Source organism: Variovorax paradoxus (genome assembly GCF_024734665.1).
Classification (GTDB): Bacteria; Pseudomonadota; Gammaproteobacteria; order Burkholderiales; family Burkholderiaceae_C; genus Variovorax.
Map to the genome: position 1 here is coordinate 1 of NZ_CP102931.1, position 57,671 is coordinate 57,671.

Sequence of the window (57,671 nt, forward strand, 5' to 3'; positions counted from 1 at the left end):
CCGATGAACTCCCGAGAATTTTCAATCGGACTGACACGCGGCACTGCCACGATGAACGGGTTGACTGCCTTTGATGTTCTTCGTTGTTCTTGGAGTGGAAGATGGCCGCACGTTCAGCCCCTTGTCGCGCAGGTCGCCCCTCCGTTTTGCAACGCGGCTTCACCCTCATCGAACTGATGGTGGTGCTCGTCATCATCGGCGTGCTCGCCGCGCTCATCGTGCCCAGCCTGATGGACCGGCCCGATCAGGCGCGCGCCACGGCGGCCCGGCAGGACGTGGCCGCGATCATGCAGGCGCTGAAGCTCTACCGCCTCGACAACGGCGCCTATCCGAGCTCGACCCAGGGCCTGCGGGCGCTGGTGGAAAAACCCGCTACCGGCAAGGTGCCGGCCAACTGGCGCACTTACCTGGAGCGCCTGCCGGCCGATCCGTGGGGCAACCCCTACCAGTACCTGAATCCGGGCACCAATGGCGAGATCGACGTGTTCTCCCTGGGCGCCGATGGCGAGCCCGGCGGAGAGAAAGCCAACGCCGACATAGGCTCTTGGTAGCGCCGGTGGCTGCCGTGGGCGGATCGGTGCGAATCAGGACAGGCCGTGCGCCGATGGCGCACCAGCACGGCATGGCGGTGGTCAGCGCGCTGTTGATCGTCGCCGTGATCGCGGTGCTGGCCGCAAGCCTGCTGGGCAGGCAGTCGGCCTTCATTCGCACCACGCAGGGCGACCAGCTCCGCGTGCAGGCGCGCTGGCTCCTGCGCGGGGAAATTGGCGAAGCGCAGCGCGTGCTGCGCGCCGATGCCCTGCGGGAGCCGACCACGCGGCTCGATGGCTTGTGGACGCGGCCGTTCTCGCGGCCGGCCGCGGGCCAGGTGGCCGGCGATGGCGGCCTGCTGGTCAGCGAAATCGCCGACGAGCAGGGCAAGTTCAACCTGCGCAACCTGGTGGACAACGCGGGCATCGACCCCGTGGAGGCGGAGGTGTTCACCCGGCTCTGCGCGCTGGTGGGCATGCCCCCGCCGCAGGCCCAGGCCGTCATGCGCCGCGTCATCCTCAGCCTCGGCGATGCGCAGCAGCTGGCTTCAGGCGTCGTGCCCGACGAGGTCCGCGAGCAGTCCGCGCAGCTGGCCACCAGCCTGGGCCTGCCGCCGGAACTGCCGCGCACCGCGCAGGCGCCGCGGCTGCGCGCGCTGGAAGATCTGCTCGCCGTGCCCGGCGTGGATGCGGCCCTGCTCGCCAGGCTGGCGCCCTTCGTGACCGTGCTGCCCGAGCGGACGTGGATCAACGCGAACACAGCGCGCGCGGAACTGGTGGCCGCGGGCGTGCCCGGGCTTTCGCTCGACCGCGCGCGGGCCTTGCTGGTCGCGCGAGACAAGGGCCAGTGGTTCATCAACAACGGCGACTTCGTCAACCGCGTGCAACTGCCCGGGCTCGATGCAGTCGACGTGCGCATGGGCGTGGTCAGCAACTGGTTTCGTGTTGCCAGCGTGCTGGGCACCGGGCGCACGCAGTTCGTGCAGGTGGCCCTGCTGCATGACGACAAGGCCTCCCTGCCGCGCGTGATGTGGATGCGGGAGGGCGTATGAAGGTCGATCTGCTGCGCCTGCAGTTGCCGCCCTGGCCGGGCGATGGGGCTTCGCACGTCGAGGTGCGCTGCGGCTGGCGCGCACCCGACGGAAAGTGGCACGACGGCGGCACGCGCGCGCTGGATGCCGTGGCCCGCGAGTTCCAGCCGAAACGGCTGGAAGCCTGCCTGCATCCCGGCGACGTGCCGATGGCCAGCTTTGCCTTGCCGCCGCTGTCGGGCCGGCGCCTGCGCGCGGCCGTGCTCGGCGCCATCGAGCCCTGCGCCCTGCAGCCACTGGACACGCTGGTGACGGGCTTCGGCCCGCGCGCGCCCGATGGCAGCGTGCCCGCGGCATGGATCGGCCAGCCTGCGATGCACGGTTGGCTGGACCTGTTGCGCCGGCATGGCCTGGCGGTGCGCGAACTGCAGCTTCCTGCTGCCTTCCTGTCGTGCCCGGCCGAAGGCTGGACGGCCTGCCGTGTCGACCGCTGGCTGGTCGTGCGCAACGGGCGCAGCCAGGGCTTCGCGCAATGGCTGCCGGAAGGCACGGACTGCGGGGCCGGTCTCGCGACGTGCGCAGGCAACGATGCGGCGCTGCCGCCCGTGCAATGGGCCGGCGATGACGATGAAGGCGACGCCTCGGCGCGCTGGTCGGGCGAGGGCTGGGGCTGGTCCTTGCAGGCGGGCGAATCGGCCGCCGGCAGTGCCGTTGTCGGCGCTGCGCTGGTACGGCCTGTCGTCGGCTGGGCAGTCATCGCCATCGCCGTGTGGCTGACGGGGCTGAACGTTTACGCAGCCCGGCTGGCGACACAGGGCCAGGCGCTGAAGCGGCAGATGGCCGCGCGGGTCAAGGCCGCCTTTCCCGACGTGCCGGTGGTCGTCAACCCCTTGCAGCAGGCGCGCCAGCAACTGGAGGCGCGCGCGGCGGGTGCACCGCAGGCCGCGGCCAGCGGCGACTACGCCGGGCTCTCGCGCGCGGCTGCAAGCTGGCTGGCGCAGGCCCCGGCCGGGCAGGTTCAGGGGCTGCGCTACACGGCGGGAGAACTGCGCATCCGCTGGCGCGACGGCGCGGCGCCGAATGCCGAGGCGTTGCTGGCGCTGCAGACGCAGGCCAAGGAGCAGGGCCTGGTCGTTGCGAGCGATGCGGGTGCGTTGCGCATGACGGCGGCGCTGGCAAGCAGCGAGCCGGCCGCACCATCGGCCCCTCGCCAGAAGGACGCGCGGTGACCCTTCTCGATCACCTGCGCCCGCTGCAGCAATCGATGCGCGAAGGCATGGCCCGGTGGCGCGCGCTGTCCGCACGCGATCGTCTGGCCGTGGGCATCGCCGCGCTCCTGGTGACGCTGGCCTTCCTGTGGCTGGTGCTGACGCGGCCGGCGCTCGATACCGTCGCCCGCTGGCAGCAGGAGCTGCCGAAGATGCGGGCCCAGTCGACCGAGCTCGACAGGCTGCTGGCAGGCGTTCCCGCCGCGCGCGGTGGCGGAGCTGGCCCGAGCGAATCGCCGCAGGCCGGACTCGACCGTGCGGGCATGCAGGGGCTCTACCGGATCCAGGTCGTGGTGGCCGATGCACCGGCGAGTGCCGGCAGCACACCGCCCGTGAAAGCATGGCGCATCGAGTTCGCGGAGCCCGCACCTGCGGACAAGGTTTTCTCGTGGTTGCTGGCGGTATCCGCCCGCAGCGACATCGAAGTGACCGGCGCTGTCCTCGATCGCGCGGACAGCGCCGCAGAAGCCGCCCCGGGCCCGCAAGGGCTGGTGCGCGGCGTGGTGGACCTGCAGTCCACCCAACTCTACAAGGATGGCCCGTGACTCGAGAGCTAAAGGGCGCAGCGATGCGCCGATGGACCGTGGCGTGCTGCATCGGGCTGTGCAGCTTCGCAGCAGGCGCTGCGCCGCCCGCGGGCCGCGCGGCGGCAACGCCGCAGGCCGCCAGCGCCGGCAAGGACGAGAAGGTGGTCCTGAACTTCGTCGATGCGGACATCACGTCCGTGGTCTCGGCCCTGGCCCGTTTCCTGGGCCGCACCTTCCTCTTCGATCCGCGCGTCAAGGGGCAGGTCACGCTCGTGTCGGAAGGCGAGGTGTCCTCGGCCACGGCCTACAACATGCTGTCGTCGGCGTTGCGCATGCGCGGCTTCGTGATCGTCGACGTGGGCGAGGTGAGCCGCGTCGTGCCCGCGGCCGACGCAAAGCTGCAAGGCGGCTCGGTCAATACGCGCAACCCCGGCGGCGGCATGGCGACGCGCACCTTCCGCCTCAACTACGAGAACGCCGAAGCGATGGTGCCGGTGCTCAAGCCGCTGATCGCGGCCGAGAACACCATCACGGCCTATCCGGCCAACAACACGCTGGTGGTGACCGATCACATCGAGAACCTCGAGCGCCTCGCCCGCATCATCGAAAGCATCGACACCCCGACCTCGCTCGACTCCGAGGTCGTCAAGCTGCGCAACGGCGTGGCCGTGGACATCGCCGCGCTCGCCACCGAACTGCTCGAAGGCAGCGGCGAGAAGGGCAAGCGCGACATCGTGGTGCTGGCCGATCCGCGCTCCAACAGCATCATCATCCGTTCGAGCAGCCCGGGGCGCACCTCGCTCGCGCGAGAGCTGATCGCCAAGCTAGAAAGCGCGCAGAGCGACCCGGGCAATCTCTACGTGGTCTACCTGCGCAATGCACAGGCGGTACGCCTGGCGGGGGTGCTGCGCGGGCTGCTGACGGGCGAATCGCCGGACGCATCGGCCACCGGCAGTGGTTCGGTGCGCGCGGCCCTGGGCGCAGGCGGCATGCTCGGTGGCGCGGGAAACGCGAACAACGGAAGCGGCGGCACGGCGAACAGCACGGCCAACCGCAGCACCGGCACGGGCGGCACGACAGGCGCCACCGGCAGCGCAACTGCCACTGGTGGCCTGCGCGGTACCGGCACGACAGGCGCAGCGGGCGGCAGCAGTTCCACCGCCTTCTCGGCGGGCGGCGTCACGGTGCAGGCCGACGCCACCACCAACACGCTGATCATTGCCGCACCGGAGCCGATGTACCGCAGCCTTCGCCGCGTGATCGACATGCTCGACCAGCGGCGCGCGCAGGTGCTGGTCGAAAGCCTGATCGTCGAGGTGACCGAGCGCGACGCCTCCGAGCTGGGCATCCAGTGGATGGCGGGCGGCAGCAACGGGCGGGTGCAGGCCGGCACCAACTTCGGTTCGGCCGTGCTCAATGCGAACGCACAGAACACCATCGACGCGATGCCCCGGGGCCTGAACATCGGCTTCGTCGACGGCACCGTCAAGCTGCCGGGCGTGGGCGAAGTGCTCAACCTCAAGATGCTCGCGCGCGCGTTGCAGAACAAGGACGGCGCCAACATCCTCTCCACGCCCAACATCCTGACACTGGACAACGAGCCGGCCTCCATCATCGTTGGCAAGACCGTGCCCTTCGTGAGCGGGCAGTACATCACCAACGGCAACAGCAGCACCAACCCCTTCCAGACCATCCAGCGCGAGGACATCGGCCTGAAGCTCAACATCCGCCCGCAGATTTCCGAGGGCGGCACGGTCAAGCTCGACATCTACCAGGAGGTTTCCAGCATCGACGAGCAGACCTCGGGTGCGGCCGGCATCGTTACCAACAAGCGGGCGCTCGACACCAGCATCCTGGTCGACGACGGGCAGATCATGGTGCTCGGCGGGCTGATGGAGGACAGTGTGTCCAACGGCACCGAGTCCGTGCCCGGTCTCGGCTCGCTGCCGGTGGTTGGCAACCTGTTTCGCTACGACAAGCGCCAGCGGGTCAAGACCAACCTGATGGTGTTTCTGCGGCCCTACGTAATCCGCGACGCGAACGCGAGCCGCGGCCTCACGCTCGACCGCTACAACTTCATGCGCATGCAGCAAGGGCGTGTCCGGCCCGTGGCGCACGGCCTGTTGCCCGACGTGGGCGGGCCCGCATTGCCTCCTTCGGGCATTCCCACCGTGGGCCGCGCGCCTGAGGTCGACCTGCGCCCGCAGAACTGGGACCGCACGCGCGAGCAGCCGCCGCCGCCCACCGCCTCGGCCAGCGCGGTGCGCCAGTCGCCGGCCGAGCTGGCGCCGCCGCCGCCCGTGCTGCGCTCGCAGCTGCCGGCAGGCGTGACGCTGGATTCAGACCCCGCCACGCTCTACGGCGGTGCCAACGACAAGGTCACCGTGGTGCAGATCGCCGACGTGAAGGCCGAGCAGGATGCGGTGAGCATCGTCAAGCGGGTACGCATCAGCGGCATCGGGGCCTACATCGTGGGCGGACCGGGCGGGGAGGGCAACCTGGTGCGAGCCGACATCGCACGCGATCCGCAGGCGGTGGACAACGCCATCACCGTGCTGCGCGAGCTGGGCTACCGGCCGGAGCTGGTGGGGTCGCCTTGAACGCCGTCACCACGCACGCCGCGCTGCCGCATGCCTGGGCCCGCAGCCAGCGCATCGTTGTGCAGGCCGAGAGTGGGAGTGAGGGCGGAGGCGCCGTGTGCATCGTCGTGTGCCCGCGCACGCCGGGCTGGGCCGTGGCCGAAGCCCGCCGCCTGCTGGGCGAACTGCCGCTGCAGCAGGTCGGCGAGGCCGAGATGGACGCGCTGCTGGCCAGCAGCTATGCCGACACCGGCGACGCCGCCTCGGTGGTCGGCGCGGTGGAGCAGCAGGTCGATCTCGACCGCCTGATGCAGGACATTCCCGCCATCACCGACCTGCTCGATGCGCAGGACGATGCGCCGGTCATCCGCATGATCAACGCCCTGCTCACGCAGGCCGCACGCGACGGTGCCAGCGACGTGCATCTCGAATCCTTCGAGACCCATTCGGTGGTGCGCTTTCGCGTCGACGGCACGCTGCGCGACGTGGTGGCGCCGCGCAAGGCGCTGCACGCGGCGCTGATCTCGCGCATCAAGATCATGTCGCAGCTCGACATTGCCGAAAAGCGGCTGCCGCAGGACGGGCGCATCACGCTGCGGGTGGGCGGCCGGCCGATCGACGTGCGCGTGTCCACCGTGCCCACCGCGCACGGCGAGCGCGCGGTGCTGCGCCTGCTCGAAAAAGACGCCGGGCGCCTGCAGCTCGAACGCCTGGGTATGGCGAGCGACACGCTGGCCGAGCTCACGAGGCTGGTGCGCCAGCCGCACGGCATCGTGCTGGTCACGGGCCCCACCGGCAGCGGCAAGACCACCACGCTGTATGCGGCGCTCGGCCAGCTCGACCTGAGCACGAGCAACATCCTCACGGTGGAAGATCCGGTGGAGTACGACCTGCCCGGCATCGGCCAGATCCCGGTGCACGCCAAGATCGGCATGACCTTTGGCGCGGCATTGCGCGCGGCGCTGCGGCAAGACCCGGACAACATCATGATCGGCGAGATCCGCGACCTCGAGACCGCGCAGATCGCGGTGCAGTCTTCGCTCACCGGCCATGGCGTGCTGGCCTCGCTGCACACCAACGACGCGGTCTCCGCCGTCACGCGTATGAGCGACATGGGCATCGAGCCTTTTCTGTTGTCGTCTTCGCTGCTGGGCGTGCTGGCGCAGCGGCTGGTGCGCCGCCTCTGCCCCGCGTGCAAGGTGCCGCGGCCACAGCCCGATGGCAGCGTCGTCTACGCGCCGGTGGGCTGTCCTGCCTGCGGCAACTCCGGCTTCAAGGGCCGCACCGGCATTCACGAGCTGTTCGTGGTGCACGACGACATCCGGCGCCTGATCCACGAAGGCGGCGACGAGCAGGCCATGCGTGCGGCGGCGGTGAGGCACGGCATGCGCTCCATGCGCGAGGACGGCCAGCGCTGGGTGCGCGAGGGCGTGACCACCGCCGAGGAGATCATGCGCGTGACGCGCGACGCATAGGAGGCGCGAAATGGCACGCTTCGAGTTCGAGGCCGCGAGCGGCAACGGTGACATCCAGCGCGGCACCACCGAGGGCGAATCCGCGCGCGCGGTGCGGGCGCAACTGCGCGAGCGCGGGCTCACGCCGCTCGACATCCACGAAGCAGCCGGCAGCGGCGGCGCGCTGGCCTGGCTCCAGCCCAGGCTGGGCGCGGCCGACTTGTGCTGGGCCACGCGCGAACTCGCGAGCCTGCTGGGCGCGCGGCTCACGCTGGAGGCCGCGCTGGTCGCCACCATCGAGCAGGCCGAACGCAAGCACGTGGGCGATGCGCTGAGCGCGGTGTGCGACGGCGTGCGTGCCGGCATGCGGCTGGCCGATGCGCTGGGCGAACGGCCGCGCGACTTTCCGCAGATCTACCGCGCACTGGTCAGCGCGGGCGAAGACTCGGGCGATCTCGCGCGCGTGATGGAGCGGCTGGCCGACTACCTGGAAAACCGCGACAGCCTGCGCAGCAAGGTGCTCACGGCCTTCATCTATCCAGCCATCGTCGGCTTCGTGTCGCTGTGCATCGTGGTGTTCCTGCTGGGCTATGTGGTGCCGCAGGTCATCGGCGCCTTCGCGCAGGCGCGCCAGGAACTGCCCGCGATCACGCGGGCCATGCTGGCCGCGAGTGCTTTCGTTCGTGAATGGGGCTGGCTCACTGCTGGCATGACGGCGGGTGCTTGGGCATTGGGCCGTGCCTCGCTGCGCGACGAGGCCCGGCGGCTGCGCTGGCATGGGCTGGTGTTGCGCATGCCGCTGGTGGGCCGCTATGCGCTGGGCGTGGACACCGCGCGCTTCGCGTCCACGCTGTCGATCCTGATGGATGCAGGCGTGCCCCTGCTGCGTGCGCTCGAGGCCGCGCGGCAGACGCTGGGCAACGAATGGATCAGGCGCTGCGTGCTCGAAGCCACGGGCCGCGTGAAGGAGGGCACGCCGCTCGCCGCGGCGCTGAAAGCGCAGAAGATTTTTCCGTCGAACCTCGTGCATCTGGTGGCCAGCGGCGAGAAGACGGGCGCGCTGGCGGCCATGTTCGAGCGTGCGGCGCAGAACCTCTCCCGAGATCTGGAGCGTCGCGCCATGCGGCTGACCACGATGCTCGAGCCGCTGATGATCGTCGGCATGGGAGGCGTGGTGATGGTGATCGTGCTCGCCGTGCTGATGCCGATCATGGAGATCAACCAGATGGTCCGCTGAACAAAGCTCCCGAACATCGCGCGCAAAAAGCGCGGCGTGTTCGGGAGTTTTTGTGGCCGAGTTCCCGAGCTTTTTTCCGCCTGCTGTCACTCGCGAAAAGCAAGATCAAAAGCGTCGCCACAGAGGCGGCACAGGTAGCGAAGAGGCAGGAAGGTTCGATCGACAGACCACCCTGTCTCTGGCAGCTCAATTCTTTTTTGGTCAATGCAAAGGAGTTTCCCAATGCGTGCAATGTTCAAGCCGGTCGCCATGGCGACCGTGATGGTGGCGGGTCTTCTGGCTGCTGGTGCAGCCTCAGCTCAAATCGCGGTGGGTGGTGGTGCGACCCTGCCGGAAGTGCTTTACGACCAGATCCTGCCCAGCGGCGTCGGCAACCTGAACTACAGCTACACCGGCACCGGCAGCGGCGGCGGCAAGACTGCGTTCATCAACAACAACGCCACCGCGTTCAAGAACGAATCGGTGACCGGCACGCCGGCATGGGGCGCCTCGCAGTCCGTGCACTTCGCCGGCAGCGATTCCGCCCTGTCGACGACCGAACTGGCGAACTACAACAGCGCGCACCTCTCGGCCTGGGGGCGCCTGATCCAGATCCCGTTCGCAGGCACCGCCGTGCTCGTGCCCTTCAAGCGCACCGGCGTGACCGCACTGAACCTGACGAATGCCCAGATGTGCGCCATCTACGGCAACAAGACCGGCGGCCAGACCTGGGGCCAGGTGCTCGGCACTAGCGACACCACGCCAGTCAGCGTGGCATATCGCGGCGAGAGCAGCGGTACCACGGAACTGCTGGCCCGCTACCTGGTGGCTGCCTGCAACCCGTCCGGCTCCAACTTCGCAGTGTCGAGCACCTTCACCGCGGTCGTCGCCGGTGAAGTCGGCACGATCCCGGCCAACTGGCAATCCGTCACCGGCAGCAGCGGCATGGCTGCTGCGATGGCTGTGGACGGCCGCATCGGCTACCTGAGCCCCGATTCGGTCTACAACCCGGGCGCCACCACGCTGATCTCGAAGATCAACGGCTTCCTGCCAGTCGACACCTCGATCCGCGCAGCGCTCGCCACGCAAGCCCTGCCGACCGCCGGCACGACGGCCGCCAACAACCCGCTGTCGTGGGTGCCGCCCTATGTGCTGTCGAGCACGCAGTACCCGATCTTCGGCACGACCAACCTGATCGTGAACCAGTGCTACAAGGATCCGGTGATCACGCAGCGCATCAAGGACGTCGTGACCAACCTGACCGGCACTGCATACGACGCCGCGATCACGGCTCACCAGATGGTCAATCTGCCCGCTCCGCTGCCGCTGCCGAACCCCGGTGGCAACAACTGGAAGCAGAAGATCGTCGACAGCTTCCTGACCTCGACCAGCTCGCTGGCCATCGGCAACCCCAACGTCTGCAACACCGTCGGCCGTCCGCTGACGAACTGATCGCGCGTCGGTTCGCCACTTGCGACCGGACTGCCCACCGCGGCAGCCCGGTCGCCCAGGCAGCCCCGAGGACGACGACCGCGCCCAAGCGTGGTCCGAGCCCTCGGGGCTTCTGCCTGTGCATGCGAGCCGCGATCCTGCAGTGTCAATGCCAGTTTGCAAATGTCATGGGAACGTCACTACCACTCGCTAACGTAGTCCACGGTCTGTCGGGGCGGCTTCGGTCGTCCGGCAGATGCGGCAACTCTGTGGCCTGTGCGCCTACCCGGTATGACAGCGAAATCGACATCGGTCAGTGTGCTGACACTGGCCTGGTGTCTGGCCGGATTGGCCACGTTGCCCGATCCGCGCGGCGCGCAAGCACAGCCGGCGCGTTCGGCATCCATAACAACAACAGCGACGGCGGCATCGTCCGCCGTACAGATCGAATTCGACATTGCCGCGCAGAGGCTCGGCGATGCCATCGATGTCTACAGCCGTCTCACGGGGCTCGACGTTCTGCTCGACGGCGAGCAGGCGCAGCGCCCGGCGAATGCAGTGCTCGGCACCTTCACCGCGCTGCAGGCCCTCGAGACGATGCTGGCCGGCACGGGGTTGGAGGCGCGTTATGCGACGGCATCGTCGGTGGTGATCCGGGCCGCACGTGCGTCCGGCACTGCTGCAGCAACGCCGGGGGGCGATGCGTCGGCGTACGAGGAATCGGGTTTTCAGGGAGGAGAAGTCTTGCACCAGTCCTATGCAGCCCAGGTACAGCAGGCCCTGCGCGCTTCGCTGTGCGATGCGGCCGAAACGCGCCCGGGCGGCTATCGCCTCGCGCTGCAGCTGCGACTGGACGGGCACGGCATGGCGGAGCGCTTTCGCCTGCTGAGCACGACCGGCAAGACCAGCCGCGATGCCGCGGTGCTGCGCAAAGTGCGCACGCTTTCGGTAGGCAGCCCGCCGCCGCCGTCGTTGCCGCAACCGCTCGTGATTCTGCTTCTGCCGGAGGGCCCGGACACGGAGCCGGCCTGCCCGCCGCTGGGCGCGATCGGACGTGCGCCATGAACGAAGGGCAGAGCCTCTCGGCCAGCCTTCGTGCGCGCGTGGTCGCACGCTATGCCGAGCTGCGCGGCAAGCTGGAGCGCATCGTCGGTTCGCGCGATGACGCGGCCGACGCGATGCAGGAGACCTGGCTGCGCTTGGCAACCTCCGCGGGCGAAGCGAACGCGCCGAACGCGATGAATGCGAACGTGGTGCACAACCCCGATGCCTATCTGCTGCGCATGGCCGCCAACATCGCCGTCGACCGCTACCGGCAGGACAACGCGCTGCTGGTGCGCGGCGAGATCGATGCGCTGGTGCACATCGTCGACGAGACGGCCGACCCCGAGCGCATTGCGAGCGCACGCAGCGACGTCGACGCATTGAGCCACGTGCTCGCACGCATGCCCGCGCGGCGCCGCGCCATCCTGGTGGCGGCGCGGGTGGACGGGCGGCTCAACAGCGAGATCGCGCAGCACATGGGCGTGTCGCTGAGCACCGTCGAGAAAGAGCTGCGCGCCGCGCTCGAATACTGCAAGAAGCATCTGCCGCATGTGGAGGCGGCCCAGCGTGGACACTTCAGCGGCCCGAGAAGATACTGATGAACGCCATGTCCCCTACGGAAACCGAGCTCGGCTCGCTGCAGCACCAGGCCCAGGCCTGGTGGATGCGCCTGCATTCGGGCGAAGCCACGCGCGCCGACGCCGATGCGTTCCGCCAGTGGGCAACGCGCAGTGCCGCGCACGCCCAGGCGTGGCGCGAAACCATGCGCGTGTGGTCGTCGCTCGATCCGCTGCTGGCCGAAGAGGCCGCGCGGCTGGCGCTGCCGGCGCGCAAGCCGGCGCGCCTTTTCTCATGGCAAGGCATGTCGCATGCGCTGCAATCGCCGGGGCGCCGTGCCTTCCTGGGGGGCGCGGTGGCGGCCTCGGTCACCGCGGGCGTGGTGGCGGTGTATCCGCCGCTCGGGCTGTGGCCTTCGGTGGAAGAGCTGGCCGCCGACTACCGCACGGGCACTGGCGAACAACGGCAGCTCGCGCTGGGCCGGGATGTCAACGTGCAGATGAACACGCAGACCGTCATCAACCGGGTCGGCACGGGCGGTGGCGCTGGTGCGGAGACTGTCGGCCTGGAACTGGTGGCAGGCGAGGCCGAGATCGCGCTGGACGGCTCGGCCAGCTTCTTCGTCGATGCGGGCGGTGGGCGGCTGCAGGCGCGCGTTGCGCGCATCAACGTGCGCTACACCGGACCGCAGGTGTGCGTGACCTGCCTCGAAGGCCGCGTGACGGTGTCGGTGGCCGGACAGCGCCGGATGCTCGAGCAAGGCAGCCAGCTCTTCTACGACAAGTCCGGCATGCAGGAGCCGGTAGGGGCCGACTTGGCGGGAGTGGGCGCGTGGCGCACCGGCGTGCTGTCCTTCGACCGCATGCAGCTCTCGGAGGTGATCGCCGAGATCAACCGCTATCGGCCGGGCAAGATCTTCCTGCGCAACGACGAACTGGGCCGCACGCAGGTGCGCATGCAGATCGCGCTGCGCAGCATCGACAACGCGCCGGCGATGATCCACGAACTGTATGGCGCCCGCATGCGCAGCCTGCCGGGCGGCATCGTGGTGCTGAGTTGAAGAAGCAGCGCGCGCCGGTTGCCTGCGTGCTGCGAGGCCCGAAGCTGCACCGCCTCGGCTTCAAATAATTTACGGGTTGTCGCGCGCAGGCTCGTCATGGGGTATGGAACCGACACCCCGTGACGATCGCCCCACCGCAGGACACGACGCCTGCCTCGGCGAAGCGTTCGACTGGCTCGTACGCCTGAACCGGCGCCGCGCCAGCGAGGCGGAGGCGTTCGCGTTGCAGGTCTGGTGCGGCCGCAGTGCCGTGCATGCACAGGCATGGCGCGAAGCCCTCGCGCTGTGGCGGGCCCTGTTGCCGGCCGCGTGCGCCGCGGCGCAGCGCGCGCCGCGAAGGCCACGCCGCGCAAGTGGCACGCGAACCGTTTCCCGCCGCGCCGCCGCCCCAGGGCGCGGCACTTCTTCCGACGTCTTCCCTACGCAGCATCGCCCCGGGCAATCATGGTCCTGAATCCGCACTCCCTTCGTTCGCGTTCTTCTGCTGCGGGATCGCGCCGCGCACGCCGTCGCGGCCCGGGCGGAACGCCCTCTGCGGCAATTGCCCTTTTCGCCCCCCTCGACCCTCTTGCACGCGCTGTTGCGCTGCTGCTCGCTGCCTGCAGCGTGGCGGGCGGCAACGCCTATGCGCAGCAGCGCGCCTTCAGCGCCGGCTGGATGGCCCAGAAGAACATGGCGCAGAGCGAGGCCATGGCCACCGGCCGCCTGCCCAACGGCCTGCCCGCGTCCACGCTGACCAACCCTGCTGCGCAACAGCAGCAGGCCAGCCAGCAGTTGCAACGCTCGCTGGGCAATCTCAACATCGCTGCCCAGGCCATCGCCGCCCAGCAAGCTGCCCAGGACGCGGCGCGGCGCGCCGCGCAGAGCGACCCGTCTTCGGTGCCCGACGGCCTGGCCGATGGCGGCCTGCGCGTCGACACCAACAGCCTCACCGCCGGCTGGCTCAACGCCAACGCCCCGCAGCAGTCGCAGCAGGCTGACGGGCGCACCAACGTCACCATCCAGCAGACCGGCGACCGCGCCATCCTCAACTGGGAAACCTTCAACGTCGGCAAGCGCACGACTGTCGACTTCAAGCAGCAGGCCGATTGGGCCGTGCTCAACCGCGTCAACGACCCGCAGGCGCGTCCCAGCCAGATCCAGGGCCAGATCAAGGCCGATGGCACCGTGCTCATCGCCAACCGCAACGGCATCGTGTTCTCGGGCTCGGCGCAGGTCGACACCCGCAACCTCGTGGCCGCGGCCGCGAAGATCGGCGACGACCAGTTCAAGGCCCGCGGCATCTACAGCGCCCAGGAGAACGGCGCCTACGTCCCCAGCTTCACCGATGCCGGCGGCGCGGTGAAGGTCGAGGCGGGTGCGCGCATCAACACCACCGCCCCCACCTCCGTCAAACAGGGCGGCGGCTATGCCTTGCTGCTTGGCAAGGAGGTGAACAACGCCGGCACCATCACCACCCCGCGCGGGCAGGTGCAGATGGCCGCCGGTGACTTCTTCATCGTGCGCGCCGGCCAAGGCACCGCCTCCAACCAGGCTTCCACCACGCGCGGCAACGAGGTCGCGCCCCAGTTCAACCCCGACAGCACGGCCGGCCAGGTAATCAACACTGGCGTGCTGCAGGCCCCCGAGGGCGACATCACGCTGGCGGGGCGCAAGGTGGTGCAGGACGGCGTCGCCGTCGCCACCACTACCGTGGACGCGCGCGGCACGATCCATCTGCTGAACTCGGCCGGCGACACGCGGGGCAGCGTCACCACCACCGCGCGGGCCGTGAACGCGGTGCTGATCGACGACCAGAACGGCCGTACTGCACTGAACAGCCAGCGCGATGCACTGATCGCCGAATCGGCCAGGCAGGACCTGGCCCGGCGCATTGCCGCGGCCGACGCTTTCGACAACCTCGCGCGCCTGGACGACCGGCGCGACCAGTCGCGCATCGAGATCGTCTCGGGCGGCAGCGTGCTGTTCGAGGGCGGCTCCACCACTCTGGCCACCGGCGGGCAGATCGCCGTGAGCGCGGGCGGCACCTCGGGCTCCGGCACCGGACGCAGCACCGTGGCCAATGGCGCGCGGCTGGACGTCTCCGGCGCCGTTGGCGTGCAGGTGGCCATGGCCTCCAACAACGTTCAGATCAACATCCAGGGCAACGAGCAGCGCGATGCGCCGCTGAACCGGGACACCACGATGCTGAACAACAGCAACGTGTGGATCGACCGGCGCAAGCTGCTGCGCGTGGCCGCCGGCGTGGGCGGCTACGACACCGAGCGCTGGTACACCCCGGGTGGCCTGCTGGAGGTGGGCGGCTACCTGGGCCTGCAGGGCCACACCGCCGGCGAATGGGCCGCGCAGGGTGGCAGCGTGGTGTTCTCGGGTGCGGAGCTGGTCACGCAGACGGGCTCCAACATCAACATCTCGGGCGGCACGCTGGACGTGCAGACCGGGATGATCCGCCAGAGTTGGCTCAAAGGTGCGGATGGGCGGCTGTACGAGGTGTCGAACGCGCCGGCGGACATTGTCTACACGGGGCTCTACAAGGGCTATGAAGACGCCCACAAGCGCTGGGGCGACAAGACCACCGGCTACTTCTACAACCCGCTGATCGGGCCGCAGCAGCGGATGGACAACGGCTACACCGTGGGTCGCGATGCGGGGCGACTGGTTGTGTCGACGCAGGCGGCGGTGCTGGAAGGCGACGTGACGGCCGTGGCGTACCAGGGACCGGGGCAGGCCACGAAGCGCGACGAGGGACTGGACGGCTACGCGCAGTCGCACAACGCGGCAGCGCTGGCGGGGCAACTGGTGCTGGGCAGCTATGCCACGGCATTCAACAACGACTCGAAGAACGGACCTACCGGCGTGTTCCACAACTTGGCGCCGACACTGGACCGCATCGTGTTCGGAACCGACCAGCCTGACATGAGCGCGGGCCTGGCGCCTGGCGGGCCGCTGCCGCAAGCAAGCCGCGACGCGCTGTACATCGACAGCGAACGGCTGAACGGCTGGGGTCTGGGTGCGTTGCTCGCGGCGGGTAGGGACAACGTGACGGTGGATGGCGCGCTGTCGGTCGTTCCGGGCGGCAGCATTGCGCTGCATGCGCCGCAGGTGGACGTGAACGCGAACCTCTCGGCACGCGGCGGCAGCATTGCGCTGGGCAATGTGAGGACGCAGGTCGACAGCGCCACCGGCCGCGCGCTCGAAGGCGACATGCCCGCCTTTGGCGACAAGCCGGTCAGGGTCGTCATCGCCAAGGATGCCGTGCTCGACGCGCGCGGCCTGTGGACCAATTTGCAGAGCGACCCGTCCGACATTCGCGGCCTGCCTTTTCTCGATGGCGGCCGGGTCGACATCCGCACCACCGGCGACCTGAGCTTGCAGGCGGGCACGGCGATCGATGTGTCGTCGGGCGCGGCGGTGCTGGCCAATGGCAAGACACGCGGAGGCCGTGGCGGCGATGTCACCTTGCTTGCGGACATGCAGTTCGCGGCACCGTCGACGCATGGTCTTCTCACGATCGACGGCGACATCCGCGGCTACGGGGTCAACGGCGGCGGTACGTTGCGCATCGCATCGGGCACGGCCATTGCCGTCGGCGGCCAGACACCGGGCATCGACGGCACGCTGGGCACAGGGGTATCGGCAACCACCGACCTGATCCTGCTGCAGGACTACCAGGTGCGGGCGGGAGAAGTCCTGCCGACAGACTACAGGTATGAGCGCCTGCGTGCGAACCCCGGAGAGGCCATCGGGACGATGCCGCAATTCGGCGCGGGCATCTATGCCCTGACCCTTGCCGCAGACTGGACGCCGCCCTACGCCACCGGCTCCGGGGGCTACCGCGTGAGCGGGACCTTGAATGGCGTGCCCATGTTCTTCGATGTGACCTCGCAAGGCACGCGACCCACGCTACCGGCGGGCTTCATCATCACCAGCAGCTTTGGCGCAGAGGCCTTCCCGTCGAGCTACGTGGTTCCGGCCAACGTCTTCCCGAACGGCATCATGATCCTGCCCGAAACGGTGACGGTCGCCGCAGGCAATATCGCGCCCGCCGATTTCACGCTCACGAGCGGCTCCCGCGTGGCGGCCGGCGCGGTGTTCAACCAGCCGGTGACCGTGCGGGCCGGCCTGTCTGTCGATCCCTCCCTGCTCCAGTCGGGCTTTGCCCGCTACGACATCAACGGCCGGCTGGGCGTCGTCGTGGCCGACAACGCGCACCTCGACGTGCGCATGCCGGTCTATCGCGTGGCCGATTCGGCGCGAACCTTCGCCACTGGCAGCGATCCGCGTGAGATGCTGGAGCGCTGGACCCCACCGCTGTGGGCCGAAGACCCGCGCAGTGGCGTGCTCACGCAGCGCGGCGGTGCCAGCCTGGTGCTGCAATCGACGGCGGGCTCAGGCACGGCGCTGGTTGCCGGCGGTCCGGTCGATGTGCGGTCCGGCGCGGCGATAGAGGTCGATCCTGGCCAGTCGATCACGTTGCTGGGGCGCGATGTCACGGTCGATGGCAGGCTCAGTGCGCCCTCCGGCACGATCGCGATCGACCGTCCCCGCAACGGGACCGCCGGCACGCCCGGCCTGGTGTGGATCGGTGACAGCGCGGTTCTCGACGTCGCGGCGCGCGCCGCGACCGCGCGCGACACCCTCGGCCGGCTCTACGGCCGCGTGGCCGATGGCGGAACGATCAGCATCGGTGGAACGCTGGACTGGGAGAAGACCGGCGAGGCCAGCGCGGCGGAAGCCTTCATCGTCGTGCGGCCCGGCGCGCTGCTCGATGCATCGGGCACCAGCGCGATGCTCGACGGCGGTGGCCGCGCGGCGAGCCCTATCGCGGTGAACAGCAGTGGCGGCTCGATCATTCTCAAGTCCGACCATGGCCTGTACCTGGACGGCACGCTGCGCGCGGCGTCGGGTGGCGAGGGCGCCGCGGGCGGCACGCTCGCGCTGGCACTCGAATCGGCGAGCTATCCCACGGCGACGACCAGCGGCAACTTGCTGCGTCATCGCGAACTGGTGCTTGCGCAGACGCAGGGCGAGAGCCCCATCGCGGCGGCGCAAGGCCAGTCCGATGCGAAGAAGCAATTGCTGACCGGAAGCGCGCGCATCGGCGTCGATCGCATCGAGGCCGGCGGCTTCGACAACCTCTCGATGCTGGTGCACGGCCCGCTGAGCTTCGATGGCGACGTGAGCCTGCACATGGGAGAAAGCCTGCGCCTGTACGCGGGCAGCTACGCGCACGGAGAGAACGCGGCCGCGGGGTCGACGGTATCGCTCGCGGCGCCATACGTGCGCCTCGCAGGGGTGACGCGCATCCCCTCCGGCGACGGCATGACCCTGCCCTCGGCCATCTGGGGCAAGGGGCCTTCGCAACAGTCGGCCGACGGCAGCTTCTCGGTGCAGGCCGACCTGATCGACGTGCGCGACCGGGTGGGCTTCGGTGTCAATGCGGACATCAACCTGCGCAGCAGTTCGTACACCGTGGGTCGCCGCGGCTTCGCGGACATCGACATCGCCAGCAGCGGCGACATCCGCCTGCTGTCGGGGTTGCCTTCGCGTGGCCTGTCGGGCTCGGTCACCACCGAGCTGGCAACGCCCGGCAACCTCACGCTCACGGCGGCCCAGATCTATCCGGCGACGGGCGCGAGCGCCGCGATCACGGCTGGCTATCGCCTGCCGGATCCGGTCAACAGCGTCTCGGGCTATGCACCGGGCAGCGTGCTCTCCATCCGGCGCAGCGGCAGTGGCGATGTCGCCATGCCCGACTCTGTATTCGGCACCCTCACCCTGAGCGCCGAAACCGTCGAGCAAGGCGGCATCGTGCGCGCCCCGCTGGGTCGGTTGACCCTGGGAACGGAGGGCAGCAAACCCAGCCTGAAGACGGAGCGCGTGGTCCTGCTGCCGGGCAGCATCACCTCGGTGAGCGCGGCGGGCCTGCAAATGCCCTATGGCGGCACGGTGGATGGCCTGAGCTATCTCTATGCCGGCAAGCAGGTGACGCCGGAAAGCTTCGACAGCAACCTGCACGGGATCGGGCTGTCTGCCCGCCACGTCAATGCGCAGCCGGGCGCGGTCCTCGATCTGTCCGGCGGCGGCACGCTCAGCGGCGCGGGGTTCACCGCGGGGCGCGGCGGCTCGGTGGACATCCTGTCCACGCCGCTTGCCAATGCCAACCCGGCCAACGGCTACAGCAGCGCAGGCAATGCCGTCTATGCGATCGTGCCCGGCAGCGCCGCACGCTATGCGCCGGTCGCGCCCGATTCAGGCTTCGGCGCGCCCGGCATCGGCCAGCAGGTGACGATCCCGCCCGGCGTGCCGGGCCTGCCCGCCGGCACCTACACCCTGATGCCGTCGAACTACGCGCTAATGCCCGGTGCGTTCCGGGTGGAAATCGGCGCGGCTGGCCGGCCCGGCGATGCCGGCCTGCCAGCCACCGCCGTCGGCAACGGCACCTACGTGGCGGCCGGCTACCTCGGCGTGGCCAATACCTCGATCCGGGAGGCGATGCCGAACCGCATCGTCGTCACGCCGGCCAACAAGGTGCGCACCTACGCGAGCTACAACGAGACCGACTACAACAGCTTCGTGCTGGCCGATGCGGCGCGGTACGGCTTCATGCGCGGCATGCTGACCTCGGACGCGAAGTCGCTCGACATCTTCCTGGACAAGCCGAAGAGCGACGACGCCGTGCGCACGGGGCTCACGTTCAATGGCGAGGCCCGGCTCGCGGCCGAGGCCGGTACGCAGGGCTTCGGTGGAACTGTCAGCGTGAGCAACCTCAGCGAGGTGCTGGCCGAGGGCCAGCCCGCAACCGCTGACCTGCCAGGAGCTTCCGTGCACGACGCGGAGCTGAACCGTCTCGCCGCGCCGCGGCTGATGCTGAATGGCCGCATCGTGACCACCTACGGGCAGCGCGGCCGCATCGCCGACATCCAGGGCGAAGGCGCCCTGACAGTGCGCAGCGGTGCCCGACTCTCGGCTTCCGACATCGTCCTCGTGGGCAACTCGCTCACGATCGAGGAAGGCGCATCGTTGAGCACCATCGGCCGGGGCCGTGCGAGCTTCGATTCGAGCGACGGATACCTGTTCCAGGGCAGCGGCGTGCTCGCCCTGTCCAACGGTTGGTTCAACCTGCAGCTTGCGGTGCCGAGCAACGGCGTGGCCGGCAACGGCGCCATCGACATCGGCCGGTGCGTGAGCGCGTCCTGCAGCGGCACGACCACGCTGCTGTCGGAGGGCACGATCGCCGTCGCCACCGACGGCACGCTGACGCTGGCCGACAACGTCTCGTACGGCACGCGCAATCTCGTGCTGGCGCTCGCCGCGGTCAATTTCGGCGAGGACGCGAGCATTGCCGCCGCAAGCGCCGCGGGGCACCTGCCGCGTGGCCTGGAGCTCAACCAGGCGCGGCTCGACCGGCTGCTGGCCGGCAACACCGCCACCGGCGCGCCAGCGCTGGAGACGCTCGTGCTCAACGCGCGCGATGCGGTGAACATCTTCGGCGCAGTGGACCTCGACGCCTCACGCCTCGACCGTCTCATGCTCGGCACGCCGGCGATCTATGGCTACGGGGCGGCAGGCGATGTCGCCGCGATCCGCGCCGGCGAATTCGTCTGGACCGGCACCGAGGCCGTACCCGGCGCGCCGATGGGCGACCTCCTGGGTGCCGGCACGCTCGACATTTCGGCGCGCTCCATCGTGCTGGGCCAAGGGCCGAATTCGAAGCCGGACAACGCCATTCCCGACGCACGGCTCGCGCTGGGTTTTTCGGATGTGCGGCTCAACGCCAGCGAGAAGGTCACCTCGAATGGCAAGGGCACGCTGGCCGTGTTCGAACGGCAGGGGGCCTACACCCCCGGCGAGGGCTATGCCCGCGAGGGCGGTAACCTGCACATCGGCACGCCGCTGCTCACCGGAGACGCGGCTTCCACGATGCGCATCGAGGCCGGTGGCGCCATCGACATCGCCGCCGCGTCGCAGGGCGCTGCAGCCTCCGGCGACGCGCTGGGCGCCACGCTGGAACTGAAGGGCCGGCGCATCGACGTCGACGGCAACGTGGTGCTGCCTTCGGGCCGGCTGGTGCTGTCGGCCACGGAGGACATCGTGCTGGGCGCGGCCTCGCGCATCGATCTCTCCGGCCGCAAGGTCGCGCTGTTCGACGTCGACAAGTACAGCTGGGGCGGCGACCTCGTGTTGTCGAGCGCCGCGGGCAACATCGTGCAGGCGGCGGGCGGCGTGATCGACGTCTCGGCGGTCAACGAGCGCGCCGGCACGGTGGAGGCGAGCGCGCTTGGCGCCGGCGCCGGCCGTGTCGATCTCGGCGGCGAACTGCGCGGCAGCAGCAGCGGCCGCTACGACGCCGGCGGCACGCTCGTCCCCTACGGCGCGGGCGAGCTGACCGTGCGGGCGCAGACCGTGGCCGACTTCGCGGGTCTCAACCAACGCCTCAATGCGGGCAGCGTGTTCGGCGCGCGCCGTTTCCAGATCAAGCAGGGCGACCTGACGGTGGGCGACGGCGTGAAGGCGCGCGAGGTGACGATCGTGCTCGACGGCGGCAGCCTGCGCGTGGACGGCCGGATCGACGCGAGCGGCGAGCAGGTCGGCACGATCCGGCTCGCCGCCCGGGGCGACCTGCGCGTGGACGGCACGCTGGACGCGCACGCCACGGGGCTGCGCGTGGACAGCTACGGCAAGATCATCGACAGCCCCAACCGTGCCATCGTCGATCTGACCAGCCGCGACGGCATGCTCACGCTAGGCAGCAACGCGCGCATCGACCTGCGTGCCGGCACCGACGTGCCCATGGGTAGCGGCCCCGGCCTCAACGACGGCCGCGCGCGCGGCACGCTCGACCTCAATGCCCGGCGTACCGGCGGCGGTGGCGCGGGCGGCAGCGGAACCGGCGCGAACGATGTCGCGCTCACGGTCGAGGGCCGGCCGCTCATCCAGGGTGCGAAGACCATCGCCGTCAATGCCTTCCGCAGCTACGACGACGCGCCGCTGGCCGGGCTGCCCGACGTTTCGGGCTATCAGCCGCAGCTCATCACGCAGGCCTATCTCGATGGCATCGACGTCGAAAGCGGCGCGTTCGTCGACGCGGCGCTGGCCAACACCGCACTCACTTCCCGCCTCGCGGGCCTCGATGGCTGGCGCCTGCGCCCGGGCGTCGAGATCGTGAGCAACGCCAGCATCAATCCGAACGGCACCCTCACGGTCCTGGGCGACATCGATCTCTCGGGCTACCGCTACGGCCCGGATGCCAACCGTGCCGACCCCGCGCGGCGCGGCTTCGGCGAGCCGGGCGTGCTGTCGATCCGCGCCGCTGGCGACCTGAACATCCACGGCAGCATCAACGACGGCTTCGCGCCGCCCGCGGCCACGCCCGACGACAAGGGATGGGTGCTCGCCGAGACGACCGACAGCTTCGGCAGGACCGGCCCCACGCCCTTCGGCGCCGATGTGGTCGTGCCAATCGATGGCGTGATGCTCGACACCGGCACGCGTTTCCCCGCCGGCGCGAAGCTCAACTACGCCATTCCCATCGCCGGGGCGAGGCTGCCGGCAGGCACCGTGCTGCCGGTGGATGCGGTGCTCGCGGGCGCGCTGAACCTGCCTGCGGGCACGGTGGTGGGCGCCAATGTCTACAACGCCGACGGTTCGATTGCCTACAGCGCAGGCTCCGTGCTGGCGGCGGGTGTATCGCTCCAGGCCGGCATGCGGCTCGGTGCGGGCACGACGCTGCGCGCCGAGGCGGCGGTGGGTGCGCTGACCTGGCCCAAGGGCGTGGCGCTGCCGGTCGCCATGAGCCTTGCCAATCCGCTGCAACTGGCGCGCGGGTCGTTGATCCCGTCGATGACGCTGCTCGAACTGCCGGGCGACCAGCCGATCAACCTGCGGCCCGAATCGAATGGCGTGCAGGGCCGCAACTGGGCGGTCGCGCCGATGCTCGGCGAGGGCGCCACTTCGTGGGACGTGCAGCTGGTGGCCGGGGCCGACATGGGCTCGGCCGACCGGCGCGCGGTCAATCCTTTGTCGAAGGCCGCGATCAGGCTGGCCGATTCGCATCAGCTGTCGACGTTCACCACGGGGATCGTCGGCGGAGGAGGCAAGGTCTGGGCGAAGGACAACTGGTTCGGCTACGACGAAGGCACGCCGGTCGATCCGTCGGAGCTGTTCTGGTGCGACCTCGAGCCCAGCCTGTGCAACGACAGTGGTGGCCAGCCCGGCATCACCGGCAGCAAGCCCGCTGCCTCCGCGCCCAGCGTGGTGCGCACCGGCACCGGCGACCTGGAGCTGGTGGCCGCGGGCGATATCCGCACCGACTCGCTGTTCGGCATCTACACCGCCGGCACCTCGACCGCGGTCGACGCGGCGTACAACCAGCCGCGCGCAAGGGATGCGGACGGCAGCGTGCTGGGCGCGTATTCGCCGCTGATCGACTACGGCAGCAGCCTGGCAACCTACCGCGCCTGGTACCCCGACCAGGGCGGCAACGTGCTGATTGCCGCCGGCGGCAACCTCGTCGGCGACATCGCGGGCTCGCAGGCCTCGAGCGTGCTGCCGGGAAGCTGGCTCTGGCGCCAGGGCTCGGGCACTGCGGCGATCGACACGCCGATCCCGACGTCGTGGTGGATCAACTTCGGCACCTACACGCGAGCCGCCGACGGCGGCATCGACAGCGCGCCGCCACTGGTCGGCTTCACCGGCATCGGTGCGCTCGGCGGCGGCGACATCCGGATTCGCGTGGGAGGCGATGCGGGCGCGATCGGCTTGCGCGGCAGCCAGAGTTCCGGAACGAATACCGCGCAGGATCGCAGCGAAGGCCTAGTGATCGCGGTCGGCAGCACCGGCCGCGTGGCGGCCGACGGCACGCTTGCATTGACGGGCGGCGGCGACATCGACATGCGCGTGGCCGGCGCGCTCAACCCGCAGCGCGGCCTCAGCGGCGGGCGCGAGAAGCAGGTGCTGACAGGCGCCATCGCCAATCTGCGGGGCCAGACGCAAGTCGGCGCCGCATCGATCGGCAGTCTCGGCCTGCAGTCCGACACCATCATGGCCAACGACATCGTCGATCCGCGCGGCAAGGATCCCTTCGCGGCGACCACCGCGGACGCACGCGGCGGCATCAATCTCGTGCCCGGCGACACGGCGATGTACCTCGATGCCCGCGGCGACCTGGTGCTCGGCAATGCCGCCGATCCGGGCCGTGGCGCGATCGCCAACAGCTCGGCCTACGCTGTTGGCGGTGCTTCCTACAACGGAGGTGGCAACGGATGGTTCACGCTCTGGACCGATCGCAGCGCGATCAACCTGGCGGCCGCTGGCGGCAACCTGACGCCGACTTCGTTGCGCAGCGCCCTGGACGGCCGCGTCCAGACCTCGTCGGAAGACGGGTGGATCGTCTATCCGTCGATCTTCCGTGCCGCCGCGCTGTCGGGCAGCCTCTACTATGGCTACGCAACGCTGACTTCGGCGACCCGGAACCCCGAGCTCCTGGCCGCCAGCCTCACGCTCGCGCCTTCACCGACGGGCGACCTGCAGCTGCTCGCGCGGGATTCGATCTACGCGGGGCTCTACGGGATCAGCAGGTCGGGCGCCGACGCCGCTGCCTTGCCGACGCCGTTCCGTCCTGCGTTCGTGGGGCTGCCCTACGACAGTTCGGGGATCGTGGTCACCAACGCAGCCGCGGACGGCCATGCGCTGGGATTCGGCACAGCCTTCAACCGGACGATCTTCGCCTTTGGGCCGAACACGGTGTCGTCGTCATTGGCCAATGCGGCAGGCGCGTCGCCGATCCGCTTCTATGCGGCCGAGGGCGACATCATCGGGTTGAAGACGGGCGAGACCGTCACGCTCTTCAACAGCAGCGGGACCTTGTACAACGCTGCGGCGCCGGTCCGGATCAAGGCGGGGCGCGACATCGTCAACACCGGCGATGCACCGGGCGTGAGCAACATCGGCGCCATCGAAGGCTCCTCCGTTCGCGGCAACCTGGTCGTGCACGGCAACCCCGACGACGTATCGATCGTCTCCGCCGGCCGCGACATCCTCTACGCGAACTTCGACGTCGGCGGCCCCGGCACGCTGGAGGTCACGGCCGGGCGCAACCTGCTGCAGGAAGATCGCGGCGGCATCACCTCGGCGGGCCCCGTCGTGCCGGGCGACACCCGGCCGGGCGCTTCCGTCGCGCTGATGGCGGGCGTCGGCGCTTCGGCCGCCAATGCCGGGCTGGACATGTCGGCAATCCGCGCGCGCTATCTCGATCCGTCGAGACTCGCCGATGCCGCGACGCCGCTGGCCGGCCAGCCGGGCAAGGCCGCCAAGACCTACGAAGCGGAACTCGCCGCATGGCTGAAGGCGCGCTACGGCTTTGCAGGCGGCAGCGCCGCCGAGGCCCTGGCGTACTTCGACGCGCTGGCGCCGGAGCAGCAGCGCATCTTCCTGCGCGAGGTCTACTACGCCGAGCTGCGCGAAGGCGGCCGCGAGTACAACAACCCCGCCAGCAGCCGTTCGGGTTCGTACCTGCGCGGCCGCGAAATGATCGCCACGCTGTTCCCCGACCGTGACGCGGCCGGCAAGGAGATCGCGCGCAGCGGCGACATCACCATGTTCGGCGGCTCGGGCGTGCGCACCAATTTCGGCGGCGACATCGAGATGCTGGCGCCGGGCGGCAGGATCATCGTGGGCGTGCAGGGCGCCGTGCCGCCGGCCACGTCGGGCGTCATGACGCAGGGCCAGGGCGACATCCGCCTCTTCAGCGAAGGCAGCCTGCTGCTGGGCCTGTCGCGCATCATGACGACCTTCGGCGGCGACATCTTTGCCTGGTCCGAGAAGGGCGACATCAACGCGGGGCGCGGCTCGAAGACCACGGTGCTGTTCACGCCGCCGAAGCTGGTGTACGACAACCTGGGCAACGTCGAGATTTCCCCGCAGGCGCCGAGCTCGGGCGCGGGCATTGCCACACTGGCGCCGATCCCCGAGGTGCCGCCGGGCGACGTCGACCTGATCGCGCCGCTGGGCACCATCGATGCGGGCGAGGCTGGCATCCGGGTGTCAGGCAACGTCAATGTCGCGGCACAGCAGGTGGTGAACGCGGCCAACATCCAGGTCAAGGGCGAGTCGGCCGGCCTGCCGGTGGTGGCATCGGTGAACGTGGGTGCGCTCACCAACGCCAGTGCCGCGGCCTCGCAGGCAAGCGTGGCGGCGCAGGACGCGATGCAGCGCGAGCGCGCGGCGGCGCGGCAGGCCCTGCCGTCGGTGTTCACGGTCCGGGTGCTGGGCTTCGGCAACGAGCCGGCAAGCGGCGGCAGCAACAACAGCAACAGCGATGTGCCCGACGGCAAGTCGGGCACACCGGTCAGCTACAACCCGCGCAGTGTGATCCGCGTGCTGGGTGGTGGCGGCAATCTGCCGCCGGCGGCGAGCCGGCAACTGACGGATGAGGAGCGCGCCAATCTGCAACGTTGACCTGCGCTCCGCGCCCGCGGCGGGCGCACCTGGTTTTTCTTACCTTGATTCAAGGCTCGACCATTCCCGCGGCCGGAGATCCCGGCCGGTGGACTGGGCGGGCGTTCAGCGAAGCCCATCATGACTCCAGACTCCCAGGCCATAGGCCGTGCGCCGGACCGGTTCTCCATGCTGTTCCAACCCGGCTGGCAACTGCGCGACGAATGCATTGTCATGCCGGTGCCGGAAGTGCGCGCGCCGAAGCCGGCCGAGCCCGCCGTCGACCTGCAGGCACACCTGGCGACGCACTACGCGCAGTTGCACCGGCGCCTCGAGCGGCATCTCGGATGCGCGGACTTCGCCCGCGAGTGCCTGCACGATGCCTGGCTGCGCCTGGGCGAACGGCAGCCGCAGGAAGCGCCGGCGAACCCCGACGCTTATGTCTACCGCGTGGCCTGCAATCTCGCGATGGACAGCCTGCGTTCGCTCAAGCGCTGGCCGGGATCGAACAGCGACGAGGGCGCCGATCCGGACGTCATCGCCGACCTGCAGCCCGGCCCCGAGCTGATCGCCGAGGCGCGCTCCGAGGTGGCTGCCGTGGACCGCGCCATGCAGAGCCTGCCGCGCGGCCATCGCTCGGTGCTGCTGGCGCTGCGCTGGCACGAAATGTCGCGCCAGGAAGTGGCCAGGCGCCACGGTGTTTCGGTGCGCAGGGTGGACACCACGCTCAGGCAGGCCCTTGGCGTATTGCGTTGAACTTTTGGCGGGTGCGTTGCCTGCCCCTGCGGAACCTCCGCTCGCGCAGCTGTCACGCATCCTGTTGCATAGTCATCCGGGAAGTGGAGGAAACAGACGATGAAGTGGACGACACCCATGCGGGTCACCATGCAGGAGTTGGATGCCAGGCTCTCGAAAATCGTCGAACGGGCACGCGAAGGGCCGGTGGCGGTCAACCGCTACGGCTCACCCTGGGTCTGGATCGTGAGCCACCACGCGTGGGTGCAGGCCGACAACCTGCGCGCCCTCGTGCCCGAGGGCCATCCCCTGGTGGCGCTGCATGACCTGGTGGAAGACGCGCTGCGCTACGAGCGAGCGCTGCTGGCAGACCTGGAGCTGCAGCACGGCGGCAGGATCGGCGCCTCGACATTGGTGCGCAGCCTGATCCTGCAGATCATCTATTCGCTGGAGGACGGCGAGAAGGTGCACGAGAGCCTCACCTACAACATGCTGTTCCGGTGGTTCGTGGGGTTCGAGAAGTTCGCCGACGAGCTGCCCGGCCGCGTCGAGTTCACGCGCGACCTGAACGTGGTGGGGGCCGACCCGCGCGTGGCGCGCGTGATCACGCGCTGTCTTTCGAACACCTTCCTGCCGGAATCGGGCGACGGCGACTTCAGAGTCAATCGCGGTCTGTTGCATGCGCTGTCGACCTGGGCCTGCGCCGCCTCCGTGCCGGATGCGCGGCCGCACCAGACGATGCGCTAGCCCGTTGGGGCTACTGCGCAGCAGCAGCAGCGGGCGCGACCCTGACGATGCCGGGGTTGGCGGGCCGCGCAAGCACCGGTGCGGCAATGCGCTGGGACGTGCCGGCCTTGTCGATCACCACCGCGTCGGCCTCGATCGAGGTCAGCGTGACCGACTTGCCCAGCGTCTCGCCCGACCGGTAGGGCCTGGGCGCTGCGTCGTTGACGGACAGCACTGCAACGCCATGGTCGTCCCCCCTGATCAGCCCTTTGACGACGATGTTGGCCCGCACCTCGCCGGGTCCGAACCATGCCGCCAACGCGCCAGCTGTGGGGTCGGCATCCGCAGCCTGCACAGGCGGGGCCGGTGCGGGCGCAGCAGGCTGGGGCAGAAGGCGCGCCCAGGTCGCCACACCCGCCACGACGAGCAGCAGGCCCGCGGCGTGGACGGCGTATCTGGTGGATGGTTTCACAGGCTCGGTCATCGGTATTTCCCATTCGGTTGCCGCTGCTGCGGGCGTTGGAAGCCCTGTCTATCACGCGGCCGTTGGGGTTTGATGTCAGTGGCTTCGCGCTGCCGCGCCGGGGCGGTGTTTTCATTCCGGCATCACATGCGCTGCCTAGCATTGGGCAGGGCTTTTCAATCGATCAACCAACCGGGCGCAGCAAGATGAAGGTGTGCATGTCGCCGCGAACCCGGCGCGTCGGCGAGGGCGGCTTCTCGCTGATCGAGTTGATGATCGTGATGGTCATCGTCGGCATCGCGAGCGCGGCAATCAGCTTCGCCGTCGCGCCCGACCCTGCACAGGAACTGCGCCGCGATGCCCGCGAGCTGGCGCTGCGCCTGGCGGTGGCGCAGAACGAGGTGCGCATCGACGGCCGCGTCATCGCATGGCAGGCGAACGCCGACGGCTACCAGTTCGCGCGCGGCACCTGGCAGGCCGTGCCGGGCAGCGCGATACCGGCGGTATCGACGCTGGGCACGCTCGACACCTTCGCGCGCGACGACGAACTGCGCCCACGCCAGTGGCGCGTGGGCCCGGTGGAGGTGACGCCGGCCCGGCCGATCCTGCTGACCTCCGAGCTGATCGGCGCGACCTGGCGGCTCGAACTGCGCCACGGCAGCGCCACGGTGGCTGTGTTGCGCGACGCCGCTGGCGGCTACGAGGTGAGGTAGTCCATGAACAACGCGCCGCGCGCCGCAGGCTTCACGCTGATCGAGGTGCTGATTGCGCTGGCCATCGTCAGCATCGCGCTGGCAGCGATCGCGCGGGCCTCCAGCCTGACCATCACCAACCTCGGCCTGCTGGAGCAGCAGTCGTTGGCGATGCTGTCCGCGGAAAACAGCCTGGCGGAGCTGCGCATCGGCCAGGGCCCGGCCGGGCCGGGCGTCGTGCGCAGCGCCTGCCCGCAAGGCGGCCTGCGCCTGGTCTGCCGGCTCGAGGCCGGTGCCGCCGTCGACGGGCTGCGCACTGTGACGGTGGATGTCTACCTCGCGGAAAACGGCGACCGGCGCATGGCTTCGCTGCAGACGCGCGTGCAGGAGGGCCGGTAGATGACGCGACCGCGCCGGCAGGCCGGCTTCACCCTGGTCGAGGTGATGATCGCCATCACCATCATGGCGGTGCTGAGCCTGATCGCCTGGCGCGGCCTCGACAGCGTGAGCCGGGCCAACGGTGCGCTGGAACACCGCACCGAAGACATCGCCCGGCTGCTGCGCGCGCTCGACCAGATGGACCGCGACCTTGCCCTGCGCGTTACCACCGAGTTTCCGTTGCGCGCGGGCGATGCAGCTGGGCCCGGCGGCAACGGTGCGACACGCGAGGCAGGCGGGCGACCCGTTGCGGCCGTGGCACCGCCGGCCGACCTGCTGCCGGCCTCGCTGCAGGCGCGTCGGCAGAACGGGTTGCCCTTTTTCATCGAGATCGTTCGTACAGCGCCTGCCGCACCGGGGTATTGGCAGCGGGTGCAGTGGTGGGAGCGCGGCGGTGTTCTCTATCGGGCCGCAGGGCCGGCTGCGGCGGCGTTTCCCTTGCCTGCGCCCGATACGGCGGATCGCACGGCGGTCTTGAACGACGTCACCGCCTTCGAGCTTCGGGCGTGGGAGCCGGGCGTGGGGTGGCGTCAGTTGCCTGCGATCGCACCCGCGCGCATGGGCGCGACTGGTCTGGAACTGGCGCTCGCGATTCGCACGAGCATGAGCGGCGAGGTACAGACTTTCCGCCGAGTCTTTCCGCTCGACTGAGCGCTGTGCCTCTTCTCTCTCTTCTCTACTTATTCTTCTTATTAAAGATAGTAGTAGTAGATAAGGGTAAACCCCTGCTGTGGAAACTGCGCTTTTTTCCATGGCTGACAACGACTTGCGCTGCCTGCTTCACTGTGCGCACCTCTGCTTTCGGGGCTGCCTCGAAAAAGGAACAACTCGGGAGCAGCCGGGCGGTCTGTGGACAACCGCCCCTTTGTGCCAAAACTTTCCCCAGAGTTTTCCCGAGCGTCTCCGCTCAGCGTCTGCGCGCAGTGAAGACACCGGAGCGGGTCGTCCTTCGCCTACGCAGGGTCGCCCGATGTGACGACGCGGCGGCGCTGTCGATCTTTCAACCATGGGTCTTCGCTCAGCCGCCAGAGCAATCAATGAAAGCAGAGGCAAGGCTGAACCCTGCAGACCCGGCCCGTCGCACAGACGGGCAACGAAAGGACCCCGACATGGCATACACCGAAGCAACCACAGACACCCTGAACGCAGGCCCCATCCTCGCCAACGACGAGGTCGTGGACGTGCTCAACGACCTGCTCGAAAACTCGCGTGACGGCGAATACGGCTTTCGCGCCTGCGCCGAAGAAGTGAAGGACCCCGCGGCAAAGCAGCTGTTTGCCAGCCGCGCAGAGCAATGCAGGAAGGCCGGTGCCGAACTGATCGCGCTCGTCACCACCTACAGCGGCACACCGGCCTCCGGCGGCACCACCAGCGGCGCATTGCACCGCGGCTGGGTGCACGTGAAGGGATCGCTGGGCGCTAACAGCGAGCTCTCGATCCTGGAGTCGTGTGAGCGCGGCGAAGACGCGGCGGTTGCACGCTACCGCAAGGCGATGAAGCAGAACCTGCCGGCCGACGTGCGCGGCGTGATCGCAATGCAGGCCGAAGGCGCGCAGCGCAACCACGACCAGATCCGCGACCTGCGCAATGCCGCACGTGCGCGTGAGTAACTCGCGCTGATCGGATTTGCGCCGATCGAGCGCTTCACGAAAAGGCCGGGACCTCCCGGCCTTTTTCACGCGTGCCTTCGCCCGGATAGCGCACGCATTGCAGCGCCTCGAAACCCTTCTGCGTGACCGCCAGCACCTGCACCACGCGCAGGCCCGGCATCTTCGCGATGTCCGCGGCCGAGGGCACCAGCGCGAGCACCAGTCCGGCGGCGCGAAGTTTCAGGACTTCATCGATGTCCTTGCGCGAGGACATCACCATGGGTAGCCGCGTGGCGGCAATCTGCCTGAGCATGAGCATGTCTGTGAGCATTTTTTGTCTCCTTGTTCATCGGCGACAAAGGTCGGGAGAGCGTTCGGAATAAGGCTTCCCGCCAGGCGGGAGGGATGCGAAAGATACCGGGCCGCACACGCCCTCGACGTAGGACCGCATCCCGCGACAAGGGTCGCAATGCGCTCCGGGAATTCCCGGATGCCCAGAGCACCGCCGCGATGGGATAGTTAGTTCGCCCTTCAAACTAACTAATTTCTTACACGGCTGATCCCTGCGGGGCGCACCAACATTGGAGAGACATCGATGCAACTGAAACACACCCTGGCCGCCATGGCCTTCGGTCTTACGGCCGTGGGCGCGATGGCGCAGACCGTGGTCGGCGTGAGCTGGTCGAACTTCCAGGAAGAACGCTGGAAGACCGACGAGGCTGCCATCAAGGCCCAACTGGAAAAACTCGGCGCCAAGTACATCAGTGCCGATGCGGGCGGCTCGCCCGAGAAGCAGCTCGGTGACATCGAGGGCCTGATGTCCAAGGGCGCCAAGGCGCTCATCGTGCTGGCGATGGACAAGGACGCCATCCTGCCCGCCGTCACCAAGGCCACGCGCCAGAAGGTGCCCGTGGTGGCGTACGACCGGCTGATCGAGGCGCCCGGCGTCTTCTACATCACCTTCGACAACGTCGAGGTCGGCCGAATGGAGGCACGCGAAGTCTTCAAGGTCAAGCCCAAGGGCAACTACGTGATCATCAAGGGCTCGCCGAGCGACCCGAACGCCGACTTCCTGCGTGCGGGCCAGCAGGAAGTGCTGGACGCCGCCATCAAGAAGGGCGACATCAAGATCGTCGGTGACGAATACACCGAAGGCTGGAAGCCCGAGGTCGCGCAGAAGAACATGGAGCAGATCCTCACCAAGGCCGGCAACAAGGTCGACGCGGTGGTCGCGGCCAACGACGGCACGGCCGGCGGCGCGGTGGCCGCGCTCACGGCCAAGGGCATCCGCGGCATTCCGGTGTCGGGCCAGGACGCCGACTTCGCGGCGCTCAACCGCATCGCGCTGGGCACGCAGACCGCCACCATCTGGAAGGACTCGCGCGAACTCGGCCGCGAAGCCGCCTCCGCCGCCGTGGCGCTGGCCGCTGGCAAGCCGGTCGACAAGGCCGCGCCGTGGGCCGGCGGCGCCAAGAAGATCTCGCTGTCCTCGCGCCTGCTGACGCCGGTGCCGATCACGCGCGACAACCTCGACGTGGTCGTCAAGGCCGGCTGGATCAAGAAGGACGAGCTCTGCAAGGGCGCCTCGGGTGCGAGCGCGCCCGCCGCCTGCAAGTAAGCCGTAGCAACGGACGCGCTGGTCGCGCGTCCATCCGCGCAACGCTGCCGCCTCAGGCCGGCCCACAACGGGCCCGGCCAGGGCAGGTTGCGCACCTGTAGTCCCAAGGGGGTCTGAAAAATGAGCAATCCAACACCGGGCTGGTGGCGCCGCACGGGCATCGACCTGCGGCTGATATTGATGTGCGTGCTGCTGGCTGTGATGGCCGTGGTGTTCAGCGTCATGTCGGGCGGCGTGTTTCTCTCGCCCGAAAATCTCTACAACGTCGCGCAGCAGACGGCCGTGGTCGGCATCGTGTCGACCGTGATGGTGCTGGTCATCGTGGCGCGCCACATCGACTTGTCGGTCGGCTCGGTGATGGGCTTCGTCGGCGTGCTGATCGCCTACCTGCAATACACCTCCGGCTGGTCGTGGCCCACGGCCTGCCTTGCGGGGCTCGCGGTGGCGCTGCTGGTGTCCATCTACCAGGGCTGGCTCACGGCGGTGCTCGGCGTGCCGTCGTTCGTGGTCACGCTGGGCGGCCTCATGTCGTTTCGCGGCGCAGCCTTCCTGGTGGCCGACGGCAAGACGCAGCCGGTGAACGACGAATTCTTCCAGCGCCTGGGCGGCGGCTACGACGGCGGCATCGGCGTCACTGCGAGCTGGGTGCTCGCGGCCATCGTGGCGCTGGTGCTGTTCGGGCGCATGCTGCAAAAGCGCCGCGCGCGCCAGCGCTACGACATGCCGACCGAGGCGCTGTGGCTCGACGTGCTGATCACCGCAGTGCCGGTGGCGGTGGTGATCGCCTTCGCATGGGTCATGAACAACTACCAGATCTCGTCGAAGAGCGAGCCGCAGGGCATTCCGATTCCGGTGCTGATCTGGGCCGCGGTGGCCATCGTGCTGTCGTTCATCGTGCACCGCACGCGCTTCGGGCGCTATGTGTTCGCGATGGGCGGCAACCCCGACGCGGCAGCGCTGGTGGGTATTCCGGTCAAGCGCGTCACGCTGATGCTGTTCGCGCTGCTGGCGGTGCTGGTCACCGTTGCGGCCATCGTGTCGATCGCGCGGCTCAACGCGGGCACCAACTCGCTGGGCACGGGCATGGAGCTGTACGTGATTGCGGCGGCCGTCATCGGCGGCACGGCGCTGGCGGGCGGCAGCGGCTCGATCTTCGGCTCGGTGCTGGGCGCGCTCATCATGCAGTCGCTCGACAGCGGCATGCTGCTGCTCGACGTGCCCATCGGCAAGCGCATGGTCATCATCGGGCAGGTGCTGATCGTGGCTGTGGTGTTCGACGTGCTGTATCGCCGCAAGTTTGGGGAGAACTGAAATGGCAGACATCGACACCTCCAAACCCCTGGTGGAACTGCGCGAAATCCGCAAAGCCTTCGGTGGCGTCAAGGCCGTGGATGGCGTGAGCGTCAACCTCTACCCCGGCGAAGTGGTCGCGCTGCTGGGCCACAACGGTGCCGGCAAATCCACGCTGATGAAGATGCTCGCGGGCGCCTACCCCATCGACTCGGGCGACACGCTGATCGCGGGCGAGAAGGTCAACATCCGCACGCCCGCCGAAGCACAGGGCCAGGGCATCGAGACCATCTACCAGACCCTCGCGCTGGCCGACAACCTCGACTCGGTGTCGAACCTCTTTCTCGGCCGCGAGAAGATGACCCCGTGGCGCACGCTCGACGATCACTTCATGGAAGTGCAGGCGCGCAAGGTGTTCCACCGCCTCAACAAGAACTTCACCAACATCCGCGTGCCGGTGCGCCGGCTCTCGGGCGGGCAGCGCCAGGTGGTGGCCATTTCGCGCGCGCTGTACTTCAACGCGCGCATCCTCATCATGGACGAGCCTTGCGCGGCGCTCGGCCCTGAAGAAACCGCAATGGTCGGCGGCCTCGTGAAGCAGCTCAAGGCCGATGGCGTGGGCATCTTCCTCATCACGCACGACATGCCCGACGTGTTCTCGCTGAGCGACCGGCTCGCGGTGATGAAGAACGGCAAGCTTGTCGGCACCTACCGCACCGCCGACGTGACCGAAGACGAAGTGCTCGGGATGATCATTGCCGGCAAGCGGCCCGAGGGCAAGGAGCAGGCCCATCACGCCGACACCGCCGCGCTCGCCTGATGCTGTTGTGAAGACCATCGGCGACCAGCAACTGCTCAAGCGCATGAACCGCAGCGTGCTGCTGCGGCTGCTGCGCGCGCAGCCCGGCCTCTCTCGTGCGCGGCTGGCCAGCGAGAGCGGCCTCACCAAGTCGACCGTGAGCCTGCTGGTGCGCGAGCTGATCGACGAAGGCTGGCTCAGCGAGGCCGGCGCCACAGTGGCCGACGGGCTCGGTCGGCCTTCGACGCCGCTGCAGATCAACGTGGGCGTGCGCGCGCTGATGGGCGTGGAGATTGCGGTGGAGACGGTGCGCCTCGTGTGCGTTTCGCTGCAGGGCGAGGTACTGCACTCGAACACACACGCGCTCACCGATGGCTCGCCGGCCGGCGTGTGCGCGCAGGTCGCGCGCATGGCGGCCGCTGCGAATGCGCAGCTGGAGCAACTGGGCCTGCGCCTGTCGAGCATCGGTGTGTGCGTGCCCGGCGCGGTGGACGACTGCACCGGCGTGGTCCGCTTCGCGCCCAACCTCGGCTGGCGCAACGTGAGCCTGCTGCCCGCGCTCGAAAAAGCCTTTGCCGCCGTCGGCCTGCCCGGCGTGACCGTGCAGCTGCAGAACGACGCCGATGCCGCTGCGCTTGGCGAATACGAGTTCGCGGCGGGCGAGGGCGAAGACCCGCTGATTTTTGTCAACTGTGACGTCGGCGTGGGTGCCGGCGTGGTGCTGAACGACCGGCTCTTCACCGGTGCGCAGGGCATGGCCGGAGAGATCGGCCACACGATTCTCGAACTCGACGGGCCCTTGTGCTCATGCGGCCGACGCGGCTGCGCCGAAGCCTTCTTCGGCTCACGCGTGCTGGAGCGCAAGGGGGTCGATCTGCCGCGCGCCGCTGCCTTCTTCGGCGTGCTGCTGCAGAACCTGTGGGTCACGTTCAACCCTCGCGCGATCGTGCTCGGCGGCAAGGCGTGTGCCGAGCATCGGGGCTTTGCGCAGGCGGCGTTCGAAAGCATGAAGCGCCACGCCGACGATGCCGGCATGCCCGCGCCCGACCTGCGCACCGCGCGCTACGGCGCGCTGGCGCCTGCGGTGGGCGCAGCTGCATTGGCGCTGCACGAATACCTGCGGCCGCTGCAGCCCGATGCGAAGGCACGTCGCGCGCGTGCGCTGGCTCGCGCTGCGGCCTGATCAGTCCGCGGCGTCTTCTTTCCAGCCGCGCAGCCGGCGATAGAGCGTGCCGCGCGACACGCGCAACTGCCGCGCCGCCTGAGACATATTGCCGCCGTGCGCCACTAGCGTTTCTTCGATCAGCTTGCGGCTGTGCTCGCGCAGCGTTGTCTCGGCGTGGGGCTCGGGCTCGCAGGCTTCGGCAGCAGGCATCTGCGCATCCTGTTCGATGGCCAGCGGCGCTGTTTCGCCCGGCGTCGCCACCGCATGCCGGAAGTCCACGCCATCCGCGCCCTTCAGCCGCGCCTGCACCCACACGCCCAGCCCGCTCGCCAGCCGCAGCGGCTGTGCCGCCTCGCGCCGCCCAAGGCGCAACAGGCTCGCAAGGTCATGCCCCAGCAGGCATTCGACATCGCGCTCGTCCGCCGCTTCGGGCAGCCGGCCCAGCAACCGCGCACCAGCGTTGTTGAGCCACGCGATCGTGCCGTCGGGCGCGATGCCGGCCAGCGCCTCGAGCGGCGTGCCCAGCAGCGTGGGGCTGGCCTGGAAGCGCAGGATCAGGTGGTCGCGCGACTGCGCCTGCAGCAGCCGGTTCTCGATGGTCGTGGCGTAGAGCGCCACCATCGATGCCGCGTCGAAGCCGAAGCGCCGTGCCTCCGCAGTGAGGTCGAGTACGCCGGCCAGTTGCCCCGTCACGTCGCGGATCGGCGCGGCCGCGCACTGCATCTGGCACAGCAGGTCGAAGTAGTGTTCCGCGCCATTGACCGTGCACGCCTGCCCGGTGCTCGCCACGATGCCCGGCGCCGTGGTGCCGACGATGCGCTCCGAAATGTTCACGCCCACGCGCGCGGTCTTGCACAGCACCGGTTGGTGCGCCATGGCGGGCTGCTGCGTGACGTGCACCAGCACGCCCTCGCTGTCGGTGAGGATCACGCGGCAGTCGGTGCCCGCGAGCGCGTGCTCCATCTGCACCAGCTCCTGCCGTGCCACCTCGAGCAGTTCGCGGTTGCGCGCGAGCGTGGCGTGCAGCCGGCTCGGCGTGACCGCATCGAAGGGCACGATGCGCTGGCGGTCGGTGTGCGTGCGGCTGCAGCGCATCCACGACTGGATCACCGCCTCGCCGACGAGGCCCGAGGGGCGCACGCCTTCCTCGAAGAACTGCTGCCGCGCGAGCGCCACGCGCTGCGCGGGCGTGCTGGCAAAGAGCTGGCGCGGCGCATCCGCCGTGCCGATTCTTCTTCCGTCGAGGGCCATGGTGTTCGCTGCCTCCCGCAAGGGACCGAGTCCGGGACCAGCGTCGAATGTGTTCCGCAATGGAACAGCACCGGACTGGGGAAATCCCGAAGATGAATGCGAAGCCCGCGCAGACCATCCTTGGGGCACAAAGGAGACCTGCGATGAAAAAAACACACTCCGGGCTGCTCGTGCTCGCCGGCGCTTTGCTGTGCCTGGGCGCAAACACGGCGGCCACGGCCCAGAACGCACAGGATCGCGCGGCAACCGCCACCAAGCGCGTGGACGGCAGCTTCATCCGCGCCAACGCGGCGCAGAAGAAAACACCCGACTGGCCCAGCGTGGGCCTCGACTATTCGGAGTCGCGCTTCAGCCAGCTCGACCAAGTGAACGCCGGCAACGTCAAGCAGCTGGGGCTGGTCTGGTCTTACAACCTCGAATCGACGCGCGGCGTGGAGGCCACGCCGCTGGTGGTGGACGGCATCATGTACGTCACCGCCTCGTGGAGCGTGGTGCACGCCATCGACACGCGCACCGGGCAGAAGCTGTGGACCTTCGATCCGCAGGTCGATAAGTCCAAAGGCTTCAAGGGCTGCTGCGACGTGGTGAACCGAGGCGTTGCGATCTACGAAGGCAAGGTCTACGTGGCGGCCTACGACGGCCGACTGATCGCGCTCGACGCAGCCACCGGCCAGAAGGTCTGGGAGAAGAACACCATCGAGGGCCAGAAGGGCAGCTACACCATCACCGGTGCGCCGCGCGTGTTCAAGGGCAAGGTCATCATCGGCAACGGCGGCGCCGAGTACGGCGTGCGCGGCTTCGTCACCGCGTATGACGCGAAGACAGGCGACCAGAAGTGGCGCTGGTTCGTGGTGCCGGGCGACCCGGGCAAGCCCTTCGAAGACGAATCGATGGCGCGCGCTGCCAAGACCTGGGACCCGAGCGGCAAGTACTGGGAAGCCGGCGGCGGCGGCACCGCATGGGACAGCTTTGCCTTCGACCCCGAACTCAACCTGATGTACGTGGGCACCGGCAACGGCTCGCCATGGGCTGCCAAGGCGCGCAGCCCCAAGGGCGGCGACAACCTCTACCTGGGCTCGGTGGTGGCGCTCAACCCCGACACCGGCAAGTACGTGTGGCACTACCAGGAGACGCCCGGCGACAACTGGGACTACACCTCCACGCAGTCGATGATCCTGGCCAACGTGAAGATCGACGGCAAGGCGCGCAAGGTGCTGCTGCACGCGCCGAAGAACGGCTTCTTCTTCGTCATCGACCGCACCAGCGGCAAGTTCATCTCGGCGAAGAACTTCGTCGAAGTGAACTGGGCCACTGGCTACGACAAGAACGGCCGCCCCATCGAGATCGCCGCAGCGCGGCAGAACGAGAAGCCCGGCGACAGCATCCCCGGCCCCTTCGGCGCGCACAACTGGCATCCGATGTCGTTCAACCCGCAGACGGGGTACGCGTACCTGCCCGCGCAGCACGTGCCGATCAACCTGATGGACGACAAGGACTGGAAGTTCGACCAGAACGCGCCCGGCCGTCCGCATGCCGCGCTGGGCTGGAACACCGGCAAGTTCGCCAACGTCGAGCCGCCCACCAGCAAGCCCTTCGGCCGCCTCGTGGCGTGGGACCCCGTCGCGCAGAAGGAAGCGTGGGGCGTCGACTACGCATCGCCATGGAACGGCGGCACCCTCACCACCGCCGGCAACCTCGTGTTCCAGGGCACGGCCGACGGCCGCCTGCTCGCCTACAACGCGAAGACCGGCGAGAAGCTGTGGGAAACGCCCACCGGCACCGGCGTGGTGGCAGCGCCCTCGACCTACATGGTGGACGGCAAGCAGTACGTGTCGGTCGCGGTGGGCTGGGGCGGCGTGTACGGCCTGGCGCAGCGCGCCACCGAGCGGCAGGGCCCGGGCACGGTCTACACCTTCGCGGTGGGCGGCACCGCCAAGATGCCCGACTTCGTTCAGTACCGCATGGACAAGCTGGTGCAGGGCGTGAAGTACGACCCCGCCAAGGTCCAGGCCGGCACCATGCTCTACGTGAGCAACTGCGTGTTCTGCCACGGCGTGCCGGGCGTGGACCGCGGCGGCAACATCCCCAACCTCGGCTACATGGACCCGGCCTACATCACGAACCTGGACAAGTTCATCCTCAAGGGCCCGGCCATGGCGCGCGGCATGCCCGACTTCACGGGCAAGCTCTCGGGGGACGACATCGAGAGCATCAAGGCCTTCATCCAGGGGACGGCGGACGCCATACGCCCGAAGTAGGGAGGGCCGCTCTCTCCTTGGCTACCGGCCGCCGTACCAGTACTGGGTGCTGGCGGCCCAGGTCGAATCCGGGTATTTCGCGTGCAGGGTCTGAAGGCCCTTGCGCGACCAGTCGCCCACCGCCTTGTCCGGGCAGGCGTAGCGCGCCATCTTCACCGCGACCGATAGCGCCTGCGGCACCAGCGGATCGGCGCGGTTGCGCTGCATCAGCGCCAGGCTTTCCTGGGTGAAGTAGATCGAGTCCTGCGGAATGGCGCGCAGCTTCGCGACCAGCGCGACCTGTTGCGCGCGCTCTTCCTGCGGCAGGAACTCGGGCATCTCGAAATCGGCAGCCGTGGCGGCCTGCGGGCCGGTGGTCATCACGCCGAGCGGGCGGCACCACTTGCTGTAGCTGCCGGTGGCCATGCTGCGGTCGTACGCCGGTTCGACTCCGGGCTTGAGCGGCGTGGGCCGGATGCCTTCGGCGCCGGGCCAGTGCGGCGGCAACAAAACCTCGGTGGTGCTTGCCATGCGCTCCAGCAGCAGGCGGCGCCAGGCTGCGGTGTCGGTGTCCGCCAGCTTCACCGAGCGGCGGATACCGGCGATCGGGTCCGGCCCCTTGGGTCCTGCAGCCGCCGGCGACGCCGAGGCGATGCGCATCTCCGCTGCGCGGCGGGCCATGGCGTAGTCCTCGGCCAGCACCGCGCGGGTCCACGCGGTTTCGAGCAGGCTGTCGCGCAGCGCGGGCGACAGGGCGGGGTCGGCGGCCAGGCGCAGCCACATCGGCAGCGGCGCGCGCGTGTTCAGGAAGCGCGTCGCGTCGTCGTCGAAGGTGCTGGCCAGCGGCACCGCATTGGGTTTGGCTTCCATCGCCTCGGGGTCGCGGCGAGCAACCACCAGGCGGATCGCCAGGCGGCGCCATTCCTCTTCCGACGAGGCCGTGGGCAGCAGCAGCGCCTTCACGAGGTTCTGGCCCGAGAGGCTGTGTGCGATCAAAGGCGAATCGGCTGCACCGGCGATCAGTTCGCGTGTCTCCTTGAAGCGGCCCTGGGCAAACAGGCGCTGGGCGCGCAGCTGGGTGGCGGCGAAGCGTGCGGGGTGGTCTTCGGGCACGGCCGCCAACGCGGCCTGCAGTTCGGCCTCGCGCTTGTCGTCGGTGGCGGTGCTCACGGGCACCAGGCTCGCCGCGGCCATCAGCCACGCGAGGTCGTGCGTGCGCTGGTAGTTGCTCCAGCTGAACTTCTCGCGCCACTTGTCCTGGGCGGTGATGCCGCTCGCCGAACCGTTGAAGCCGCGCACCGTGTTGAGCCACTGCACGAGGTCCGACTTCTGATCCGGTCCGGCGTACGAACAACCGGCCATCATGCAGTAGCGGAACTCGTGGTTCAGCAACAGCAGTCTGGCGGCGGCGACATCGGGTGCGCCCATGGTCTTCAGGTTGTCGGCCAGGCGCTGCAGGCGCGTGCCGGGCGTGAGGTAGCGGATGCGCAGTGCCTCGGCCAGCCGGTGCACCGACGGATGCAGCGCCTGCAGGCGCGGGTTCTTCAGCAGCGGCAGCGCGATGGCATCGACCGCCTTGGTGAGTTCGGCCTGCTGCTTCAGCACCTCGGGGCTTTCCTTGCCGGCGTCGTCCCGTTCCGAGAAAGACGGCTCGCCGCCCGGGTTCTGCCGCGCCAGCACGCGCAGCCGCATGTAGGCCGCGAGGTCGCGCCAGGGGCTGGCCTTGTCGGCCGCGATCTCGGTGAACGCGGTGTCGGCGCCGTCGAGATCGTCGGCGTAGAAGCGCTGCGCGGCCAACTGGTAGGCGTGGTCGGCCTGCAGCCAGGCGGGTGCGCGAGGTGGCAGCTCGGGGATGGTGCCGGGCTCCTTGTTGCAGGTGTCGAACACCGCGTCCTGTGCCTGCAGCCAATGCCGCACGTAGGGGGTGGCCGCCTTGTCGCTGGCGGCGCGTGTCATGCGTTGGGCCAGCGTCTTCGTGGCGTTGCGGAAGGCATCGCTGTAGAAGCAGTTGGGGCTCGCCTGCAGGCTGCTGGCGTTCCATTTCGGCTGCTGCTGCGATGGCGCCAGCAGGGCGGGCCTGTCGCGGGACGACTGGGGATCGAGCTTCGCATTGGCGTCGTCGCGCGCTTTTCGCCATTCGATCCAGGCATCGTCCGTTTCGGCCATGCCGTTGTCCTCTCGCGGCAGCTTCTCCAGCAGATCGGAGAAGGCCCGCACGGCGTCGGAAGAGAACGGCTGGCCATGCAGGCGCCAGTACCAGAGCACCTGGTAGGGCACGAGGTAGTCGGTGTAGTAGCCCGCGGGCCGCTCGACGAACTCGCGCACCGGCTGGTCGGGCCGGGTGGTGGCGAAGAACAGGTCCTCGGGGTCGCCGCCGCCGCTGGCATGTGCTGCAGCAGTGCCGAGCAGCGCGGCCATTGCGAGCAGCCTGGCGCCGACGCGCATCGCGTTTGCTGTTGAAAGAATCATTTGTGCGAATCCCTGTTGCCGAGTTGTTCGAAGTCTTCGTTCTTCCATGCGCCCGCGTGGAACACATAGCGCCGCTTCACGCTGCCGAGCACGGGCCATGTCTCGCCGAGCATCAGCCCCGCCGCGTCGCGGCAGGCCGGCACGGTGGCCGCGCCTGTGGCGTCGAGCCGCTGGCGGATGCGCGCGGATTCCGCCCCCATGCGGAAGTACATCGGCACGATCTCGTCGAGCAGGCCGGCAGGCAGCCACGGATCGCTCATGCACCACGAGGCGAGCGCCGTGGCCGAGAGCCGCACGCCGCCGGCGCGCACCGGCTGCAGCCGCCGCAGCAGCGCGACATACGCCTCGCGCTGGCTGCGGCGCGCCTCGAAGTCGAGCTGCACCCAGCCCGATCGGTTGCCCTGCTTCGCGGCATGCTCGATGGCGGCGGCAATGGCCTCCTGCTGCGCATCGTTGACGGGCGAGGGCGCGAGGTTGTCGAGCGAAACATGGACCACCGGCACCACGGCGGTGGCGCCCGGCGCGATGCGCAGCGGCCACTGACGCCAGCTCGTGCGGCTGCGCTCGCCGCTCAGCTGCACCGTGGCATGCAGGTAGGCCACGCCCGCGCCTTCGGGCAGCGCGGAAAAAAGCTGGGGCCGGTCCCAGACCCACAGCAGCGTCTGCGGCTGGGCCATGCCGTCATGCGCCAGCAGGGCCAGGAAGACCGGAAAGGCCGCGCTGCGAAAACGCATGGGAGAGAGCCGAAGGGGCGGGAGGGTGGAAGAAAAATCCCGGCCAGCATAACGAAAAAAGCCGCCTGGCCCGGGAGGGCGCAGGCGGCCTTGCGGCTGCTTGTGGCGGCGGTGAGTCGATCAGTCGGCGTAGACGCCGGCAGCCTTGATGATCGGACCCCACTTCGCGATTTCAGCCGAGACGAACTTCTTGTGCTCCGCCGGCTCGGTGCGCTTGTCGGTCGTGATCACAGCGCCCAGCGCTTCTTCGCGCTTGATGAAGCCCGGGTCCTTCATTGCGGCCTTGATGGCTTCGTTGAGCTTCTTCAGCACCGGCGCGGGCGTGCCCTTGGGCGCGTACATGCCGTGCCAGATCGTCACTTCGAAACCCTTCAGGCCCGACTCGTCCAGCGTCGGCAGGTCTTTCAGCGCGGGGGTGGTCAGGCGCTTGGCCGTGGTCACGGCATAGGCCTTGACCTTCTTGGCCTCGATCTGCGACGTGGTGTTGGTCGTCTGGTCGCACAGCAGGTCGATCTGGCCGCCCAGCAGGTCGGCGATGGCCGGCGCCGTGCCCTTGTACGGCACGGGCGTCATCTCGACCTTGATCGCGCTCTGGAACAGCAGGCCGCACAGGTGCGACGCAGCGCCCAGGCCGGCGTTGCCCAGGTTGATCTTGCCCTTGTTGGCCGCGATCCAGGTCGTCAGCTCCTTGTAGTTGTTGGCGGGCAGGCCGGGCTTGCCGATCAGCGTCATCGGCACTTCGTTGACCATGCCCAGGTATTCGAAGTCGGTCTCGACGTTGAAAGGCAGCTTGCGATACAGCGCCGGCATCGTCGACATGCCGATGTGGTTCAAGAGCAGCGTGTAGCCGTCGGGGTTGGCGCGCGCCACCTTGGCGGTGCCGATGGAACTGCCCGCGCCCGCGGTGTTGTCCACCACGATCGTGGTGCCGAGCGTCTTCTGCATGGCTTCCGCCAGGTCGCGCGCGACACGGTCGGTCGGGCCGCCGGCTGCGAAAGGCACCACCAGCGTAACGGTCTTGCCCGCGGGAAAGTCCTGGGCGTGGACACCGGCAGCTGCGGCGGCAATCGCCGCGAGGGCGAACAGTTTCTTCATGTCGTCTCCGGGAGGGGGTAATAAAAACGCCGCGATCTTAAAGGCTGACTGCTGCCTGACCTATAGCGAATAGCCCTTAGGTTCGCATCGTCATCCGATACCCTTGTGTCTTCTGCGCATGCCACCGCATGCGCCATGCAAAGCGAAAAAAAGCATTCCCATGACGACGACCCCTTCCCACGCGAGCGCGCAGCGCCTGCCGCGCGATCTTGCGCTCGTCACTGTGGCCATCGATGCCGCGATGGTGCTGGTCAACATGGCCATCCAGCTCTGGCCCGACTCGCCCGACGGCGAACAGCTGCGCAGCACCTACGCCCTGCCGGGCGTGTGGATACCGATGGTGTTCAGCATCGGCATGGCCTGGGTGCTGGCGGCGGCGCTGGCCTGGAGCCACGCGCGCAACGCGCTCGAAAAGCGCGGCGTTGGCAGCGTGGCGCGGCTGCCCCAACCCCGCATCCGCTACGCCGCGGTGTACATCGCGGTGCTGGTGCTCAACTTCTACGCACTGAGCCCGCTGTTCTATGAAGCGCAGCTGCTCTTCATGCCGGGTGGCCGCCTGCATGATTTTTTCGGTTCGACGTCCATGAGCGCGGCGATGGCGGTGTTCATGTTCCTGCAGTCCGTCGCGCAGTTGATCTTGCTCGTGCTCGGCGTGTGGGTCTCGGCGTGGTTCGCGTTGAGGGCGGGCAGTGCAGCGCCTTCCGATGCGCAGCAGCAGGACGACGATGAAGCCATCGGCACATCGCCACGCCGCGCCGTGGCACTGGTGGGTGCCGCGGTGTTCGCATCGCTGCAGATGTGGAGCGGCGTGGTCGTGAGCCGCTGGACATCCATTGCGCGCGGCATGGACGGCGTCGAACTGCTGATCGCCTGGATGTTGCCGCCATTGGTGGCCTTCGCCCTTGCGTTGTGGGGCGGCTGGCTGGGCGCCACTGCCGGGCCGGCACGTGTGCGGCCTTTCAGGGCTGTGGCGGCCGCGGTGCTGGCTTTCGTGCTGGTGCAGGTCAGCTGCATCGCCATCGCATTGGCCTGGGTGATGCTGGCGACGTGGTCGCACAGCTTCGACAACGCGGGCGGCCTCATCGGCTTCGCCCTGGCGCTCGTGCTGGTCTATTCAGTGCTCGTGGTGGTGTTGATGCGCGCCATCACGCGCTGGCTATATCGCCGCTACTGATTGACTACTTGTAGCTGCGCGCGTCTTCGATCACCTTGCCGTCGTTGGGCAGTTCGCCCGCGCCCACGATGACGACCTCGCCACGCAGCTTGGTCACTTCACGGATCACCGCGCTCACGCGGGCTTCGAGCCCTTCGGGCGCCGCACCGGCGCATTCGAGCTGAAGCGTCATCTTGTCGTCGCCCATCTCGCCAGACACGATGAGCCGCGCGCGCTGCACTTCGGGAAAGCGCCGCGCGATCTCGGCCACCTGCGAGGGATGTACGAACATGCCGCGCACCTTGGTGGTCTGGTCGGCGCGGCCGAGCCAGCCCTTGATGCGCTTGTTGGTGCGGCCCGTGGGGCAGGTGCCCGCGAGCACGGCCGAGAGGTCGCCGGTGCCGAAGCGCACCAGCGGGTAGTCGGGGTTGAAGGTGGTGACGACGATCTCGCCGACCTCGCCATCGGGCACCGGGTCGCCGGTGCCGGGCCGCACGATCTCGACCAGCACGCCTTCGTCGATCACCAGGCCTTCGCGCGCGCTGGTTTCATAGGCGATCAGGCCGAGGTCGGCGGTGGCATAGCACTGCGTGCCCTTCACGCCATGCGCGGCAATCCAGTCGTGCAGGCTGGGCGGAAAGGCTTCGCCGGAGACGAGCGCCTTGGTGAGCGAGGGCAGCTTCTGCCCTTTCTCCTCGGCCTTCTCCAGCAATATCTTCAGAAAGCTGGGCGTGCCCGCATAGCCTTCAGGCTTCAGGTCGACCATGGCTTCGAGTTGCTGTTCGGTCTGCCCGGTGCCGCCCGCGAACACGGTGCAGCCCATGGCGCGCGCGCCGCTTTCCATGATCGAGCCGGCGGGCGTCATGTGATAGCTGAAGCTGTTGTGAATGAGCTCGCCGCTGCGAAAGCCAGCCGCATGCAATGCACGTGCGGTGCGCCAGTAGTCGCGTGCTTCGCCCTCAGGCTCGTAGATGGTGCCGGGGCTTGCGAACACACGCGGCATGCGCGGGCCGCGCACGATCGACGCGAAGCCGCCGAAGGGGTCGTCGGCGCGGCGTGCCTTCTGCAGGTCGAGCAATTCCGATTTGCGCGTGACCGGTAGTTTCGCCAGTGCTTCGCGTGTCGTGATGTCTGCGGGCTTCACGCCATCGAGGATCTTTGCGAAGGCTGGTGCCGCCGTCTGGGCCTGTGTGATCTGCTTTGGCAGCGCGGCCAGCAGGTCGCGTTCGCGTTCGGCGGGGTCGCGGATCTCGAGCTTGTCGTAGTGGTCGGTCATGTCCGTACCCTTTGTCTTTCGGTTCAGTTCTTCACTGCGGGAGAGTTCGGGGCTCTTGTTCGGGGTGTGCGTGCGAATGACACCGGGTACTCCCCTCCGCGAATGTCCCCCGGCCTTCGGCCTCCTCCTTTATTTCGCTGCGGGGAGCACCCGATGCCACTCGCACATGAGCGCAGTCGTTGTGCCGGCCGATCAACCGCTGCGCTGGACGATCACGTCGATGGGGTGCCTTGCGCAGCGAAATAAAGGAGGAGGCCGAAGGCCGGGGGACATTCGCGGAGCAAGGTACCCCATCGGCGTGATCGCACCCCGAACGGCAACGCGGCGAAAACGTCGAAACAGTCAAGCCAGCCACCTCTTCCGACGCTTGTAGCTCTTCACATCGCGAAAGCTCTTGCGGTCCGCGCCGCCGACGCCAAGGTAGAACTCCTTCACGTCCTCGTTCTCGCGCAGACTCTTCGCCTCGCCGTCCATCACGATGCGGCCGTTCTCCAGGATGTAGCCGTAGTCGGCATAACGCAGCGCCATATTGGTGTTCTGCTCGGCCAGCAGGAAGGTCACGCGCTCCTTGGTGTTCAGGTCTTTCACGATCTCGAACACCTCCTCCACGATCTGCGGCGCCAGGCCCATCGACGGCTCGTCGAGCAGCACCATGCTCGGGTTGGCCATCAGCGCGCGGCCGATGGCGCACATCTGCTGCTCGCCGCCCGATGTGTAGGCCGCCTGCGAAGTGCGCCGCGTCTTCAGGCGCGGAAAGTACGCGTAGACCTTCTCCAGCGTCTGCTGCACCGCAGCCTTGCCATCGGTGCGCGTGTAGGCGCCGGTCATCAGGTTCTCTTCGATGGTCAGGTGCGCGAAGCAGTGGCGGCCCTCCATCACCTGGATCAGTCCGCGCTTCACCAACTCGGCCGGCGACAGCGCCTCGATGCGATCCCCGCGCAGCTCGATGGTGCCCTTGGTGACGGCGCCGCGCTCGCCCGCGAGCAGATTGCTCACCGCGCGCAGCGTGGTCGTCTTGCCCGCGCCGTTGCCGCCGAGCAGCGCCACGATGCCGCCGTCGGGCACCGTGAGCGACACGCCCTTGAGCACGAGGATCACGTGGTTGTAGATGACCTCGATGCCGTTGACATTGAGAAGGATGTTGGGTTCGCTCATGGTGTGGTCCGAAGCATTCGCAAGAACAGCGTGTGCGACGCAGTGCTGTTCTTGCGAATGGCGGCTCTCGCGAGCCGCCACGGCACGCTCAGTGCATCAGGATTGGCAGTCGGCCGCTTCGCGGCGCGTCAGCTTCTTCTCGCCCGCGTACTTGTCGGCAGCAGACTTCACCATCGGCTTGATGATCTGGTCGTCGGCCTGGTACCAGTCGGACATGTCGCCCCACTTCGCGCCGTCCCAGGTGTGCACGCGCGCCCAGGTGGAGCCCATGTGGTCCTGGCACGAGGTGCTCACCGGACGCATCACGCCGGAGAAGCCCAGTGCATCGAGCTTCTTCTGGTCGAGCGCAAGGTTCTCCATGCCCCAGCGCACCTGCTCGCCGGTCATGACCTTGCCCTTGCCGAAGCGCTCCTGCGCTCGCTTCACGGCCTCGATGGTCAGCATCTGGATGATCACGCCGCGCGTGTAGAGCACCGAGCCCACTTCGTCCTTCGGGCCCGTGCCCTGGCCCTTGTCATGCACCTGCTTCAGGATGTCTTGAATTACCTTGGGCTGCGTGCCCGAGGTGTTCAGCGCCAGCGCGTGATAGCCCTTGGCGTTGGCGCCCACGTCCTTCACGTCAGGCTCGGCACCGGCCCACCACACGCCGTACATCTTCTCGCGCGGGTAGCCCGTGGCCACGGCCTCTTTCAGCGCAGTGGAGTTCATCACGCCCCAGCCCCACAGCAGCACGAAATCAGGGCGCTGCTGGCGCACTTGCAGCCAGGCCGACTTCTGCTCCACGCCGGGTGCGGTCACCGGGATCAGCGAGAGCTCGAAGCCGTTCTGCTTGGCGCGCTCCTGCAGCAGCGGAATGGGCTCCTTGCCGAACGGCGAGTCGTGGTACACGAGGGCGATCTTCTTGCCCTTGAGCTTGTCCATGCCGCCTTCGGCCTTGCCGATGTGCTGGATCAGGATGTCGGCCGCGGTCCAGTAGGAGCCCATCAGCGGAAAGTTCCACTTGAAGACGCCGCCGTCCTGCGAGGCGGCCAGGCCGTAGCCCAGCGTGATCAGCGGGATCTTGTCGGTCGGCACCTTGTCGGTCAGCGCGAAGGTGATGCCGGTGGCCTGCGGGTCGAACAACGCAACGCCCGGGCGGCCCTTCAGGCGTTCGTAGCATTCCACGCCCTTGTCGGTGGCGTAGCCGGTCTCGCATTCTTCGTACGTGATCTTCACGCCGTTGATGCCGCCGGTCGCGTTGACCAGCTTGATGTAGTCCTGCTTGCCGTTGGCCCAGGGCGTGCCATTGGGCGCATAGGGGCCGGTGCGGTACACCAGCAGCGGGAAGAACTGCTCCTTGGCCTGCGCATTGGCGAGCGATGGCGCGAGCAGGGCGCCGAGGGTGCTGACCACCAGGGCGGCGGTCAGAGCGAGCGATTTCAGTTTCATGCCTGTCTCCTTTGTGGGCACCTCGGTGCCGGGTTTTTTACGAACGGGAACTCATCAATCAATGAGGGAAGGGCCAGAGCCGCAGCTTCTCTTTGGCCGTGGACCACAGCCGCGCAAGGCCGTGCGGCTCGACGATCAGGAAGAACACGATCAGCGCGCCGAAGATCATGGTCTCCAGGTGCGAGGCCAGCGCGGTCGAAATCGAGAAGCCCAGCCACCCCGGCAGCTGGTTCAGAAAGAGCGGCAGCAGCACGATGAAGGCTGCGCCGAAGAAGCTGCCCATGATCGAGCCGAGCCCGCCGATGATCACCATGAACAGCAGCTGGAACGAGCGGTCGATGCTGAACGCCGCCGGCTCCCACGCGCCCAGGTGCACGAAGCCCCACAGCGCGCCGGCCACGCCGACGATGAAGCTGCTCACCGCAAAGGCCGTGAGCTTGGCGTACACCGGGCGAATGCCGATCACCGCGGCGGCCACGTCCATGTCGCGCATCGCCATCCACTCGCGCCCGATGGCGCTGCGCACCAGGTTCTTTGCCAGCAGCGCGAACACCACCACGAAGAGCAGGCAGAACAGGTACTTCTGCACCGGCGACTCGATAGGCACGCCGAACACGTTGAGCCCCGCCACGCTCACCGAGCCCGACGAAGAATTGTTGGTGAACCACTGGATGCGCAGGAAAGCCCAGTCGGTGAAGAACTGCGCGGCCAGCGTGGCCACCGCAAGGTACAGCCCCTTGATGCGCAGGCTCGGAATGCCGAACAGCACGCCGATCACCGTCGCACACAGGCCGCCCAGCAGCAGCGAGGCAATCAGCGGCATGCCGTCGATGCGCACCTGGAAGTTGTAGGCCGCATACGCGCCCACCGCCATGAAGGCGCCCGTGCCCAGCGAGATCTGGCCGCAGTAGCCGACAAGGATGTTGAGACCCAGCGCAGCGAGCGAAAGAATCAGGAAGGGCGTGAGGATGGCGCGCATCCAGTAATCGGACACACCGAGCGGCACCACGACGAATGCCACGAGCAGCAGTACCAGCATCGCGATGCGGTCCTGCGCGATCGGAAAGATCTGCTGGTCGGCGCGATAGCTCGACTTGAACTGGCCGTTTTCTCTGTAGAACATTGCTCAGACCCGATCGATGATTTTTTCGCCGAACAGGCCTTGCGGGCGAACCAGCAAGAAGACCAGTGCGAGCACATAGGCAAACCAGATCTCGATGCCGCCACCGAGCATGGGGCCGAGATAGATTTCAGACAGCTTCTCGCCCACGCCGATCAGCAGGCCGCCGATGATGGCGCCCGGAATCGAAGTGAGCCCGCCGAGGATCACCACCGGCAGCGCCTTCAGCGCCACCAGCGACAGCGAGAACTGCACGCCGAGCTTCGATCCCCAGATGATCCCGGCCACCAGCGCCGAGAAGCCGGCCACCGACCACACGATCACCCAGATGCGCTTGAGCGGAATGCCGATGGACTGCGCGGCCTGGTGGTCGTCGGCCACCGCGCGCAGGGCGCGGCCCGTGGCCGTCTTCTGGAAGAAGATGGCCAGCACCACCACGAGGCCCGCTGCCACCAGCGCGGCGATCAGGTCTTCCTGGCTCAGCAGCAGGCCACCCTGGAAGGTGCCCTGGAGAACCATCAGCGGTTCCTTGGGCATGCCCACGTCGATCTTGTAGATGTCGTTGCCGAAGATCGTCTGGCCCACGCCGTCGAGAAAGTAGGCGATGCCCAGCGTGGCCATCAGCAGCGTGATGCCTTCCTGGTTCACCAGCTTGCTGAGCGCGAGCCGCTCGATCAGCCAGGCCACCACCACCATCACCGCCATCGCGGCAATGAAGGCCAGGATGTTCGCGAGGATCTGGTTCTGGAAGCCGAACCACAGCGGGAACCACTCGGAGAAGCGTGCCATGGCCAGCGCCGCGAAAAGCACCATCGCGCCCTGCGCGAAGTTGAAGACGCCCGAGGCCTTGTAGATCAGCACGAAGCCGATGGCGATCAGCGAATAGAGCATGCCGACCATGAGGCCGCCAAACAGGGTTTCGAGGAAAAAGCCCATGGCTAGTGTCTTTCTCCCTCTCCCGCTTGCGGGAGAGGGCAGGGGTGAGGGCGAGCGGCGTTCGAAAGGCCGCTGAAGGTGGTGAGGCCGCCGGCCCTCACCCCAACCCTCTCCCGCAAGCGGGAGAGGGGGCAAGACAGAGCGTGGCTGTGTGCTTGCATCTCAGTGCTCCACACCCAGATAAGCCCGGATCACGTCTTCGTTGTTCCGAACTTCATCCGGCGTGCCGTCGCCGATCTTCTTGCCGTAGTCCAGCACCACCACGCGGTCGGAGATGTCCATCACCACGCCCATGTCGTGCTCGATCAGCACGATGGTCGCGCCGAACTCGTCGTTCACGTCGAGGATGAAGCGGCTCATGTCCTGCTTCTCTTCCACGTTCATGCCGGCCATCGGTTCGTCGAGCAGCAGCACCTGCGGCTCCATCGCGAGCGCGCGGCCCAGGTCGACGCGCTTCTGCAGGCCGTAGGGCAGGCGGCCCACGGGTGTCTTGCGGTGCGCCTGGATCTCTAGGAAGTCGATGATGTGCTCGACGAATTCGCGGTGCCGAAGTTCCTCGCGTTCGGCGGGGCCCCAGCGGAAGGCTTGTGCGAGCAGGCCGCTCTTCATCTTGAGGTTGCGCCCCGTCATGATGTTGTCGAGCACGCTCATGCCCTTGAAGAGGGCGAGGTTCTGGAAGGTGCGCGCCACGCCCATCTCGGCCACCTGGCGCGAGTTCATGTGCTTGAAGGTCTGGCCGCGGAAGGTGATGGAGCCCTGCTGCGGCCAGTACACGCCGTTGATGCAGTTCAGCATCGAGCTCTTGCCGGCGCCGTTCGGTCCGATGATTGCGCGCACCTCGTGTTCGCGCACGTTGAAGCTGATGTCGGTCAGCGCCTTCACGCCGCCGAAGCTCAGGGAGATGTTCTGCACGTCGAGGATGACCTCGCCAGTCTTCCGGGTGCTCATGCCGCCGCCTTCACGATGGGAAACGTCTTCGCTTCGACGACCTTCAGCGTGGCGCTGACAACCCCCGTGCGTCCGTCCTCGAACTTGACCTGGGTCTCGATGTACTGCTCGGTCTTGCCGCCGTAGAGCGCATCGACCAGCACCGCGTATTTCTCGGCGATGAAGCCGCGGCGCACCTTGCGCGTGCGGGTCAGCTCGTCGTCGTCGGGGTCGAGCTCCTTGTGCAGCACCAGGAAGCGTGCGATCTGCGTCTCGCCCATGCCGTCTTCGCTCGCGAGGTCGGCATTCACCTTGGCGATGCACTCGGCCACCAGCGCCAGCACGTCGGGCTTGCCGGCCAGGTCGACGTAGCCGCCGTAGGCGAGGCCGCGGCGCTCGGCCCAGTTGCCGACGGCTTCGTAGTCGATGTTGATGGCCGCACACACTTCGTCTCGCGCGTTGCCGAAGCACACGGCTTCCTTGATCTGCGGGAAGAACTTGAGCTTGTTCTCGATGTAGTTGGGCGCAAAGATCGCGCCGCTCACGAGCCGGCCCACGTCCTTGGCGCGGTCGATGATGCGCAGGTGGCCTTCGCTGTCGAGCACGCCCGCATCGCCGGTGTGGAAGTAGCCGTTCGCATCAAGCACCTCGGCCGTGGCGTCGGGGCGCTTGTAGTACTCCTTGAGCACCGACACGCCGCGCACCAGCACTTCGCCGTCTTCCGCGATCTTCAGTTCGATGCCCGGCGCGGCCGTGCCCACGGTCTGCAGCTTGACCTTGCCGTCCTGCTGCAGGCACACATACGCGCAAGTCTCGGTCTGGCCGTAGAACTGCTTGAGGTTGACGCCGATGGAGCGGTAGAAGCGGAACAGGTCGGGCCCGATGGCCGCGCCGGCCGTGTAGGCCACGCGGATGCGGCTCATGCCCAGCACGTTGCGCAGCGGGCCGTAGATCAGCAGGTTGCCAAGGCCGTACATCAGGCGGTCGCCCGTGCCCACGGGCGCGCCGTTGAGGATGTCCGCGCCCACGCGCCGCGCCAGCGCCATGAACTTTGCATACAGCCAGCGCTTGGGCGCGGCCGCGTCTTCCATGCGGATCGACACGGCCGTGAGCAGCCCTTCGAAGGTGCGCGGCGGGCCGAAGTAGTAGCTCGGGCCGATCTCGCGCATGTCGTTCATCACCGTCTCGGCCGACTCGGGGCAGTTGAGCGTGAAGCCGCCCACCAGCCATTGCGCCACCGAGAACAGGTGGTCGCCCACCCACGCCATCGGCAGGTAGCTCATGATGTTGTCGCCAGGGCCGAGCTTGTCGGTCTGCACGCCGCCGCGGCCCGCCGCGATGAAGCTCGCGTGCGTCTGGCACACGCCCTTGGGGCGGCCGGTGGTGCCCGAGGTGTAGAGGATCACGCCGACATCCGTTGCCTCGCCGCTGGCCACCGCGCGGTCGTAGTAGCCGAGGTTGGCCTTGTCGAACTCGCGACCCAATGCGCGCAGCTGCTCGTAGCTCATCAGGCCCGGCTGGTCGTAGTGGCGCAGGCCCTTGGGGTCGTCGTAGATGATGTGGCGGATGCCGTGCTGCTGGTCCTTCTGGAGCTCGCGGCACTCGAGCAGCTTGTCGACCTGCTCCTGGTCTTCGACGATCACGAAGTCGATGGCCGCGTCCTGCAGCATGAAGACCATCTCGCTTGCCACCGCGTCCTGGTACAGGGGCACCGGCACGCCGCGCAGGCTTTGCGCCGCGACCACCGCCATGTACAGGTGCGGCCGGTTGGCGCCGACGATGGCCAGGTTGTCGAAGGGCTTGAAGCCCAGGCTCGCGAGACCGCAGGCCATTTCGCGCACTTCCTGCGCCACGGCGTTCCAGGTCCAGGTTTGCCAGATGCCGAGATCCTTCTCGCGCACGGCGGGCGCCTCGGGTTGGGCCTCGGCATGCGCGAGCAGCAGACGGGGGAAGGTGGGGGCGGTTGTTTGCACAGTGGGCGGATCGTAGGTCTCACTTTGACGCCCGGTTGTCGTTCCAACGACAATCCTAGGGACACTACTCCCCGGAGTTTCCCGATGCCTCACGGCAATCTCAACCACAACGTGCTCGGCGGTTCGATCAAGGACCGCGTGCGTCCCGCCAATGCCGCGGAGCTCGAAGGCATCCCCTGGCTGCCCACGCTCACGCCTGCCGAGCGCCGCCGCGCCGAGGCCGCGCTGGTTGTGGGCGAGGCCGAGCCCGGCGACCTGGTGTGCCGCGTCGGCCGCTCGCCTACCTACTGGTTCGGCGTGGTCGAGGGGCTGCTCAAGATGAGCAACGACAACGCCGATGGCGGCTCGGTCACCTACACCGGCGTGCCGCCAGGCGGCTGGTTCGGCGAAGGCACGGTGATGAAGCGCGAGCCCTACCGCTACAACATCCAGGCACTGCGGCGCAGCCTGGTGGCGGGGCTGCCTATCGAGAGCTTCCACTGGCTGCTCGACCATTCCATCGGCTTCAACCGCTTCGTGATGAACCAGCTGAATGAACGGCTGGGCCAGTTCATCGCGGCGCTGGAGATCGACCGGCTCAACAACCCCGACGCGCGCGTGGCGCGCAACCTGGTGTCGCTGTTCAACCCGGTGCTGTACCCGGGCGTGGGCGAGGTGCTGCGCATCACGCAGCAGGAGCTGGCCTACCTGGTCGGCCTCTCGCGCCAGCGCGTGAACGAGGCGCTGAACGGCCTGTCGGCACAGGGCCTGATCCGCGTGGAGTACGGTGGACTGCGCGTGCTCGACCTGCCGGGCCTGCGCGCGACCGCGATGTCGAACAGGAAGAACGCCTCGGCGGAAACGGAAAACACATGACCCTCAAAGACCAGCTCCAGGTGGTGCCCGCGAATGCGGAAGCGGCCTTCATCGCACCGCCCGAGGCGCCCAAGGCGAAGGCCGAAGACACCGGCCCAACGCTGCAGGAGGCCATCGAACGTAACGAGGCGCTGAACGAGAAGCTCGATGCGCTCAACGAAATACTGGCCAAGCCGCTCAATGAGATCCTGGCCGACCGCGAGAAGTCTGAAGAGGCCGCGCTCGCGTGGGACCGCTTCGGCGCGATGTGGATGCTTTCGCAGCGCGCCATGCGGCGCGTGGCGCTCAACCTTGCGGCGCAGCTCGGCGTGAGCGAGGAAGAAGTCGTCTCGCGTGCGATGGCCAATGCCAATGCGGTGCTCAACGGCGCAGACGAGGTCGACCTCGACGGCACCATCGCGCCTGCGCAGCTGCAACACATCGCCCGCCACCGAAACTTCCTTCGCAAACAGTTCCGTACCGGTTGAGCACCAAGGCCTCTCGATACCGCTTAACCTCCCCGCCTTCGTTCCAGAAAGAGCTTCCCTCGATGACCGCTTCCCACCTCACCCTCATTACCGGCGCCTCGCGCGGCCTGGGCCATGCCATGGCCGAACAGCTGCTGCAGGCCGGCCACACGGTGCTGGGCATCTCGCGCAAGCAAGACCCAGCGCTTGCCGAGGCAGCCAAGGCCGCCGGCGCCGAACTCGTGCAGTGGGAGCAGGACCTGTCCGACCCCGTGGCCGCATCGGCCCGCGTGTCGGCATGGCTCAAGACCATCGACGCGCAACGCTTCGACAGCGTCACGCTCATCAACAACGCCGGCACCGTCGGCAACCCCGCGCCGCTGTCGAGCGCGGTGGAGGCCGAGCTCTCGCTGGCCCTGCGCATCGGCCTCGAAGCGCCGATGCTGTTGACGGCTGCCTTCCTCGGCGCCACCCGCGAATGGCGCGGCGCACGCAAGGTGCTGAACATCTCGTCGGGCCTGGGCCGCAACGCCATGGGCAGCCAAGCGCCTTACTGCGCGGCCAAGGCCGGCATGGACCACTTCTCGCGCGCCGTGGCGCTCGAGGAAGCGAATGCAACGAACGGCGCGTGCATCGTCTCGCTCGCGCCAGGCGTGATCGACACCGACATGCAGGTGCAACTGCGTGGCGCCTCGGCCGAGAAGTTTCCGGACCGCACGCGCTTCGTGAGCATGAAGGAGGATGGCCGGCTCGACAGCCCCGCCACCGCCGCTGCCAAGGTACTCAAGTACCTGGCGCGCGAAGACTTCGGCAACAACCCCGTGGCCGACGTGCGCGACCCTGCCTGATCGAAACGAAGGACACGCACGCCATGGCCACTGCCAAGTCGATCGACACCATCGAGTACAAGCTCTTCCCGTCGCCGAGGAACGTGCACCGCATCGTCTTCGAGCACCAGGTCTTCGTGCCGTACCCGTACGCGCTGATCGTGATGGACGAGTTCTATTTCAAGGGCCGCTACAGCCTGTTCTCGGCTTGCCGACTGAGCGACGGGAAGATGGGGCAGGTGGCGACGTTCGAGGATGAGTCGGACGTCGCTATCTTCAACACCAAGTTCGTGCCGGATTAAGCGCCTGCTTTGCTGCCTTGTCCCCTCTCCCCTTGGGGAGAGGGTTAGGGTGAGGGCTGCGGCTTTCGGACATGCGCAGCCTTCGCCACCGCCGCTGACCCTCATCCCAGCCCTCTCCCCAAGGGGAGAGGGAGCGCAGCCATCGTGACTGGTGCACGCTCAAGACGCCACTACTGCATCGCGAACCTGTCGCGCTGCGCCTGCGCGCATTCGCCCATCACGTTCAATGCGCGCTCCACCGTGGGCGTGCCCATCACGAAGGGGTTCGCCGCGCCGGCCGGCTGCTGCCGCATCGCCGCCATCTTGGCCTGAGAGCTGTCGACGTTCGAGTGGTTCGACAGCATCACGTCGATGCCTTGCGCCTTGACCAGGGCATCCATGCGCCGGGTGGACGCGATGTAGTTGTCCAGCCGCGGCACGTCCTTGCCGAAGTTGAAGCCCGTGCCGCCCCAGAGCATGGCGCGGTGCTTGCGGCCGTTCTCGCTCACGTCGAACACCGGCGAGAGCGTGCCCATGGTGTGGCCCGGCGTGAGGTACAGCGTGACGGTGGTGTCGCCCAGGGTGATGCGGTCGCCGTCCTTCGCCGAGATGTCGCCCGCGCCGCGCTTGGGCGGCGCGCCCCAGACGGGCGTGGCGAACTCCAGCTTCGTCTCGGTCATCGTCCAGTCGGCGTCGCTCATCACCACGCGCGTGCGGTACTTCTGCGCGAGGTAGGGCGCGCCGCCGTAGTGGTCGCCGTGGCCGTGCGTGACGATCACGTACTTGATCTGCGCCGGGTCGAGGCCCAGCTTGCGCATGCCGCCTTCTATCAGCGCGGCGGCCTCCACCTGGTTGTTCAGCGCATCGATGAGGATGATGCCGTCGGAGGTCTTGATGGCCCAGGCGCTGACCCAGTCGGCGCCCACGAAATACAGGTTGTCGAAAGCCCTGGCGGGCGGCGGCGCCGGTTTGTTGATGAGCAGCGGGAGGCCCTTGTCGAGTTCGTCCTGCGGCGGGCGCGTGGCTGGGGCGGGCTTGCACAGCGAGAGCAGCGGGCCTAGGTCGGTGCCCGCGGCCTGCGTGGCTGCCGCGACGTGGGCAGCCACGGTTGCGTCGGAAGGCTTCTGCGCGGGCGTCTGCGCGCAGCCCTGGACGAGGGCGACAACCGCCGCCAGGGCGGCTGTCTTCAGGGGAAGCGAAGGAACCATCGGTGTCTCCATGCCGTCGTTGCGGCTTGTTCTGGAGACACCATTCTGCGGCGCGCAGGCTTATTCGATTGTCGCGCCCGAGGCTTGCACGATGCCCTTCCACTTCTCGTAGTCGGTCTTCAGCAGCGCGCCGAACTGCTCCGGCGTCATGCTCTGCGGCTCCGCGCCCTGCGCGATGATGGCTGCCTTCATTTCAGGCGTGGCCAGCAGCTTGTTGATATCGGCATTCAGCAGCGTCACCACGTCCTTGGGCGTGCCGGCCGGCACGAAGATGCCGTACCAGGTGCTCACGTCGAAGTCTTTGTAGCCGAGCTCGGCCACGGTGGGCGTGTCGGGCAGCGAGGTGCTGCGCTTGGCCGACGTGACCGCCAGCGGGCGCAGCTTGCCCGCCTTGATCTGCGCCATGGCCGAGGGCACCGACGACACCATCAGGTCGACGTTGCCCGCGAGCACGTCCATCATGGCCGCGTTGGAGCCCTTGTAGGGCACGTGGCGCATCTTGATCTTGGCGGCGCTGTTGAAGATCTCGCCGGCCAGGTGGATGGTGGTGCCGTTGCCGGGCGAGCCGTAGGTAACGGTGTCTGGCGCGGCGCGTGCGGCCTTCACCACGTCGTCGAGCGTCTTGAACTTGGAATTGGCCTGCGTGACGA

Annotated in this window: 44 protein-coding genes (1 of these 44 running past the window's edge); 29 read left to right on the forward strand and 15 right to left on the reverse strand. The window is 68.2% G+C overall.

Features of this window, described 5'->3' with window-relative positions:
* The first annotated feature begins 101 nt into the window (after positions 1-101).
* From gspG to NWF24_RS00070, 15 genes are all read left to right on the forward strand, one after another.
* A complete protein-coding gene (gspG, locus tag NWF24_RS00005) occupies positions 102-551 on the forward strand; it encodes a type II secretion system major pseudopilin GspG (protein ID WP_258352378.1) in 450 nt (149 codons plus the stop codon).
* A 53-nt stretch (positions 552-604) separates the two neighbouring features.
* Positions 605-1,582, forward strand: a complete 978-nt coding sequence (gspK, locus tag NWF24_RS00010) for a type II secretion system minor pseudopilin GspK (protein ID WP_258352379.1) — start codon at positions 605-607, stop codon at positions 1,580-1,582.
* Positions 1,579-2,790, forward strand: coding sequence for a type II secretion system protein GspL (gene gspL / locus NWF24_RS00015; protein ID WP_258352380.1), 1,212 nt, complete (start codon positions 1,579-1,581; stop codon positions 2,788-2,790). Before gspK ends, gspL begins: the two co-directional genes overlap by 4 nt.
* Positions 2,787-3,374 carry a type II secretion system protein M gene (locus NWF24_RS00020; RefSeq protein ID WP_258352381.1) on the forward strand — a complete coding sequence of 196 codons (588 nt, stop codon included), beginning with the start codon at positions 2,787-2,789 and terminating at the stop codon, positions 3,372-3,374. Before gspL ends, NWF24_RS00020 begins: the two co-directional genes overlap by 4 nt.
* Positions 3,371-5,956 carry a type II secretion system secretin GspD gene (gene gspD, locus NWF24_RS00025; protein ID WP_258352382.1) on the forward strand — a complete coding sequence of 862 codons (2,586 nt, stop codon included), beginning with the start codon at positions 3,371-3,373 and terminating at the stop codon, positions 5,954-5,956. Before NWF24_RS00020 ends, gspD begins: the two co-directional genes overlap by 4 nt.
* Positions 5,953-7,410 carry a type II secretion system ATPase GspE gene (gene gspE / locus NWF24_RS00030; RefSeq protein ID WP_258352383.1) on the forward strand — a complete coding sequence of 486 codons (1,458 nt, stop codon included), beginning with the start codon at positions 5,953-5,955 and terminating at the stop codon, positions 7,408-7,410. Before gspD ends, gspE begins: the two co-directional genes overlap by 4 nt.
* A gap of 10 nt (positions 7,411-7,420) precedes the next feature.
* Positions 7,421-8,626: a type II secretion system inner membrane protein GspF gene (gspF, locus tag NWF24_RS00035; protein WP_258352384.1), complete on the forward strand. Its 1,206-nt coding sequence runs from the start codon at positions 7,421-7,423 to the stop codon at positions 8,624-8,626.
* A gap of 222 nt (positions 8,627-8,848) precedes the next feature.
* A complete protein-coding gene (locus NWF24_RS00040; protein ID WP_258352385.1) occupies positions 8,849-10,057 on the forward strand; it encodes a substrate-binding domain-containing protein in 1,209 nt (402 codons plus the stop codon).
* Between the two features lie 270 nt (positions 10,058-10,327).
* Positions 10,328-11,101 (forward strand): STN domain-containing protein, encoded by a 774-nt coding sequence (locus NWF24_RS00045; RefSeq protein WP_258352386.1) that lies wholly within the window; start codon positions 10,328-10,330, stop codon positions 11,099-11,101.
* On the forward strand, positions 11,098-11,679 hold the full coding sequence (locus NWF24_RS00050) for an RNA polymerase sigma factor (RefSeq protein ID WP_258352387.1): 582 nt from the start codon (positions 11,098-11,100) through the stop codon (positions 11,677-11,679). Before NWF24_RS00045 ends, NWF24_RS00050 begins: the two co-directional genes overlap by 4 nt.
* Positions 11,680-11,687: 8 nt before the next feature.
* On the forward strand, positions 11,688-12,698 hold the full coding sequence (locus NWF24_RS00055) for a FecR family protein (protein WP_258352388.1): 1,011 nt from the start codon (positions 11,688-11,690) through the stop codon (positions 12,696-12,698).
* Between the two features lie 103 nt (positions 12,699-12,801).
* Positions 12,802-13,152: a FecR/PupR family sigma factor regulator gene (locus NWF24_RS34245; protein ID WP_375338432.1), complete on the forward strand. Its 351-nt coding sequence runs from the start codon at positions 12,802-12,804 to the stop codon at positions 13,150-13,152.
* 152 nt (positions 13,153-13,304) lie between these two features.
* Complete coding sequence (locus NWF24_RS00060) at positions 13,305-26,156, forward strand: filamentous hemagglutinin family protein (RefSeq protein ID WP_258352389.1); 12,852 nt, start codon at positions 13,305-13,307, stop codon at positions 26,154-26,156.
* A 168-nt stretch (positions 26,157-26,324) separates the two neighbouring features.
* Positions 26,325-26,891, forward strand: a complete 567-nt coding sequence (locus tag NWF24_RS00065; RefSeq protein WP_258352390.1) for an RNA polymerase sigma factor — start codon at positions 26,325-26,327, stop codon at positions 26,889-26,891.
* A 99-nt stretch (positions 26,892-26,990) separates the two neighbouring features.
* Positions 26,991-27,617, forward strand: coding sequence for a transposase (locus tag NWF24_RS00070; protein WP_258352391.1), 627 nt, complete (start codon positions 26,991-26,993; stop codon positions 27,615-27,617).
* Positions 27,618-27,627: 10 nt separating this feature from the next.
* On the opposite strand, the gene NWF24_RS00075 is transcribed toward NWF24_RS00070, so the two are convergent.
* Positions 27,628-28,080 carry a type II secretion system protein N gene (locus NWF24_RS00075; RefSeq protein ID WP_258352392.1) on the reverse strand — a complete coding sequence of 151 codons (453 nt, stop codon included), beginning with the start codon at positions 28,078-28,080 and terminating at the stop codon, positions 27,628-27,630.
* 197 nt (positions 28,081-28,277) lie between these two features.
* On the opposite strand from NWF24_RS00075, the gene NWF24_RS00080 reads away from it, so the two are divergent.
* The 4 genes from NWF24_RS00080 to NWF24_RS00095 all read left to right on the forward strand — a co-directional run bounded on the left by NWF24_RS00080 (position 28,278) and on the right by NWF24_RS00095 (position 30,799).
* A complete protein-coding gene (locus NWF24_RS00080; protein ID WP_258352393.1) occupies positions 28,278-28,772 on the forward strand; it encodes a prepilin-type N-terminal cleavage/methylation domain-containing protein in 495 nt (164 codons plus the stop codon).
* 3 nt (positions 28,773-28,775) lie between these two features.
* Positions 28,776-29,150 (forward strand): type II secretion system minor pseudopilin GspI, encoded by a 375-nt coding sequence (gspI, locus tag NWF24_RS00085; protein ID WP_258352394.1) that lies wholly within the window; start codon positions 28,776-28,778, stop codon positions 29,148-29,150.
* Positions 29,151-29,840: a PulJ/GspJ family protein gene (locus NWF24_RS00090; protein ID WP_258352395.1), complete on the forward strand. Its 690-nt coding sequence runs from the start codon at positions 29,151-29,153 to the stop codon at positions 29,838-29,840.
* 458 nt (positions 29,841-30,298) lie between these two features.
* Positions 30,299-30,799 carry a ferritin-like domain-containing protein gene (locus NWF24_RS00095; protein WP_258352396.1) on the forward strand — a complete coding sequence of 167 codons (501 nt, stop codon included), beginning with the start codon at positions 30,299-30,301 and terminating at the stop codon, positions 30,797-30,799.
* Between the two features lie 34 nt (positions 30,800-30,833).
* Here NWF24_RS00095 and NWF24_RS00100 read toward each other — a convergent pair whose 3' ends face one another.
* The gene (locus NWF24_RS00100) at positions 30,834-31,109 is read right to left on the reverse strand and encodes a hypothetical protein (RefSeq protein WP_258352397.1); all 276 of its coding nucleotides are present in this window, start codon (positions 31,107-31,109) and stop codon (positions 30,834-30,836) included.
* A 264-nt stretch (positions 31,110-31,373) separates the two neighbouring features.
* Between NWF24_RS00100 and xylF the strand changes: the two genes are divergently transcribed.
* The 4 genes from xylF to NWF24_RS00120 all read left to right on the forward strand — a co-directional run bounded on the left by xylF (position 31,374) and on the right by NWF24_RS00120 (position 35,668).
* Positions 31,374-32,396 carry a D-xylose ABC transporter substrate-binding protein gene (xylF, locus tag NWF24_RS00105; protein WP_258352398.1) on the forward strand — a complete coding sequence of 341 codons (1,023 nt, stop codon included), beginning with the start codon at positions 31,374-31,376 and terminating at the stop codon, positions 32,394-32,396.
* Positions 32,397-32,516: 120 nt separating this feature from the next.
* On the forward strand, positions 32,517-33,707 hold the full coding sequence (locus tag NWF24_RS00110) for a sugar ABC transporter permease (protein ID WP_258352399.1): 1,191 nt from the start codon (positions 32,517-32,519) through the stop codon (positions 33,705-33,707).
* A 1-nt stretch (position 33,708) separates the two neighbouring features.
* Positions 33,709-34,506 carry an ATP-binding cassette domain-containing protein gene (locus NWF24_RS00115; RefSeq protein WP_258352400.1) on the forward strand — a complete coding sequence of 266 codons (798 nt, stop codon included), beginning with the start codon at positions 33,709-33,711 and terminating at the stop codon, positions 34,504-34,506.
* A gap of 7 nt (positions 34,507-34,513) precedes the next feature.
* Positions 34,514-35,668, forward strand: coding sequence for an ROK family transcriptional regulator (locus tag NWF24_RS00120; RefSeq protein ID WP_258352401.1), 1,155 nt, complete (start codon positions 34,514-34,516; stop codon positions 35,666-35,668).
* Here the strand turns inward: NWF24_RS00120 and NWF24_RS00125 are convergent, their stop codons facing one another.
* Entirely contained in the window at positions 35,669-36,901 is a 1,233-nt protein-coding gene (locus NWF24_RS00125; RefSeq protein ID WP_258352402.1) for a helix-turn-helix domain-containing protein, read from the reverse strand.
* 143 nt (positions 36,902-37,044) lie between these two features.
* Here NWF24_RS00125 and NWF24_RS00130 point away from each other — a divergent pair, with 143 nt between their 5' ends.
* On the forward strand, positions 37,045-39,159 hold the full coding sequence (locus NWF24_RS00130; protein WP_258352403.1) for a PQQ-dependent dehydrogenase, methanol/ethanol family: 2,115 nt from the start codon (positions 37,045-37,047) through the stop codon (positions 39,157-39,159).
* Between the two features lie 21 nt (positions 39,160-39,180).
* Here NWF24_RS00130 and NWF24_RS00135 read toward each other — a convergent pair whose 3' ends face one another.
* The 3 genes from NWF24_RS00135 to NWF24_RS00145 all read right to left on the reverse strand — a co-directional run bounded on the left by NWF24_RS00135 (position 39,181) and on the right by NWF24_RS00145 (position 43,436).
* Positions 39,181-41,607 carry a hypothetical protein gene (locus tag NWF24_RS00135; protein WP_258352404.1) on the reverse strand — a complete coding sequence of 809 codons (2,427 nt, stop codon included), beginning with the start codon at positions 41,605-41,607 and terminating at the stop codon, positions 39,181-39,183.
* Positions 41,604-42,341 carry a hypothetical protein gene (locus NWF24_RS00140; RefSeq protein ID WP_258352405.1) on the reverse strand — a complete coding sequence of 246 codons (738 nt, stop codon included), beginning with the start codon at positions 42,339-42,341 and terminating at the stop codon, positions 41,604-41,606. The genes NWF24_RS00135 and NWF24_RS00140 overlap by 4 nt, the downstream gene beginning before the upstream one ends.
* Positions 42,342-42,461: 120 nt before the next feature.
* Positions 42,462-43,436: a tripartite tricarboxylate transporter substrate-binding protein gene (locus NWF24_RS00145; RefSeq protein WP_258352406.1), complete on the reverse strand. Its 975-nt coding sequence runs from the start codon at positions 43,434-43,436 to the stop codon at positions 42,462-42,464.
* A gap of 160 nt (positions 43,437-43,596) precedes the next feature.
* Between NWF24_RS00145 and NWF24_RS00150 the strand changes: the two genes are divergently transcribed.
* Complete coding sequence (locus NWF24_RS00150) at positions 43,597-44,610, forward strand: hypothetical protein (protein WP_258352407.1); 1,014 nt, start codon at positions 43,597-43,599, stop codon at positions 44,608-44,610.
* 4 nt (positions 44,611-44,614) lie between these two features.
* On the opposite strand, the gene NWF24_RS00155 is transcribed toward NWF24_RS00150, so the two are convergent.
* The 7 genes from NWF24_RS00155 to NWF24_RS00185 all read right to left on the reverse strand — a co-directional run bounded on the left by NWF24_RS00155 (position 44,615) and on the right by NWF24_RS00185 (position 53,404).
* Complete coding sequence (locus tag NWF24_RS00155; protein ID WP_258352408.1) at positions 44,615-45,865, reverse strand: phenylacetate--CoA ligase family protein; 1,251 nt, start codon at positions 45,863-45,865, stop codon at positions 44,615-44,617.
* A gap of 342 nt (positions 45,866-46,207) precedes the next feature.
* Positions 46,208-47,020, reverse strand: a complete 813-nt coding sequence (locus NWF24_RS00160; RefSeq protein WP_093059335.1) for an ABC transporter ATP-binding protein — start codon at positions 47,018-47,020, stop codon at positions 46,208-46,210.
* A gap of 96 nt (positions 47,021-47,116) precedes the next feature.
* Entirely contained in the window at positions 47,117-48,448 is a 1,332-nt protein-coding gene (locus NWF24_RS00165) for an ABC transporter substrate-binding protein (protein ID WP_258352409.1), read from the reverse strand.
* Positions 48,449-48,506: 58 nt separating this feature from the next.
* On the reverse strand, positions 48,507-49,571 hold the full coding sequence (locus NWF24_RS00170) for a branched-chain amino acid ABC transporter permease (protein ID WP_093059331.1): 1,065 nt from the start codon (positions 49,569-49,571) through the stop codon (positions 48,507-48,509).
* A 3-nt stretch (positions 49,572-49,574) separates the two neighbouring features.
* Positions 49,575-50,504, reverse strand: coding sequence for a branched-chain amino acid ABC transporter permease (locus tag NWF24_RS00175; RefSeq protein WP_258352410.1), 930 nt, complete (start codon positions 50,502-50,504; stop codon positions 49,575-49,577).
* Positions 50,505-50,666: 162 nt separating this feature from the next.
* Entirely contained in the window at positions 50,667-51,452 is a 786-nt protein-coding gene (locus tag NWF24_RS00180; protein WP_258352411.1) for an ABC transporter ATP-binding protein, read from the reverse strand.
* The gene (locus NWF24_RS00185; protein WP_258352412.1) at positions 51,449-53,404 is read right to left on the reverse strand and encodes an AMP-binding protein; all 1,956 of its coding nucleotides are present in this window, start codon (positions 53,402-53,404) and stop codon (positions 51,449-51,451) included. Before NWF24_RS00185 ends, NWF24_RS00180 begins: the two co-directional genes overlap by 4 nt.
* 84 nt (positions 53,405-53,488) lie before the next feature.
* Here NWF24_RS00185 and NWF24_RS00190 point away from each other — a divergent pair, with 84 nt between their 5' ends.
* The 4 genes from NWF24_RS00190 (at position 53,489) to NWF24_RS00205 (ending at position 55,834) form a co-directional block, all read left to right on the forward strand.
* On the forward strand, positions 53,489-54,259 hold the full coding sequence (locus NWF24_RS00190) for a Crp/Fnr family transcriptional regulator (RefSeq protein ID WP_093059323.1): 771 nt from the start codon (positions 53,489-53,491) through the stop codon (positions 54,257-54,259).
* Complete coding sequence (locus tag NWF24_RS00195; protein ID WP_258352413.1) at positions 54,256-54,726, forward strand: hypothetical protein; 471 nt, start codon at positions 54,256-54,258, stop codon at positions 54,724-54,726. Before NWF24_RS00190 ends, NWF24_RS00195 begins: the two co-directional genes overlap by 4 nt.
* A gap of 62 nt (positions 54,727-54,788) precedes the next feature.
* Entirely contained in the window at positions 54,789-55,553 is a 765-nt protein-coding gene (locus NWF24_RS00200) for an SDR family NAD(P)-dependent oxidoreductase (RefSeq protein WP_258352414.1), read from the forward strand.
* A gap of 23 nt (positions 55,554-55,576) precedes the next feature.
* The gene (locus NWF24_RS00205) at positions 55,577-55,834 is read left to right on the forward strand and encodes a hypothetical protein (RefSeq protein WP_258352415.1); all 258 of its coding nucleotides are present in this window, start codon (positions 55,577-55,579) and stop codon (positions 55,832-55,834) included.
* 170 nt (positions 55,835-56,004) lie between these two features.
* Here the strand turns inward: NWF24_RS00205 and NWF24_RS00210 are convergent, their stop codons facing one another.
* Positions 56,005-57,021, reverse strand: a complete 1,017-nt coding sequence (locus tag NWF24_RS00210) for an MBL fold metallo-hydrolase (RefSeq protein ID WP_258352416.1) — start codon at positions 57,019-57,021, stop codon at positions 56,005-56,007.
* Positions 57,022-57,081: 60 nt separating this feature from the next.
* Positions 57,082-57,671, reverse strand: the 3' portion of a protein-coding gene (locus NWF24_RS00215; protein WP_093059315.1) for a Bug family tripartite tricarboxylate transporter substrate binding protein. The gene runs 394 nt beyond the window's last position; the window shows 590 of its 984 coding nt (coding positions 395-984); the start codon falls outside the window, past its right edge; its stop codon occupies positions 57,082-57,084.

Coding starts and splice junctions, on each gene's coding strand:
- gspG (WP_258352378.1), top strand. CDS start 102: ATGGCCGCACGTTCAGCCCCTTGTCGCGCAGGTCGCCCCTCCGTTTTG.
- gspK (WP_258352379.1), top strand. CDS start 605: ATGGCGCACCAGCACGGCATGGCGGTGGTCAGCGCGCTGTTGATCGTC.
- gspL (WP_258352380.1), top strand. CDS start 1,579: ATGAAGGTCGATCTGCTGCGCCTGCAGTTGCCGCCCTGGCCGGGCGAT.
- gspF (WP_258352384.1), top strand. CDS start 7,421: ATGGCACGCTTCGAGTTCGAGGCCGCGAGCGGCAACGGTGACATCCAG.
- NWF24_RS00040 (WP_258352385.1), top strand. CDS start 8,849: ATGCGTGCAATGTTCAAGCCGGTCGCCATGGCGACCGTGATGGTGGCG.
- NWF24_RS00045 (WP_258352386.1), top strand. CDS start 10,328: ATGACAGCGAAATCGACATCGGTCAGTGTGCTGACACTGGCCTGGTGT.
- NWF24_RS00050 (WP_258352387.1), top strand. CDS start 11,098: ATGAACGAAGGGCAGAGCCTCTCGGCCAGCCTTCGTGCGCGCGTGGTC.
- NWF24_RS00055 (WP_258352388.1), top strand. CDS start 11,688: ATGTCCCCTACGGAAACCGAGCTCGGCTCGCTGCAGCACCAGGCCCAG.
- NWF24_RS34245 (WP_375338432.1), top strand. CDS start 12,802: ATGGAACCGACACCCCGTGACGATCGCCCCACCGCAGGACACGACGCC.
- NWF24_RS00065 (WP_258352390.1), top strand. CDS start 26,325: ATGCTGTTCCAACCCGGCTGGCAACTGCGCGACGAATGCATTGTCATG.
- NWF24_RS00070 (WP_258352391.1), top strand. CDS start 26,991: ATGAAGTGGACGACACCCATGCGGGTCACCATGCAGGAGTTGGATGCC.
- NWF24_RS00075 (WP_258352392.1), bottom strand. CDS start 28,080: ATGACCGAGCCTGTGAAACCATCCACCAGATACGCCGTCCACGCCGCG.
- NWF24_RS00080 (WP_258352393.1), top strand. CDS start 28,278: ATGTCGCCGCGAACCCGGCGCGTCGGCGAGGGCGGCTTCTCGCTGATC.
- gspI (WP_258352394.1), top strand. CDS start 28,776: ATGAACAACGCGCCGCGCGCCGCAGGCTTCACGCTGATCGAGGTGCTG.
- NWF24_RS00090 (WP_258352395.1), top strand. CDS start 29,151: ATGACGCGACCGCGCCGGCAGGCCGGCTTCACCCTGGTCGAGGTGATG.
- NWF24_RS00095 (WP_258352396.1), top strand. CDS start 30,299: ATGGCATACACCGAAGCAACCACAGACACCCTGAACGCAGGCCCCATC.
- NWF24_RS00100 (WP_258352397.1), bottom strand. CDS start 31,109: ATGCTCACAGACATGCTCATGCTCAGGCAGATTGCCGCCACGCGGCTA.
- xylF (WP_258352398.1), top strand. CDS start 31,374: ATGCAACTGAAACACACCCTGGCCGCCATGGCCTTCGGTCTTACGGCC.
- NWF24_RS00110 (WP_258352399.1), top strand. CDS start 32,517: ATGAGCAATCCAACACCGGGCTGGTGGCGCCGCACGGGCATCGACCTG.
- NWF24_RS00115 (WP_258352400.1), top strand. CDS start 33,709: ATGGCAGACATCGACACCTCCAAACCCCTGGTGGAACTGCGCGAAATC.
- NWF24_RS00125 (WP_258352402.1), bottom strand. CDS start 36,901: ATGGCCCTCGACGGAAGAAGAATCGGCACGGCGGATGCGCCGCGCCAG.
- NWF24_RS00130 (WP_258352403.1), top strand. CDS start 37,045: ATGAAAAAAACACACTCCGGGCTGCTCGTGCTCGCCGGCGCTTTGCTG.
- NWF24_RS00135 (WP_258352404.1), bottom strand. CDS start 41,607: ATGATTCTTTCAACAGCAAACGCGATGCGCGTCGGCGCCAGGCTGCTC.
- NWF24_RS00140 (WP_258352405.1), bottom strand. CDS start 42,341: ATGCGTTTTCGCAGCGCGGCCTTTCCGGTCTTCCTGGCCCTGCTGGCG.
- NWF24_RS00145 (WP_258352406.1), bottom strand. CDS start 43,436: ATGAAGAAACTGTTCGCCCTCGCGGCGATTGCCGCCGCAGCTGCCGGT.
- NWF24_RS00150 (WP_258352407.1), top strand. CDS start 43,597: ATGACGACGACCCCTTCCCACGCGAGCGCGCAGCGCCTGCCGCGCGAT.
- NWF24_RS00155 (WP_258352408.1), bottom strand. CDS start 45,865: ATGACCGACCACTACGACAAGCTCGAGATCCGCGACCCCGCCGAACGC.
- NWF24_RS00160 (WP_093059335.1), bottom strand. CDS start 47,020: ATGAGCGAACCCAACATCCTTCTCAATGTCAACGGCATCGAGGTCATC.
- NWF24_RS00165 (WP_258352409.1), bottom strand. CDS start 48,448: ATGAAACTGAAATCGCTCGCTCTGACCGCCGCCCTGGTGGTCAGCACC.
- NWF24_RS00170 (WP_093059331.1), bottom strand. CDS start 49,571: ATGTTCTACAGAGAAAACGGCCAGTTCAAGTCGAGCTATCGCGCCGAC.
- NWF24_RS00175 (WP_258352410.1), bottom strand. CDS start 50,504: ATGGGCTTTTTCCTCGAAACCCTGTTTGGCGGCCTCATGGTCGGCATG.
- NWF24_RS00180 (WP_258352411.1), bottom strand. CDS start 51,452: ATGAGCACCCGGAAGACTGGCGAGGTCATCCTCGACGTGCAGAACATC.
- NWF24_RS00190 (WP_093059323.1), top strand. CDS start 53,489: ATGCCTCACGGCAATCTCAACCACAACGTGCTCGGCGGTTCGATCAAG.
- NWF24_RS00195 (WP_258352413.1), top strand. CDS start 54,256: ATGACCCTCAAAGACCAGCTCCAGGTGGTGCCCGCGAATGCGGAAGCG.
- NWF24_RS00200 (WP_258352414.1), top strand. CDS start 54,789: ATGACCGCTTCCCACCTCACCCTCATTACCGGCGCCTCGCGCGGCCTG.
- NWF24_RS00205 (WP_258352415.1), top strand. CDS start 55,577: ATGGCCACTGCCAAGTCGATCGACACCATCGAGTACAAGCTCTTCCCG.
- NWF24_RS00210 (WP_258352416.1), bottom strand. CDS start 57,021: ATGGTTCCTTCGCTTCCCCTGAAGACAGCCGCCCTGGCGGCGGTTGTC.